Raw genomic sequence first — 54704 nt, 5'->3', positions numbered from 1 at the left:
GGGCGTCCTTGGCGCCGAAGCTGAACTCCCACACCGCGCCCTCCTCGCCCTTGATCTTGGCGATGGCGAGGCTGGTGCGCTGGTAGTCCTTCAGGCTCTTGCTGAGCGTGGCCTCCATCTGCAGGAAGTGCTCCTGCGGGGAGAGCGGCTGGCCGACCGTGACCGCGAACAGCAGGAAGTGCTCCTGGTTGTCCGGCGTGTAGTAGATCTGCCCGCCGCTCTTCTCGGTGCGCACCCAGTCGCCGTTGGTGGGCAGCAGGAAGCGGAACCCGGCCGGGTCGTCCCGCCAGGTGTACCCGGCGGGCGCGGGCGCGCCGCTGGGCAGCGGGCTGTCACTGGGCAGCGGGTTGTCCGCGCCGGTCGTCCCGGACGCGACCGGGCCCGGGACGACGGGCGAGCCGCCGCGGTGCCGCTGCAGGTAGTACGCGCCCCCGCCCGCGCCCGCGAGCAGCAGCACGCCGACCACCGCCCACAGCACCGCCCGACCGCGCCGCCGGGGCGGCGCGGGGGCCGGGACGGGCTCGGCGGCCGCGGCCGGGACGGGCACGGTGGCCGGTTCGGCCTCCGGAGCCGGTGCGGCGTCCGGAGCGGGGTCGGCCGACTCCGCGGTCCGGTCGACGATTGGGACCAGCTGGGTGGGCAGCCGGGACCCGCCCGCCTGCTCGGGCACCCGGATGCTGACGGTGTGCCCGTCGGCGACCTCGCGCAGCATCCGTCCGGCCTCGTCGGCGCCGGGGCGCTCGGCCGGGTCCTTGGCCATCAGCGCGGCCAGCACCGGCCCGAGCCCGGCGGCCCGGCGCGGTTCGGGCAGCGGCTCGTCCACGACGGCGGTGAGCGTGCTGAGCGGGTTGTCCCGGCGGAACGGCGACTCGCCCTCCACCGCGTGGTACAGCGTCGCGCCCAGCGCCCACAGGTCGGAGGCCGGCCCGGGGCGCTGGCCCTGGGCCCGCTCCGGGGCCAGGTAGTCGGGCGAGCCGACCAGGTCGCCGGGGCGGGTGATGTCCATCGCGCCCTCGAACGTGGCGATGCCGAAGTCCAGCAGCACGACCCGTCCGGTGCCGTGCTCCAGCAGCACGTTGGCGGGCTTGACGTCGCGGTGCAGCACCCCCAGCTGGTGACCGCGGTGCAGGGCTGCGAGCACCTGGAGGCCGACGTCGGCGGCCTCCCGCGGCGTCAGCGTGCCGTCCTGGGTGATGACGTCGGACAGCGCGCGGCCGTCCACCAGCTCCATCACGATCCACGGCCGGCCGTCCTGTTCCAGCACGTCGTGGATGGTGATGACGCCCGGGTGCTTGATCCGGGCGGCGGCCCGGGCCTCGCGCTTCATCCGGGACTGGAGCATCTCCAGGTCCTCCTCCGAGAGGTGGCTGACCGTCAACTCCTTGACCGCCACGTCCCGGTCCAGCATCTCGTCCCTGGCGCGCCAGACGGTCCCCATGCCGCCGCGCCCCAGACGCTCGCCGAGCGCGTACCGCCCGGCCAGCAGACGGCCGGTCGACTGCTCCTGTGCGCCCATGGGCCGTCCCCCCCTTCGTTCCCCCACCGCCGGTCGGACGGGGTCCTGGCAGACCGTCTGCCTGCTCGCACCGACGGTTCAGGAGGCCAGCCTAGGCGGCGCGGCGCCCCCCGGGAATCGCGACCCGACTACGCGTCGCACCGTGACCGGACGCTCTCAGCCTGCGACGGCGACGATCCCGGCGAGCGCCGCGACCAGCAGCACCAGCACGCCCCCCAGGATCAGCGGCCCGAGCAGCCGCGGCGGCACCCGCGGCTGCCGCACCGGCCCCTGACGTCCCGTCGCCCGCCCGGCCGCCCGCTCCCGCCGCCCGCCGCGCTGACGCGGCACCAGCGGACCGGCCGGCGGCCGCGGCACCGGCAGCAGCGGGTCGGGCGGGCCGTCCCGGCCCGGTTCGGGTGCGAACACCAGCAGGTCGCGCAACTCCCGCTGGACGGCGACCGCGTCCGGCCGGGCCCCGGCGTCCGGCTGCAGCAGCCGCTCCACCAGCGGCCGCAGCGGCCCGCAGCCGTCCGCGGGGTGGTGCCGCCCGTCCCGGACGGCCGCCAGCAGCGTCGGCAGGTCGGTCTCCGGGTACGGGCCGCGGCCGGTCAGCAGCCGGTACAGCAGCACGCCCAGCGCCCAGGTGTCCGCGGGGGCGCCCGGGTCGATCGCCCAGCGCTCGGCGAGCGGTCCGAGCATCAGCGCCCGGGTCTCGTACACCCGGCGCGGCACCTCGCCGCCCAGCGCCGCGCACAGCTCCTCCTCGGCGGCGCCCAGCAGCAGCCCGCCGAGCATCGCCGCGCCGTCCTCGCAGACCAGCACCGTGCGCAGGGTCAGGTTCCCGTGCGTCAGCCCGTCCTCGTGCAGGGAGCGCAGCGCGCCCGCCAGGTCCGCCCCGATCTCCGCGACCCGGTACGGCGAGACCGGCCCGTTGCCCGCCAGCCGCTCCAGCGGCACCCCCGGCACCGCCTCCTCGGCGACCCACAGCACCTCGTCCTCGGGTCCGGCCGCGAGCCCGCGCAGCAGCCGCGGGTGCGCGGACGCCGCCGCCGCGACCTGCGCGACCCGCGCCGTCACCCGCGGCCCGTACGACGGCGCGGGCGCCCCCGCCGGGTGCCCGGGCACCAGCAGTTCGGGCAGCTCCAGCCCGAACAGCCGCACCCGCGCCCCGCCGTGGACGTCCACCGCGAGCACCCCGGCCCCGTCCTCCGGACGGTCCGTCACCCGGTACCGTCCGGCCACCACTTGACCCGGCTCCGCTCGCATGCCTGTTCCTCACGCCGTAGTCCCGCCAGCGTACGGCTCCCGCCTGCCCCCGCCACCGTCCGGTACGCGCTTTCCCCGCCGCCGCCGGAAGCCGCCCCGCCACTCCCGCACCCCCGCCCGGGCGCGCCGGAGCCGCCCCCGGACCGCCGCGGGCGCTCACCGCCCCCGCGCGGCGTCCGTGTTCACGGGGCGGGCTGGAAGCTCTCGAAGGAGGTCTGCCGGGCCAGCGAACCCTCCGGCGCCGTCCACACCTCTTCGGGCATGGTCCAGTAGATCGCGTACCCGTACTTGCCGTTCCCGGTGACGAAGCCGCGGTTGAGCGAGTGCAGCAGGGTGCCGCTCTTGCCGGTGTACGTCCACTCCCAGTCGGCGGCGTTGGTCCAGTCCCGGTACGCGACGGACTCCACCCGGACCTTGCGGTAGTTGGTCATCTTCGCGTTGCGGTCGGACTCCTGCCAGTCCTTCAGCGCGCTGTCCCCGGCCGGGCTCTGCCAGTCGACGACCAGGCGCAGCCCGCGCCCCTCGAAGCGCCGGCTGGTGGCGCGGTAGTCGGGGCCCTGGTCGACCATCCAGTCGGGCAGCGTGATGCTGAACCCGGACTGGTCCTTGTAGACCCGGTACCCGGCGGGCAGTTGACCGGCCGTCGACGAGGGCGAGGGCGAACCGGAACCGGTGGCCGACGCCGGGGCCGAGGAGGCCGGGGAGGCCGCGGAGGCCGGATCGGAGGCGCTCGCGGAGACCGCCGTCGGCGCCGGGACCGGCACGGCGGCGTCCGCGGAGCCCCGCCCGTCGCCGCCGTCGCCCTTCGGCCAGAACACCACCAGCACCGCGACCAGCGCGAGCACCGCGACCACCGCGGCCCCGGCCAGCGCCGCCCGCCGCCGCGAACCGAACGGCCCGCCCGCGGGCGGCACTTCGGCCGTCCGCTCGGGCCCCCGGGCCTCGGCCGGGGCCGGGACCACCACCGTCGCGGCCTCGGCCTCGGCCTCGGTCGCGGCCGTGGTCTCCGGCAGCGGCTTCCCCGCCGCGATCAGTTCGAGCAGCGGACGGGCCGTGTCGGCGTCCATCCGCCGCTCCGGCTCCTTCTCCAGCAGCCCTTCGATGACGGTCCGCAGCGGCCCGGCGTTGCGCGGCGCCGGGAGCGGTTCGGTCATCACGGCGGTGAGGGTGGCCAGCGCGTCGCCCCGGTCGTACGGGGGGACGCCCTCGACCATCGCGTACAGCGTGCCGCCCAGCGACCACAGGTCGGAGGGCGGTCCGGGCCGGCGGCCGCGGGCCCGCTCGGGGGCGATGTAGGAGGGGGCGCCGACCAGCATGCCGGTGGAGGTGATGGAGGTGTCGCCCTCGACGCTGGCGATGCCGAAGTCGGTGAGCACGGTGCGCCCGTCCTCGCCGATCAGCACGTTCGACGGCTTGACGTCCCGGTGCAGGATGCCCTGGCTGTGCGCGGCTCCGAGCACCCCGAGCAGGTCGAGGGCGATCCTCGCGGCCCGTTCGGGGGTGAGCACGCCGTCCTCGGCGATCACGTCGGCCAGCGAGCGCCCGGCGACCAGTTCCATCACGATCCAGGGCCGGTCGTCCTCCTCGACCACGTCGTAGACGGTGACGGCGGCGGTGTGCCGGATCCGGGCGGTGGCCTTGGCCTCGCGCATGGTGCGGACGACCAGCCGGTGCTTCTCGATCTCGTCGACGGTGCCGGTCATCCGGAGTTCCTTGACCGCGACGATCCGGCCCAGCGTCTCGTCCTCGGCCCGCCAGACGGTGCCCATGCCGCCGCGTCCGAGCACCTCTCCGAGCCGGTAGCGGTCCGCCAGCAGTCGGCCGGTCGGTTCCTGCGGCTGCGTCATCGGTGCGCTCTCCCCATGGTGTTGCGGCCCTCGGCGGGCACCCCGCCGCGACCTGACGGCGTGTCGGACCGTCGAGGGTGGCGGTCGCACGCCGGACACCCATCATCCCCTGTCCCGTACCGGTCCGGCCACCCGCCCCCCTGACCGGAGCCCCGGAACGCGGCTCCGCCGGCGCCGGCCGGGTCGGGGAACGGCGCCGTCGTGCTCCTCGCCGGCTCCAGCAGGATCAGGAGGAGGCCGGCGACTCCCGGACCCGCCGTCCGCCGAAACCCGGAGGGCCCCCGCCGTCGCGTGACGGCGGGGGCCCTCCGGCTTCAACGGGGCGGTCAGCGGCCGGGGTTGACCGTGACCTCGACCCGCTGGAACTCCTTGAGCTCGGTGTAGCCGGTGGTGGCCATCGCCCGGCGCAGCGCGCCGAACAGGTTCATCGTGCCGTCGGGGGTGTGCGACGGGCCGGCCAGGATCTGCTCGGTGGTGCCGACGGTGCCCAGGTGCACCCGCTTGCCGCGCGGCAGCTCCTCGTGGACGGCCTCCATGCCCCAGTGGTAGCCCCGGCCGGGCGCGTCGGTGGCGCGGGCCAGCGCGGCGCCGATCATCACCGCGTCCGCGCCGCAGGCCACGGCCTTGGGGATGTCGCCGCTGTAGCCGACGCCGCCGTCCGCGATCACGTGCACGTACCGGCCGCCGGACTCGTCCATGTAGTCGCGGCGGGCGGCCGCGACGTCCGCCACGGCGGTCGCCATCGGCACCTGGATGCCCAGCACGTTCCGGGTGGTGTGCGCGGCGCCGCCGCCGAAGCCGACCAGCACGCCGGCCGCGCCGGTGCGCATCAGGTGCAGCGCGGCGGTGTAGGTGGCGCAGCCGCCGACGATCACCGGCACGTCCAGCTCGTAGATGAACTGCTTCAGGTTCAGCGGCTCGGCCGCGCCCGAGACGTGCTCGGCGGAGACGGTGGTGCCGCGGATGACGAACACGTCGACCCCGGCGTCCACCACGGCCTTGGAGAACTCGGCGGTGCGCTGCGGCGAGAGCGCCGCGGCGGTCACGACGCCCGAGTCACGGACCTCCTTGATCCGCTCCTTGATCAGCTCGGCCTTGATCGGCTCCGCGTACACCTCCTGCAGGCGCCGGGTCGCGGCCGCCTCGTCGGTGATCGCGGCGATCTCCTCCAGCAGCGGCCGCGGGTCCTCGTACCGCGTCCACAGCCCCTCCAGGTTCAGCACGCCCAGGCCGCCCAGCTGCCCGATCGCGATGGCCTGCTGCGGCGACACCACGCTGTCCATCGGCGCGGCCAGGAACGGCAGTTCGAACCGGTAGGCGTCGATCTGCCAAGCGATCGAGACCTCCTTCGGGTCACGCGTACGGCGGCTGGGGACGACGGCGATGTCGTCGAAGGAGTACGCCCGGCGGCCGCGCTTGCCTCGCCCGATCTCGATCTCAGTCACTTCGAGCCCTTCTGCTGCTTTCCATCTCCCGACCGGGTCACCCCGGCCACGCCCCAAGTATCCCGTACCGGGCCCGCCCGCCCCGCCAGGGGCGCACCCGCTCCCCCCGGAACAGCGGAAATCCGCCCGGGCCGCGGTGGTCCGCGGCCCGGGCGGATCCCCGGGGTCCTAGCGCGCGTTGTAGTTCGGCGCCTCGACGGTCATCTGGATGTCGTGCGGGTGGCTCTCCTTGAGGCCGGCCGAGGTGATCCGGACGAACCGGCCCTTGGTCTGCATCTCGCCGATGTTGGCCGCGCCGACGTAGCCCATGGTCTGGCGCAGGCCGCCGACCAGCTGGAACAGCACCGCGGCCAGCGGACCGCGGTAGGGCACCTGGCCCTCGATGCCCTCGGCGATCAGCTTCTCGTCGGAGGACACCTCGGCCTGGAAGTAGCGGTCCTTGGAGAAGGACTTCGCCTGCCCGCGGGTCTGCATCGCGCCCAGCGAGCCCATGCCGCGGTACGACTTGAACTGCTTGCCGTTGATGAAGAGCAGCTCGCCGGGCGACTCCTCGCAGCCGGCCAGCAGCGAGCCGAGCATCACGGTGTCGGCACCGGCGCACAGCGCCTTGCCGATGTCGCCGGAGTACTGCAGGCCGCCGTCGCCGATGATCGGGACGCCCGCGTCCTGGCAGGCCTGGGCGGCCTCGTAGATCGCGGTGACCTGCGGGACGCCGACGCCCGCGACCACCCGGGTGGTGCAGATCGAGCCGGGGCCGACGCCGACCTTCACGCCGTCCACGCCCGCGTCGAGCAGCGCCTGGGCGCCGTCCCGGGTGGCGACGTTGCCGCCGACCACGTCGACCGGCACGGCGGCCTTGATCTTGGAGATCCAGGACAGCGCGTTGTGCGAGTGCCCGTGCGAGGTGTCGACGACCAGGAAGTCCACGCCCGCGCCGACCAGCGCCTGGGCGCGGTCGAAGGCCTCGGCGGAGGCGCCGACGGCGGCGCCCACCAGCAGCCGGCCCTCGGAGTCCTTGGCGGCGTTCGGGTACTTCTCCGCCTTGACGAAGTCCTTGACGGTGATCAGGCCCTTGATCCGGCCCTCGTCGTCGACCAGCGGCAGCTTCTCGATCTTGTGGCGGCGCAGCAGCGCCACCGCGTCCTCCCCGGAGATGCCGACCTTGCCGGTGATCAGCGGCATCGGGGTCATGATGTCGGCGACCTTGCGGCTGCGGTCGGTCTCGAAGGCCATGTCGCGGTTGGTGACGATGCCCAGCAGCTTGCCCTCCGCCGTCGCCACCGGCACGCCGGAGATCCGGAACCGGGCGCACAGCGCGTCGGCCTCGGCCAGCGTCGCCTCCGGGCCGACCGTGATCGGGTCGGTGACCATGCCGGACTCGGAGCGCTTCACCAGGTCGACCTGGTTGACCTGGTCCTCGATCGAGAGGTTGCGGTGCAGGACGCCGACGCCGCCCTGGCGGGCCATCGCGATCGCCATCCGCGACTCGGTGACCTTGTCCATCGCCGCCGACAGCAGCGGGATGTTGACCCGCACGTTCCGGGAGATCCGCGAGGAGGTGTCGACCTGGTTGGGCAGCACCTCGGAGGCCCCGGGCAGCAGCAGGACGTCGTCGTACGTGAGTCCGAGCATCGCGAACTTCTCGGGTACGCCGGCGGCGTTGTAAGACATGGGGAACCTTCCGTGGCGGGCCGTCGTTCTGCGCACGGGCGCCCGGCTGTCATCGGCCGCCAAGACGCCCGGCAACTGGAGGAACCTCCAACGGAACCCCGCGCGCACCGGAGAAACTTTGGCGACCCGACCAGGCGCCGATACCCCATGGTACTGGTGACGCGGGGTAGGTCGTCGCGCCCTCTTGACAACGCCCGACCGCCCGCGCTTCTTCCGCACACCGACCGTCCACCGTCCACGCGCGTCCAGCAGCACCGACGGCGGGCGGGCCGGAACTCAGCCGCTCTCCTCCGCCAGCGCCCGCAGCCGCGACAGCGCCCGGTGCTGGGCGACCCGCACCGCGCCGGGCGACATCCCGAGCACCTCGCCGGTCTCCTCCGCCGACAGCCCGTCCGCCACCCGCAGCAGCACCAGCTCGCGCTGACGGGCCGGCAGGTACGACAGCAGCTCCTTGATCCACTCGGCGTCGCTGGAGAGCAGCGCCCGCTCCTCGGGGCCGAGCGAGTCGTCCGGCGTCTCCGGCAGGTCGTCCGGCGGGATCACGGTCGAGCCGGGCCCGCGCATCGCGGCCCGCTGCAGGTCGGCGATCTTGTGCGCGGCGATCCCGTAGACGAAGGCCTCGAACGGGCGCCCGGTGTCCCGGTAGCGGGGCAGCGCGCAGAGCACCGCGACGCAGACCTCCTGGGCCACGTCGTCCACGTGGTGCCGGGCCCCGCCGGGCAGCCGCACCAGGCGGCCGCGGCAGTAGCGCAGCGCCAGCGGGAGCACGTAGCCGAGCAGCGCCTCGATCGCCGGGCCGTCCCCGCGGACCGCCGCCGCGACCAGTTCGGCCACCTCCGGTGACGTCCCCGCGCCGAGGACGGGCGGGCGGGGCGCCGCTCCCGACGGGTCGTCGAATCCGGCCGCCCGGTCGTCGGAGCCGCTCACCGCACCCTCCGGTGCCGACGACGGATCGGCAGCCGCACCCCCGGGGGCGGGCTGCACCGGGTCGGGCCCGGCGGCCTCCTCGTCGTCACGCATCGGTCCATGGTGCCTGGTCGGGCCGGAAAACGCGGCACCGCGTCCGGACTTGTGCATCGGAACGTTATCCGTCGCCGCGTGCACCGTGCCGCCTCCCCTGCCTGTCCGCTGGTCCCCGAGGTGCTCCACTACTCCATGGTGCAGCCTCGGGACCACAACGTCACACGTCCGAGCGAGCGCAGTTCGCGCGTCCGCTCAGCGGACCAGGCCCCACCGGAAGCCCAGCGCCACCGCGTGCGCGCGGTCCGAGGCGCCCAGCTTCTTGAACAGCCGCCTGGCGTGCGTCTTCACGGTGTCCTCGGACAGGAACAGCTCGCGGCCGATCTCGGCGTTGGAACGGCCGTGGCTCATCCCCTCCAGCACCTGGATCTCACGGGCCGTCAGGGTCGGCGCGGCGCCCATGTCCGGGCTGCGGAGCCGGCGCGGCGCCAGGCGCCAGGTCGGGTCGGCCAGCGCCTGGGTGACGGTGGCCCGCAGCTCGGCGCGCGAAGCGTCCTTGTGCAGGTAGCCGCGGGCCCCGGCGGCGACCGCGAGGGCCACCCCGTCCAGGTCCTCGGCGACGGTGAGCATGATGATCCGGGCGCCCGGGTCGGCCGACAGCAGTCGGCGGACCGTCTCGACCCCGCCGAGGCCGGGCATCCGGACGTCCATCAGAACGAGATCGGAACGGTCGGCCACCCAGCGGCGGAGGACCTCCTCACCGTTCGTCGCAGTGGTCACCCGGTCCACTCCGGGCACGGTCGCCACCGCACGGCGAAGCGCCTCCCGGGCGAGCGGGGAATCGTCGCAGACGAGTACGGATGTCATGACCGTCCTCCGCAGCTGATCCGCGTCACGTTGAGCCTCCTGGCTGGTACGAACCTCTCCGACACGGCCCCGGTACGGACCCGTTCCGATCGCCTCGCTGCGCGACCGTCCCCGATGTCCCGTGCCCTCTGACCGCCTCCGTACATCCAACGACCGTCACTCGAATGAGTTACGGCTTCACGTCCATCTCCACCACTGTACGTGGCCAACCCATCACGCAGGGGCCACCTCGCGGTGCACGCGCCGCACTTTTGTGCAGCTCGCGCGCGGTGTGCGCGCCCTGCACGCCCTCGGGAGGAGGTCCGCGCCCGGCCGGACACCCGATCGGTGCAGCATTCGGGTTCAAACCTCTTGCCCCTTTTGTCCGTTTTTATAGCTTCTGTCGGGTCATTGACTGATTCGCCGGACTGTGGGTGACTTGTCCGTGTAGTGGGCGTAAGTCATATTTCCAGGTGTCCGTACCGGCCCCGTGCAGCCTCGCCGCAACGACCGCGACCGAGGAGCCAGGTCCCGAGCCATGAAGGGAACGTGCCATGGCAGATTTCTCCCGCCTCCCAGGCCCCAACGCAGACCTCTGGGACTGGCAGCTCTCCGCAGCCTGCCGCGGCGTCGACAGTTCGCTCTTCTTCCACCCCGAGGGCGAGCGCGGCGCGGCCCGGACCTCCCGCGAGACGAGCGCCAAGGAGGTCTGCATGCGCTGCCCGGTGCGCGCCCAGTGCGCGGCCCACGCCCTGGCCGTCCGCGAGCCCTACGGGGTGTGGGGCGGCATGACCGAGGACGAGCGCGAGGAACTGCTCGGCCGCTCGCGCAACCGGCTGGCCGAAGTGCCGCTGGCGATGCCGCAGACCATCCGCCGCTGAACCACGCCCGCCCCGCCCCCGCCACGGCCGTCCCCGCCGCAGCGGAACGCACCGCGCGGACGCGTCGCCCGCCCGTCCCCGGCGGCCGCCGCGCTCAGCGGGCGGCGGCCGCCGCCGCGAGCTGCTCCAGCATCAGCGCCACCGCCGGAACCCCCAGCAGGTCCGGCAGGGTCAGCGCCACCACCTCGCGCCGGGCCGGCTCCCCCGACGCCACCCGCACCGGCACCGCCGCCACCCCCGGGTGCCGCACCGACTCCAGCGCCAGCCCCGGCAGCACCGCCACCCCCAGGCCCGCGCCCACCAGGCCCACCACCGCCGGGTAGTCGTCCGTCGCGAACTCGATCGACGGCGCGAAGCCCGCGTCCGTGCACAGCTCCACCAGGTGGCCCCGGCACTGCGGGCAGCCCGCGATCCACTGCTCCCCCGCCAGCTCGGACAGGTCCACCGGCGCGTCCTCGCCGCGGCCCGCGAGCGGGTGCCCGGCCGGGACCAGGCCCACCAGCGGATCGTCCAGCAGCGGGCGCACCACCAGCTCCGACCAGTCGTTCGCGGCCGCCGTCGCCGCCGCCTCCAGCGCCGCCTCGGCCCGCGCCTCACGCAGCGTCGCGTGCGGGGACGGCAGGCTCAGCCCGCCCTGCGAGTCCGGGTACCGGAACGCCAGCGCCACCTCGCACTCCCCGCCGCGCAGCATCGCCAGCGCCTGGGTCGGCTCCGCCTCCACCAGCGAGACCCGCACCCCCGGGTGCGCCGCCCGCACCTGCGCCACCGACCGCGGCACCAGCGTCGAGCTCGCCGTCGGGAACGAGACCAGCCGCACCCGGCCCGCCCGCAGCCCGGCGATCGCCGCGACCTCCTCCTCGGCGGCCGACAGCCCGGCGAGGATCCCGTCCGCGTGCCGCAGCAGCACCCGTCCGGCCTCGCTCAGCTGCATCTCCCGCCCGGCCCGCACCACCAGCGGGGTGTCCACCGCCTTCTCCAGGGCCTTCATCTGCTGGCTCACCGCGGGCTGCGTGCACCCCAGCTCCCGCGCCGCGGCGGAGAACGACCCGGTCCGGGCGACGGCGTGCAGGACGCGGAGGTGGCGGGCTTCGATCACGCGGTCAACTGTACGGAACCCGCCGCGCGCCCCGCGCACGCGAAAGGGCGCGAGGTCCCGGCGGTCCGAGCCCCGCACCACGGGAGTGCGGGGTCGGTCGCGCAGTTCCTCGCGCCCTTCAGTGCCTGGCGGCTAGCGCCTCAGTGGCTGTGGCCGTGGCCGCCGTGCGAGTGGCCGTGGCCCGCGGCCTCCTCCTCTTCCTTCTTCTCCACCACGAGGGTCTCGGTGGTGAGCAGCAGGGAGGCGATGGAGGCGGCGTTCTCCAGGGCGGAGCGGGTGACCTTGACCGGGTCGATGACGCCGGCCTTGACCAGGTCGCCGTACTCGCCGGTGGCGGCGTTGTAGCCCTGGCCGGGCTCCAGCTCGGCGACCTTGGAGGTGATGACGTAGCCCTCCAGGCCGGCGTTCTGGGCGATCCAGCGCAGCGGCTCGGCGAGCGCCTTGCGGACGACGGCGACACCGGTGGCCTCGTCGCCGGACAGGCCGAGGCCGTCCGCCAGGACCTTCGCGGCGTGGACGAGCGAGGCGCCACCACCGGCGACGATGCCCTCCTCGACCGCGGCGCGGGTCGCGGAGATCGCGTCCTCCAGGCGGTGCTTGCGCTCCTTGAGCTCGACCTCGGTGGCCGCGCCGACCTTGATCACGCAGACGCCGCCGGCCAGCTTGGCGAGGCGCTCCTGGAGCTTCTCGCGGTCCCAGTCGGAGTCGGTGTTGGCGATCTCGGCCTTGATCTGGGCGACCCGGCCGGCGACCGCGTCGGAGGCGCCGGCGCCGTCGACGACGATGGTCTCGTCCTTGGTGACGGTGATCCGGCGGGCGGTGCCGAGCACGTCCAGGCCGACCTGGTCGAGCTTGAGGCCGACCTCCTCGGAGACGACCTGGCCGCCGGTGAGGGTGGCGATGTCGCCGAGGATGGCCTTGCGGCGGTCGCCGAAGCCGGGAGCCTTGACGGCGACCGCGTTGAAGGTGCCGCGGATCTTGTTGACCACCAGGGTGGAGAGGGCCTCGCCGTCGACGTCCTCGGCGATGATCAGCAGCGGGCGGGAGCCGCCGGCCTGCAGGACCTTCTCCAGCAGCGGCAGGAGCTCCTGGATGGAGGAGATCTTGCCCTGGTTGATCAGGACGTACGGGTCCTCCAGGACGGCTTCCTGGCGCTCCGCGTCGGTGACGAAGTACGGCGACAGGTAGCCCTTGTCGAACTGCATGCCCTCGGTGAACTCGAGCTCGACGCCGAAGGTGTTGGACTCCTCGACGGTGATCACACCGTCCTTGCCGACCTTGTCGATCGCCTCGGCGATCAGCTCGCCGACCTGGGCGTCCTGGGCGGAGAGGGAGGCGACGGCGGCGACGTCGTCCTTGCCCTCGATCTCGCGGGCCACCGAGAGCAGGTGCTCGGAGACGGCGGCGACGGCCTTGTCGATGCCCTTCTTCAGGGCGGCCGGGCCGGCGCCCGCGGCGACGTTGCGCAGACCCTCGTTCACCAGGGCCTGGGCGAGCACGGTGGCGGTGGTGGTGCCGTCGCCCGCGACGTCGTTGGTCTTGGTGGCGACCTCCTTGACCAGCTGCGCGCCGAGGTTCTCGTACGGGTCGTCGAGCTCGACCTCGCGGGCGATGGTCACACCGTCGTTGGTGATGGTCGGGGCGCCGAACTTCTTGTCGATGACGACGTTGCGGCCCTTGGGGCCGATGGTCACCTTGACGGTGTCGGCCAGCTTGTTGACGCCGCGCTCCAGCGAGCGGCGGGCGTCCTCGTCGAACTGCAGGGTCTTCGCCATGGTCCCGTTTCCTCAGGGGTTCAGTCTGCGTGCGTGGAGCAACAACCGCGCCCCGGGCCCCTGTCGGTGCGACACGGATCCGGGGCGGGGCTGGGACGTCTTTACTGCGCGGACGTCTTACTTCTCGATGATCGCGAGGACGTCGCGGGCCGAGAGGACGAGGTACTCCTCGCCCTGGTACTTCACCTCGGTGCCGCCGTACTTCGAGTACAGGACGATGTCACCGACGGCGACGTCGAGCGGCAGACGCTGGCCGTCCTCGAAGCGGCCCGGGCCGACGGCCAGGACGACGCCCTCCTGGGGCTTCTCCTTGGCGGTGTCCGGGATCACCAGGCCGGAGGCGGTGGTGGTCTCGGCGTCGAGCGGCTGGACCACGATGCGGTCCTCGAGCGGCTTGATGGCAACCTTGCTGCTGGTGGTCACGTCCGAGCTCCCCTTCGGAGATTACGGGGTTGTCTAACAGGTAGGTGGCGAGTCTTCGCGGCCGCCGTCGCGGGGGTCGGACGCGCTTCATCGCGTTAGCACTCTCCCTGGGGGGAGTGCCAGAGACGACCTTAGGACGCTGTTAGCACTCAGTCAACCAGAGTGCCAACGACGTCGCGGTCGAGTTTCCGTTCGACCCGGGTGCCCCCGAGTACGGCTACTCAGGCGGCGGCCCGGATCCCCTGCCAGGCTCGGCCCATGACGACGAGACGACCGTCCGCGGGGCGGGACGCGTTCCACGCGGTGTGGCTGGTGGCCCTGTCGGTGCCGCTGCTGTGCGCGGTGCCCCACGCGTTCGTGCTGGCGGTGTTCGCGCTGGCCGAGGCGTCCGAGCGCGGGGGCGGGGCCGGGGCGCTGGTGGCGCTGTGCGCGGCGGTGGGGGTGCTGGGGGTGGCGGTGCCGGTGGTGGCGGTGGTGGCGACCGTCCGGCGGGGCTACCGGATCGCACCGCTGTCCGTGGGGCTGGCCGCCCCCGCGCTGGCGGCGGTGGTGTTCTCGGTGCTGGCGCACTGATCCGAGCCGGGACAATGGTGCGGTGGAGATCGAGTCGTTCCGGGCGCTGCTGACCGAGCAGGGGCAGGCGCTGCTGGCCGAGTTGCAGGGGTTCACGGCGGAGCGGGAGCTGGCGCTGGCGACCGCGCTGCGGCGGGAGCACCCGGCGGAGCTGGTGCGGGCGGCGTTCGAGCAGGCCCGGCTGCGGCAGCGGGCGGAGGCGAAGTTCGGGGCGGACGCCGCGTCGATGTACTTCACCCAGCCCGGGGTGGAGCAGGCGACCCGCCGCCCGGTGGCCGAGTGGCGGGCGGGCCGGTTCGCGGCGCTGGGGGTGCGGCGGCTGGCCGACCTGTGCTGCGGGATCGGCGGGGACGCGGTCGCGCTGGCCCGGGCCGGGATCGCGGTGCTGGCGGTGGACCGGGACGAGCTGACCTGCGAGGTGGCCCGGGCGAACGCGGCGGCGCTGGGCGTGGCGGAGCTGGTGGAGGTCCGCCGGGCGGACGTCGCGGACGTGGACACCGCGGGCTTCGACGCGGTCTTCACCGACCCGGCGCGGCGCACCTCGCGCGGCCGGGTGTTCGACCCCGAGGCGTACTCGCCGCCGCTGTCCTGGGCGGTGGAGGCGGCCCGCAGCGCCCCGTTCGGGGCGCTGAAGGTGGCGCCGGGCATCCCGCACGAGCTGGTGCCGGAGGGCGCCGAGGCGGAGTGGGTGTCGGACCGGGGCGAGGTGAAGGAGGCGGTGCTGTGGTTCGGCACGGCCGCCGCCGAGCCGTACCGGGCGACGCTGCTGCCGGGCCCGCACTCGCTCTCCGGCGGCGCGCTGCCCGACCCGCCGGTGGGCCCGGTGGGGCGCTACCTGTACGAGCCGGACGGCGCGGTGATCCGGGGCCGGATGGTGGCGGAGGTGGTGGCGGCGGTGCACGGGCGGCTGATCGACCCGATGATCGCCTACGTCACCTCGGACGAGCTGCGCCCGACCCCGTACGCGCAGGCGTACGAGCTGACCGACGTGCTGCCGTTCCAGGTCAAACGGCTGAAGGCGCTGGTGAAGGAGCGCCGGATCGGCACCGTGGTGGTCAAGAAGCGCGGGGCGTCGGTGGTGCCGGAGGAGCTGCGGCGGCAGCTGAAGCCGGCCGGGCCGAACGCGGTGACGGTGATCGTGGCCCGCACCGCGGCCGGCCCGGTGATGATGCTGGGTCAGCCGGTGGGCCCGGCCACGTAGTCGTCGAGGCGGGCGACGGCGAAGCCCTGCTCCTGGATCCGGTTGAGCAGTTCGGCGAACATCTGGGTCATGGTCTCGCCCTTGAGCTCGGACGGGCCGCGGAAGTGGGCGAGGATGATGTCGCCGTTCCTGAGCTTCTTGTCGGCGGCCTGGTACTGCATGTCGTGGATCTGCATGGACTCCCGCCACAGCACCACGGCGCGCGGCCCGCACTCCTGGACGGCGGTGTTCAGGGCGGCCGTGTTGGCGCCGTCGCCGTAGGGCGGGCGGAACAGGTACGGGGCGGTGCCGTACTGCTCGGTGAGGGCCGCCTGGTCGTCGCAGATCTGCGCCTTCTGCTGGGCGGCCGGGAGCTTGCTCATCACCGGGTGGCTGACGGTGTGGTTCTGGATGCTGTTGCCGAGCGCCTGCAGCGGCTTGAAGTAGGCGTAGTCGTTCTTGACGATGTCCTTGGTCAGGAACATCGTGATCGGCACCTTCAGCTCGGTGAGCATCTCGACGAACTTCGGGTCCTTCTCGGCCCCGTCGTCGATGGTGACGAACACGACCTTGTCACCGGTCGGGACTTCGCTGAACACCGGCACGGGGCCGGTCCTGGTGAGCTTGACCGGCCGGTCGGCGGGCGGGGCGGGCGCCTTGGGCAGCGGCTTGACGCCCCACTTCGCCCAGGTGGCCTCGCTGACCGCGTCCTGCGCGGGCGCCGAGGGGGCGCCGGAGGCGGAGGGGGCCGGGGAGGCGGCGGCGACCGGCCCGGCCGGGACGTCCCGGGAGTCGGCGGGCCCGGACCCGCTGCTGCACCCGCTGGCCGCCAGCAGCACCGCGAGGGCACCCGCCCCGTACCCGACCCGTACCCGCTGCATCACCGATGTCCCCCGCTCGTCCTCGACACGCGTGTCGATAATAGGACTAACGGGGGTGGTCTCTCGGTTGCTACCCCGCGTCCGTGCGGGTGAAGGTCCAGCGGTGCACCGGACGGGCCAGCAGCCCGGCGGGGGGCTCCGGCACCGGCACCGGCTCGCCCTCCCACAGCGCGATCAGCAGCACCCGGTCGCCCGGGGCGGTGAACAGCTCCACCCGCTCCAGACCGGCCGCCCCGCGCACCGCGGGCAGCGCGAACTCCCGGGCCCAGGCGTGCAGTTCACCGCCCCGGCCGTCCACCGCCCGGGCCTCCCACATCGCCGCCAGGGTCACTTCAGCGCCTCGTGCGCGTGCGCGTGGACGTGCCCGTGCCCGGCGCCCGGCACGTGGGTCTCGGTGACCGGCAGCGAGGAGTCCGCGGACAGGTCGAAGGAGGAGGGCGCGCGGTCCCGCCACACCATCTCGGCGCCGAGCGCCGCCACCATCGCGCCGTTGTCGGTGCACAGGCCCGGCCGCGGCACCCGCAGCACGATGCCCGCCCGGTCGCAGCGCTGCTGCGCCATCTCGCGCAGCCGCGAGTTCGCCGCCACGCCGCCGCCGATCATCAGGTGGTCGACGCCGTTGTCCTTGCACGCCCGCACCGCCTTGCGGGTCAGCACGTCGGTGACCGCCTCCTGGAAGGACGCCGCGACGTCCGCCACCGGCACCGGCTCCCCCGCCCGCCGCCTGGCCTCCACCCAGCGCGCCACGGCCGTCTTCAGGCCCGAGAACGAGAAGTCGTACGCCGGGTCGCCCGCGTTGTTCAGCCCGCGCGGGAAGGCGATCGCCGAACCGTCGCCGTCCCTGGCCATCCGGTCCACCACCGGCCCGCCCGGGAAGCCCAGCCCGAGGACGCGCGCCACCTTGTCGAACGCCTCGCCCGCCGCGTCGTCGATGGTCGCGCCCAGCGGCCGCACGTCGGAGGTGATGTCGCTGCTGAGCAGCAGCGAGGAGTGCCCGCCCGAGACCAGCAGCGCCATCGTCGGCTCCGGCAGCCGCCCGTGCTCCAGCTGGTCCACGCAGATGTGCGAGGCCAGGTGGTTCACCCCGTACAGCGGCTTGTCCAGCGCCCACGCGTACGCCTTGGCCGCGCTGACGCCCACCAGCAGCGCGCCCGCCAGGCCCGGACCCGCGGTGACGGCGATGCCGTCCAGGTCGCTCGCCTTCACCCCGGCGGTGTCCAGCGCCCGCCGGATGGTCGGGACCATCGCCTCCAGGTGCGCCCGGCTGGCGATCTCCGGCACCACGCCGCCGTACCGGGCGTGGTCGTTGACGCTGGAGGCGACCGCGTCGGCCAGCAGCGTGGTGCCGCGGACGATGCCGACGCCGGTCTCGTCGCAGGAGGTCTCGATGCCGAGGACGAGGGGTTCGTCAGCCATTGTGATGATCCTTCAGATCGCTTGCGTCACTTGCGTCACTTGCGTCACTTGCCAGGTGGTCCAGACGCATCACCAGTGCGTCCACGTTGGCGGGCTGGTAGTAGCCCCGCCGGACCCCGACCGGCTCGAACCCGAACCGCTCGTACAGCCGCTGCGCACGCAGGTTGTCCACCCGCACCTCCAGCAACGTCTCCGTGCAGCCGCGCCGGACCGACTCCCCCGTCAGCTCGGCCAGCAGCAGCGCCCCGAGCCCGGCCCCCTGGTGCCCCGGGGCCACCGCGATCGTCTGCACGTCGCCGTCCGTCCCGACCGCCATCAGCCCGGCGTACCCGACGACCGCGCCGTCCCCGTCCACGGCCACCACGTAGTGCCGGCTGCCGCCCGGGTGCGCCTCCGCCAGCTCCGACCAGTACATCCCCCGCGACCAGGCGTCCTCGGGGAACAGCTGGTGCTCCAGCACCATGACCGGCTCGATGTCCCACCACCGCATGGGGCGCAACGCGTACCTAGCCACGCCGACCGGCCGTTCCGGCCGGGGCGCGGCGCGCACCTGCGGTCATGCCGGGAGCACCGCCTTGTAGCCCGCGGGCACCTGCGCGTCCGGCCGCCGCAGGTACAGCGGCGCGTTCGGCAGCAGGGCGCGGCCCGCGGCCAGCTCGCGGACGGCGAAGTCGGCCAGGGCGCCCGCCGAGACGTGCTCGGGGCCGCTCGCCGCGGGCAGCCCGTACAGCAGGGCGCCCGCGCCGACCGTCCGCTCGCCGGGGTCGATCTCCGCCGGGCGGTCCACCGCGGGGCCACTCACCCGGGTGCCGGCCGCGTCGTAGGAGGCCCAGTAGACCTCCTTGCGGCGGGCGTCCGTCGCCACGGTGAACGCCCCGTCCAGACCCTCGGTGCGGGCCTGGTGGGCGATCGCGTCGAGGGTGCAGACGCCGTGCACGGGCAGGCCGAGCGCGTCGCCGAGGGCGGCGGCGGTGACCAGGCCGACCCGCAGGCCGGTGTAAGGGCCGGGGCCGACGCCGACCGCGAGGTCGGTCAGCTCGCGCTTGTCCACGCCCGCGGTGCGCAGGACGGCCGCGACGGTGGGCAGCAGCAGTTCGCCGTGCCGCCGGGCGTCGACCTCGTAGGACTCGGCGAGCACCCGTTCGCCGTCGTGGACGGCGGCGGTGACGGCGGGGGTGGCGGTGTCGAAGGCGAGGAGGAGCACGGGTCCAAGGTTAGAGGGTCCGGCGCGGCGGACCGCACCGCGCCCGTTCCCGCCCGCGGCCCGGCGGGCCCGACCGGGAACACACGATCGCCAGGAGGCCGGAACGGCGGACCGCACCTGGCACGATGGGCTTCGCTGAGGTCGATGGTGCGGCACGGAGCGTTGAGGAGCAGACGTGGCGAAGCTGGGTCCTGGTGCGGTGGTCGGCGGGCTGACCCTGGGCGCCCTGGCGGTGATCGGGCTGCTGGCCTTCCAGGCGAACGGCGCGGCCTCGCGCGCGGTCGCGGCCGCGCCGTCCGCGTCGAGCGCCGCCCCCTCGGCCTCCGCCCCGGAGAGCGGCCGGCCGACCGCGCCGCCGCTGCCCGCCGAGTCCGGCTCGGGCCTGCGGGTGGTCTACTCGCTGCAGCAGCAGCAGGTGTGGCTGGTCGACCCGAAGAAGCCGAACCCGGTGGTCGCCTCGTTCAAGGTGGTGCCGGGCAACACCCTCCCGGCGGCGGGCACGTACAGCGTCGCCAGCCGGACCGCGGCGGGCACCGGCACCGACGGGCGGCAGATCGAGCACGTGGTGCGGTTCGCCCAGCAGTCCGGCACGGTCTTCGGCTTCAGCGCGCTGGTGGACGAGAAGGCCCCGGCCCCGTCGCTGGACCCGAAGACGAGGACCGGCGGCATCCGGGCCACCCGGGCGGACGGCCAGCTGCTGTGGGACTTCGCGCCGACCGGCACCCGGGTGGTCGTGATCGCCTGACCCGCGCTCCCGCGCGGGAGCGCTACGCGGCAGCGGCGGCGTCGCGCTCCGGCGGGGTGGAGACGGCCTCGGCCGCCCGGCAGGACGCCAGCAGGGCGCGCATCGGCACGGGTGCCGGTGCGACGCGCTCCGGCCCGGCCCCGGCGGTGGCGGGGGTTCCGGCGGCCGGAGTCCGCTCCGGGCGGTCCTCGGTGTTCGTGGGGGGTGTGCTCGGCATCGGGCGCCTCCCTAGTTAGGCATACCTAACCTGCTGCCGCCATCCCATCACGCCCGCCCGGTGCGCCGCAACCGTTTCCCGACAGGGTGTCGGAAACCCGGGTCAGTTCTCACCCAATCCGGTGAGGTCCGCACCGTCCCAGCGACCGCCCAGCCCGGTGAGGACGACCCGCCGCCCGTCCGACTCCTCGTCCAGCGCCCCCACCGCCTCGCCGCCGAGGGTCCGCTCGATCCGGATCTCCAGCCGGTCCTCGGAGAGCTCCTCGACCTTGCCCTCGCCCCACTCGACGACCACCACCGACTCGGGCAGCGACACGTCCAGGTCGAGGTCCTCCATCTCCTCCAGCCCGCCGCCCAGCCGGTACGCGTCCACGTGCACCAGGGCGGGGCCGCCGGTCAGCGAGGGGTGCACCCGGGCGATCACGAAGGTCGGCGAGGTGACGGCGCCGCGCACGCCCAGGCCCTCGCCCAGGCCGCGGGTCAGCGTGGTCTTGCCCGCGCCCAGCTCCCCCGAGAGCAGCACCAGGTCACCGGGGCGCAGCAGGGCGGCCAGGCGCCGGCCGAGGCCGGTCATCCGCTCCGCGGTTTCGACGGTCAGAGTGGTCTGCGAACCCATGGCGTCCTTCTTCGATCGTTGCGGCCACCCCTAAGGTGCCACACCGCGCGCAGCGCCCGGTTCAGTCCTCGGCGGGCTGCTGCGCCAGCTCCCGCACCGCGTCCGGCAGCGGGCCCGTCCCGGCGCGCTCGGCGGCGCGCTCCAGCAGCGCGGCGAGCTCGCGGTCGACGGTGCCGGGGGTCTCCAGCATCACCAGGTGCCCGGCGCCCTCGACCAGCACCAGCCGGGAGCCGGGCAGTTCGGCGGCGATCGCCTCGGAGTACTCCGGCGGGGTCAGCAGGTCCTTCGTCCCGGCCAGGACGAGGGCGGGCAGGCCGGACAGCGCGGCCAGCGCGGCGCGCTTGTCGTGCGCGGAGAACGCGGGGTAGAACTCGGCGACCACGTCGATGGGGGTGGCGTCCAGCAGCTGGTCGGCGAACCGGGCGACCGACGGGTCGACGTCCCTGCTACCGAAGGAGAACCGCCGGTAGAACACCGCGGCCAGGTCGGAGCCCCAGCGGCGGGTGGCCTCGACCAGTTCGACCTGGCGGCCCAGCGCCTTTATCACCCCGGGCGCGACCCGCTTGACCACCTTGGCGCCGACCGCGGGCAGGCCCAGCGGCACCGCGTCCCAGTCGCCCGCCAGGGTGCCGAGCAGGGCGACGCCGACCACCCGGCCGCCGGGGCCGAACAGCTCGGGGTGCCGGTCGGCGAGCGCCATCACCGTCATCCCGCCCATCGAGTGCCCGACCAGCACGACCGGCCCCTCGGGGACGACCGCGTCCAGCACCGCCGCCAGGTCGGCGCCGAGCTGGTCGATCGAGGCGGGCTCGCCGTCCAGGTGGGTGCGGGAGCGCTCGGAGCGGCCGTGGCTGCGCTGGTCCCAGAACACGGTGCGCAGGACGCCGCGCAGCGCGGCCCGCTGGAAGTGCCAGCTGTCCTGGTTGAGGCAGTAGCCGTGGCAGAACACCACGGTGGGGCCGGGCGCCCCGTCCGCCTCGTCGACCTCCACGTGCAGGCCGGTGCCGTCCGCGGCGGGCACCGTCACGGCGGTGCCGCGCAGCGTTCCGAAGCCGGCGGCCGCGTCCAGTTCCTCGCGGGCCCGCCTGCGCATCGCCCGTCCGACCGTCAGCCGCTCGATCGCCACCCCGGCGGCGGCCCCGGCCGCCAGCACGCCCAGCGATATGCCGATCAGCCCGGCCCGGGACACCCCGCCGGGGGAGGACTCCTCAGCCATCCGTCACCCCCGCAGCCCGCCGACGTAGCGTCGCGGGACCCGGCCCCCGATCCGGGTGATGACCTCGTACGCGATGGTGCCGCAGGCCCGCGCCCAGTCCTCGGCGGTGGGCTCGCCCCGCTCCCCGGAGCCGAACAGCAGCACCTCCTCGCCGACCTCCGGCGCGTCCCCGCCGAGGTCGACGACGAACTGGTCCATCGCGACCCGCCCGGCCACCCGGTACCAGGTCGAGCCGATCTGCACCGGGCCGGTGTTGCTGGCGTGCCGCGGCACGCCGTCCGCGTAGCCGAGCGGGACCAGGCCGAGCGTGGTCGGGCCGGACGTCGTGTAGTGGTGCCCGTACGAGACGCCGTGCCCGCCGGGGACGCGCTTGACCAGCGCCAGCCGGGCCGCCAGCGACATCACCGGGCGCAGGCCGAAGTCGGCGGGACCGCCGACGTCCGGGACGGGCGACAGGCCGTACATCGCCAGGCCGGGGCGGACCAGGTCGTAGTGCGACTGCGGCAGCAGCAGCGTCGCCGGGGAGTTCGCCAGGTGGCGCACCTCGGGGTCGACGCCGGAGCGCTCGGCGAACGCCAGGGCCTGCGCGAAGGAGTCCAGCTGGGCCTGGATCGAGGGGTGGCCGGGCTCGTCGGCGGCCGCGAAGTGCGACCAGACGCCGACCACCCGCAGCAGGCCGTCGGCCTGCGCCTTGACCGCGTTCTCCACCAGGTCCGGCCAGTCGTGCGGCTGGCAGCCGTTGCGGCCCAGGCCGGTGTCGGCCTTCAGGTGCACCCGGGCCGGGACGCCGGTCTCGCGGACGGCGGCGAGCAGTTCGTCCAGCGCCCACTGGCCGCTGACCGAGATGTCCACCGACTCGCGCAGCGCCCGCGCCCACGGACCGCCCGGCGTCCAGAGCCAGCACAGGATGCGGGCCTGCTCCGGGCCGATCCCGGCGGCCCGCAGCGCGAGCGCCTCCTCCGGGGTCGCCGTCCCGAGCCAGCCGACCCCGGCCGCGACGGCCTCCCGGGCGCACCGCAGCGCGCCGTGGCCGTAGGCGTCCGCCTTGACCACGGCCATCAGCTCGGGCCCGTTGGTGCGGGCCCGCAGCGCGGCCAGGTTGTCGCGCAGCGCGGCCAGGTCGACGGTCGCCTCGGCCCGTGCCCCCTGGGCCAGGGCGGGCGTCCCGGTGGTGTTCGCAGTCGTCATCGCGTATCAGTCTCCCAGACCGCGGCCGGTCCCCTCCGCAGGGGCACGGCCGACCGGGCCGCACCACCCGCCTGCCCGCCCGGAGGACGCGTATTCGGGGGCCCGGGGAACGGCGGGCACGGGTCTGCGGACGGTGCACTGCTCGTGCGTGCCGTGGCTTCGGGTTCTGTTTTTACGGACCGAAGCGGCACGGACCCGCCGTTCCCCGGACCCCTGGCTGGGCCCTCTGACGGACCTCTACTCCGTGAGGGACGCCCAGGCGTGGTGGAGGGCGGCGGCGAGGTCGAGGGCGGTGATCGGGGCGCCCGGGGCGGCCGCGTGGCGGCCGGCCAGGCCGTGCAGGTGGGCGGCGGCGGAGGCGGCGTCCAGCGGGGACAGGCCGGTGGCGAGCAGGGAGCCGGCCAGGCCGGAGAGGACGTCGCCGCTGCCCGCGGTGCCGAGCCAGCCGGTGCCGGTGGAGTTGACCCGGGCCCGGCCGTCCGGGTCGGCGACGACCGTGGTGGAGCCCTTGAGCAGCACGGTCGCGCCGTACCCCGCGGCGAGCCGCCGGGCGGTGCGCAGCCGCCGGGCGGCGACGTCCGTGGCGTCGGTGTCCTCGCCGAGCCCGGCGAGCAGGCGGGCGGCCTCGCCCGCGTGCGGGGTGAGCAGGACGGGGGCGGGGCGGCCGGACAGGGCGGACGGGCCGAGGCGGGCGAGTTCGGTGAGGGCGTCCGCGTCGACCAGGACGGGCACCTCGCCGTCCAGCGCCTCGCGCAGCGTGCGTTCGGCGTCCGCGCCGCCGCCCGGACCGACCACCCACGCCTGGACCTTCCCGGCCCGGGCCGGTCCGTCCTCGGTGACCAGCGTCTCGGGGTGGCGGCGGACCACCTCCGCCGCCGCGTGCCCGGTGTAGCGCACCGCCCCGGCCCCGCCGTGCAGCGCCCCCGCGACGGCCAGCACCGCCGCCCCCGGGTAGCGGGCCGACCCGGCGGCGACGCCGACCACCCCGCGCCGGTACTTGTCGCTCTCCGCGCCGGGCACCGGCAGCAGCGCGGCCACGTCGGCGTGCTGGAGCGCCTCGACGGGGGCGGGCGGCAGGTCGAGCCCGATGCCGACCAGGTGGACCACGCCCGCGTACTGCGCGCCGGGGTCGATCAGCAGGCCGGGCTTGTGGGTGCCGAAGCAGACCGTGACGTCGGCGCGCAGCGCGGGCCCGGCGACCTCGCCGGTGTCCGGGTCGACGCCGGACGGGACGTCGACGGCGACCAGGCGGCCGCGGCGCGGCATCGTCGCGAACGGGGCGGCGGCGGGGCGCAGCGGGCCGCGGCCGCCGATGCCGACGATGCCGTCCAGCACCAGGTCGGCCCGGGTGAAGGCGTCCCGGTCCGCGGTGGGGCGGCCTCCGGCGGCGAGCAGCGCGGCCAGGCCCCCGGCGTGCGCCTTCGCCGGGTCCAGCAGCAGCGCCTCGACCCGGGCCCCGCGCCGGGCGAGCCGCGCGGCCGCGAACAGGGCGTCGCCGCCGTTGTCCCCCGACCCGGCCAGCACCAGCACCCGGCTCCCGTACACCCGGGGCAGCAGCCCGGCACAGACCGCGGCCAGCCCGGCGGCGGCCCGCTGCATCAGCGTGCCCTCCGGCAGGACGGCCATCAGCGCGGCCTCGGCGGCCCGGACCTGCTCGACGGTGTGGGCGTGGCGCATGCGGATTCTCCGTTCTCTGCGAAAGGGGATGAACCAGGGGCTCGGGGAACGGCGAGCCCGGGTCTGCTGACGGTTCACTGCCGTTGGGCGCATCTGCTTCCGGTTCTCTTGAAGACGCGCAGCAGCACGAACCTCCGATGGGCTCCGACCCCAGCAGCACGGACCCGCCGTTCCCCGGGCCCCCGACGGCTCACCCCTCGGCGACGACCACCGCCGAGGCGACGCCCGCGTCGTGGCTGAGGGAGAGGTGCCAGGAGGTGACGCCGAGCGCGGCGGCGCGGGCTTCGACGGTGCCGGTGACGTGGAGGACGGGGCGGCCGGACTCCTCGACGCGGACTTCGGCGTCCTCCCAGTGCAGGCCGGGCGGGGCGCCGAGGGCCTTGGCGACGGCCTCCTTCGCGGCGAAGCGGGCGGCGAGGGAGGCGGTGCCGCGGCGCTTGCCGGAGGGGAGGGTCAGTTCGGCGGGGGTGAAGAGGCGTTCGGCGAGTCCGGGGGTGCGTTCCAGGGACTGCCCGAACCGTTCGATGTCCGCCACGTCGATGCCGACCCCGATGATCACCTGCGTACTCCCTCGTCCGTCCCCGGGACGGGCCGACCGCCCCGGGGATGGACGATACGCGGCTACTCGACGGTGACGGACTTGGCGAGGTTGCGCGGCTGGTCGACCTCGTGGCCCTTGGCGGTGGCCAGTTCGCAGGCGAAGACCTGGAGCGGGACGGTGGAGACCAGGGGCTGCAGGAGGGTGGGGGTGGCGGGGATGCGGATCAGGTGGTCGGCGTAGGGGACGACGGCCTCGTCGCCCTCCTCGGCGATCACGATGGTCCGGGCGCCGCGGGCCCGGATCTCCTGGATGTTGGAGACGATCTTGTCGTGCAGGATCGAGCGGCCGCGCGGCGAGGGCACCACGACGACCACCGGCAGGCCCTCCTCGATCAGGGCGATCGGGCCGTGCTTGAGCTCGCCCGCGGCGAAGCCCTCGGCGTGCATGTAGGCGAGCTCCTTGAGCTTGAGCGCGCCTTCGAGGGCGACGGGGTAGCCGACGTGCCGGCCGAGGAAGAGCACCGAGCGGGCGTCGGCCAGCGAGCGGGCCAGGGCGCGGACGGGCTCCATGGTGCCGAGCACCTGCTCGACCTGGCGGGGGGCGTCGCCGAGTTCGCGGATGACGGAGGAGATCTCGTCGCCCCACTTGGTGCCGCGGACCTGGCCCAGGTAGAGGGCGACCAGGTAGCAGGCGACCAGCTGGGTGAGGAAGGCCTTGGTGGAGGCGACCGCGACCTCGGGGCCGGCGTGGGTGTAGAGGACGGCGTCGGACTCGCGCGGGATGGTCGAGCCGTTGGTGTTGCAGATCGCCAGGACCTTCGCGCCCTGCTCGCGGGCGTGCCGCAGCGCCATCAGGGTGTCCATGGTCTCGCCGGACTGCGAGATGGCGACGACCAGGGTGCGGTCGTCCATGATCGGGTCGCGGTAGCGGAACTCGCTGGCGACCTCGACCTCGCAGGGGACGCGGGTCCAGTGCTCGATCGCGTACTTGGCGATCATCCCGGCGTGGAAGGCGGTGCCGCAGGCGACGATCACCACCTTGTCGACCTCGCGCAGCACCTGGTCGGGGATGCGCAGCTCGTCGAGGGTGAGGCGGCCGTCGGTGCCGATCCGGCCGAGGAGGGTGTCGGCGACGGCCTTGGGCTGCTCGGCGATCTCCTTGAGCATGAAGTAGTCGTAGCCGCCCTTCTCAGCGGCGGAGGCGTCCCAGTCGACGTGGTAGGCGCGGACCTCGGCGGGCGTTCCGTCGAAGTTCGTGACCGTCACGCCGTCGGGGCGCAGTTCGACGACCTGGTCCTGGCCGAGCTCGATCGCCTCGCGGGTGTGCGCGATGAACGCGGCGACGTCGGAGGCGAGGAAGTTCTCGCCGTCGCCGACGCCGACCACCAGCGGGGAGTTGCGGCGGGCGCCGACCACCGTGCCCGGGGCGTCGGCGTGCACCGCGACGAGGGTGAAGGCGCCGTCGAGCTGGCGGCAGACGGCGCGCATGGCCTCGGCGAGGTCGCCGTCGTACGCCTCGGCGAGCAGGTGGGCGACGACCTCGGTGTCGGTCTCGGAGCGGAGGGTGTGGCCCCGGTCGGCGAGGTCGGCGCGCAGCGTGGCGAAGTTCTCGATGATGCCGTTGTGGACCACCGCGACCTTGCGGTGGTCGTCCAGGTGGGGGTGGGCGTTGGCGTCGGTGGGGCCGCCGTGGGTGGCCCACCGGGTGTGTCCGATGCCCGTGGTGCCGGCCGGGAGAGGGGTCTCGGCCAGCGACTTCTCCAGGTTGACGAGCTTTCCGGCCCGTTTGTCGGTGGCGAGGAGCCACTGCCCGTCGGCCCCCCGGGTCTGGACCGCGACGCCGGCCGAGTCGTAGCCCCGGTACTCCAGCCTCCGCAGTCCCGCGATCACCACGTCCAGGGCCTCCTGGGGCCCGGTATATCCAACAATTCCGCACATGTGCGCCAGCATATGTGCGTTCGTTCGGCCCCCGAGCGGTCGGATGACCACACCGGGTGACCGACACCACAGCACCCCGCGCCCCGGGAACGGCTCACAATGGACACCGTGCTGACCGAACTCTGTACGACGGGTGCGCCGCCCGCGCCCACTCCCTCCCCGTACGTGGATCTGGACCGCGCCGAGTGGAGCGCGCTGCGCGAGCGCACCCCGCTGCCGCTGACCGCCGAGGAGGTCGAGCGCCTGCGCGGACTCGGCACCGCCCTGGACCTCGACGAGGTCCGGGACGTCTACCTGCCGCTGTCGCGCCTGCTGAACCTGTACGTGCACGCCACCCACGAGCTGCGCGGCGCGATCGGGAGCTTCCTCGACACGCCCGACACCGAGCGGGTCCGCACCCCGTTCATCATCGGCGTGGCCGGGTCCGTCGCGGTCGGCAAGTCCACCACCGCCCGCCTGCTGCAGGCGCTGCTGGCCCGCTGGCCCGAGCACCCGCGGGTCGAACTGGTCACCACCGACGGCTTCCTGCTGCCCAACGCGGAGCTGCGCCGCCGCGGCCTGATGGCCCGCAAGGGCTTCCCCGAGTCGTACGACCGGCGGGCGCTGATGCGCTTCGTCGCGGACGTGAAGGCGGGCAAGGACCGGGTCACCGCGCCGGTGTACTCGCACCTGGTGTACGACATCGTGCCGGACGAGCGGCTGGTGGTGGAGCGCCCCGACATCCTGATCGTCGAGGGCCTGAACGTGCTGCAGCCCGCGCTGCCCGGCACCGACGGCCGCACCAGGATGGCGGTCGCCGACTACTTCGACTTCTCGATCTACGTCGACGCCCGCACCGACGACATCGAGGCCTGGTACCTGGACCGCTTCCGCAAGCTGCGGGAGACCGCCTTCCAGGACCCGAACTCCTACTTCCGGCGCTTCACCGAGGTGCCCGAGGAGGAGGCGATGGACTACGGCCGCCAGGTCTGGCGGACCATCAACCGCCCCAACCTGCTGGAGAACGTGCTGCCCACCCGCGGCCGGGCCACCCTGGTGCTGCAGAAGGGCCAGGACCACAAGGTCCGCCGGGCGCTGCTGCGCAAGCTCTGACCCGGCACCGGGCGGGCCGCCCGCTCAGCCGACCAGCCAGGAGGCGACCGGCTCGGCCGTGACGGCCGAACCGTCGCCCCCGATCTGCTCCGCCGGGATCGCCCGGTCCCAGACCCTGACGTACCCGATCGCGCCCGCCCAGCAGTCGCCCCAGCCGCCGTGCAGCCCGGCCCGGCCGATCTGCAGCGGCCCGGACCCGGCCCGGATGCCCGGCACCTCGGCGCTCCCCGCCGGCCCGCCGTTGACGTACAGGGCGACGGTCCTCCGGTCGGCGTCGTACACCGCCGTCAGCTGGGCCCACCCGTCGACCGTGTCGGCGTTGCCGGAGAGCACCTGCACGGCGGTCCCGTCGGCTCCGCCGTCCGCGGTCCGCACCCTGAACGTCCACGCCCGGTGGCCGTCGGTCTCGTCCCGCCCGAGCAGGAAGGAGTACGAGCCGCCGTCGCCCTGGCTGACCGCGGCCCGGGAGCCGCCGCCCGCCTCGTCGTAGACCCAGGCCGAGACGCTGAAGCTCCTGCTCACGTCGACCACCCGGTCGGTGGACTGCGCGTACGAGTCGGGGTCGGCCCGCAGTCGCAGCACGTGGCCGTTCTGCACCCGGTCGACCTGCGCGCCCGGGCCGAGCGCGAGGTCGGCCCGCCCGGAGCGGTCGGCGAGCAGGTCCGGCCGACCCGGCACCGTCGGCGCGGCGTCGGACGGGGCGCCCGAGGGGGCGTCGCGCACGGCCGGCGGGGCGGCGGGCGCGCCGGACGCCTGCGGGTGGCCGCCGCGGCCCTCCAGGACCGCCCCGCCGACGCCCGCGCCGAGCAGGCAGGCGGCCACCACGGTGCCGATCGTCCGCATCCGGCGGCGGCGCCGGGCGGAGCAGGCCGCCGCCTCGGCCAGCGCCTCCCAGTCGGGCTCGGCGGGGCCCGGCCGCCGCAGCGGGAACCCGGGCGGCCCGTACGGCACTTGCGGCCCGTACGGGCCCTGCGCGGGGCCGAAGGCGCCGTACGGCCCGGGCGGCGGGCCTCCTCGCGGCGCTCCGGCGTTCGCGGGGCCCGGGTCCCGGGCGGGCGGCCCGCCCGGCTGGTGGGTGCCGTCGGTCATGGACCGGATGCTAGGACATCCGGGCCCGCGCCCTGACGCCCCGTCAACCGATCGGGCGTCAGAACGGCGGTCTCAGCCCAGGTGCAGCCGCACCGCGTCGGCGAGCCGCTGGCAGACGTCCTGCGCCTGCTCGTGGCCGACCGCCTCGACCATCACCCGCACCAGCGGCTCGGTGCCGGACTTGCGCAGCAGCACCCGGCCGGTGGTGCCGAGCTCGGCCTCCGCCGCGGTGACCGCGGCCTGCAGCTCGACGCAGGACTCCACCCGGTTCTTGTCCACGCCCTTGACGTTGATCATGACCTGCGGCAGCCGGGTCATCACCGCGGCCAGGTCCGCCAGCGGCTGCTTGGTCGCGGCCAGCCGGGCGCCCAGCATCAGACCGGTCAGGGTGCCGTCGCCGGTGGTGGCGTGGTCCAGCAGGATGACGTGGCCGGACTGCTCGCCGCCCAGCGCGTAGCCGTGCCGCTTCATCTCCTCCAGCACGTACCGGTCGCCGACCGCGGTCCGCACCAGTTCGACGCCCTCGCGCTCCATCGCCAGGGTGAACCCCAGGTTCGACATCACGGTGACGACGGCGGTGTTGCGGCGCAGCGTGCCGGCCTCCTTCATGGCGACCGCCAGGATCGCGATGATCTGGTCGCCGTCGACCTCGTTGCCCTCCGCGTCGGCGGCCAGGCAGCGGTCGGCGTCGCCGTCCAGGGCGATGCCCAGGTCGGCCCTGTGCTCCTTCATCGCGGCGCGCAGCCCGTCCAGGTGGGTGGAGCCGACGCCGTCGTTGATGTTCAGGCCGGTCGGCTCGGTGCCCAGGGTGTACACCACCTCGGCCCCGGCCCGGGCGAACGCCTCCGGGGCGACCCGGGCGGCCGCGCCGTGCGCGCCGTCGATGACGACCTTCACCCCGTCGAGCCGGTTCGGCAGCACCGCGACCAGGTGCGCCACGTACCGGTCGAAGCCCTCGGTGTACTGGCGCACCCGGCCGACCGCCGCGCCGGTGGGGCGCTTCCAGGTCTCGTCGCCGGTGCCGTAGCGGCGGTAGTGCGCCTCGATGGCGTCCTCCAGCGCGTCGTCCAGCTTGTGGCCGCCGCGGGCGAGGAACTTGATGCCGTTGTCGGGCATCGCGTTGTGGCTGGCGGACAGCATCACGCCGAAGTCCGCGCCCAGCGCCCCGGTCAGGTACGCCACTGCCGGGGTGGGCAGCACGCCGACCCGCAACACGTCGACGCCCGCGCTGGCCAGGCCGGCGATCACCGCGGCCTCCAGGAACTCTCCGGACGCCCGGGGGTCGCGGCCGACCACGGCCACCGGCCGGTGCCCCGCGAACGCGTTGGCGTCCCCGAGCACATGCGCGGCGGCCACCGACAGGCCAAGCGCCAGCTCCGCGGTCAGGCCCTCGTTGGCCACCCCGCGCACCCCGTCCGTACCGAAGAGTCGTGCCATGTTCGCGTTCGTCCCGTCCTGTCGCGCCTGTGGTGGGCTCGTGTGGTGCCGCCCCCGCGGACTCCGCACCGGTCCGGGAGGCACAACGCCCCGGAGCACAGGAGTGCTCCGGGGCGAGGATCGCATGAAGGGTGCGATTAGCGCTTGCTGTACTGCGGCGCCTTGCGGGCCTTCTTGAGACCGGCCTTCTTGCGCTCGACGGCGCGGGCGTCACGGGTCAGGAAGCCGGCCTTCTTGAGCGGGCCGCGGTTGTTGTCCACGTCCGCCTCGTTCAGCGCACGGGCCACGCCGAGGCGCAGCGCGTAGGCCTGGCCGGAGACGCCGCCGCCGGCGATGCGGGCGATGACGTCGTAACGGCCGTCCAGCTCGAGGAGCTTGAAGGGCTCGTTCACGGTCTGCTGGTGCACCTTGTTGGGGAAGTAGTTCTCCAGGGTGCGACCGTTGATCTTCCACTGGCCGGTGCCGGGGACGATGCGCACGCGGGCGATCGCCTCCTTGCGACGGCCGAGGCCGGCGCCGGGGACGGCCTCGCCGAAGCGACCGGCCAGCGACTCGGTGGTGTACTCGGTCTCGGTGGTGTACTCGTCGACGTTCTCGTCGTCGAAGTCGACCTCGAGGGTGCTCTCGATGGCAGTCTCGGCCACGGTGTTCCTCAGCTCTTCTACGTCAGTTGGGGTTCGGGTGGCCGGAATTACTGCGCGACCTGGGTGATCTCGAACGGCACCGGCTGCTGCGCAGCGTGCGGGTGCTGGTCGCCCGAGTAGACCTTCAGCTTCGAGAGCATCTGACGGCCCAGGCTGTTCTTCGGAACCATGCCCTTGATGGCCTTCTCGACGGCCTTCTCCGGGTTGTTCGCGAGCAGGTCGTCGTAGCGGACCGAGCGGAGACCGCCCGGGAAGCCGCTGTGGCGGTAGGCCAGCTTCTGGGTCTTCTTGTTGCCCGAGAGGTGCACCTTGTCGGCGTTGATGATGATGACGAAGTCACCAGTGTCAACGTGCGGCGCGTAGATCGCCTTGTGCTTGCCCCGCAGGAGGTTGGCGGCCTGGGAGGCCAGGCGGCCGAGCACGACGTCGGTCGCGTCGATGACGTGCCACTGACGCTGGACGTCGCCGGGCTTGGGGCTGTACGTACGCACGGTCGTAGCCTTCGCTTTTCAGTGAGTGTGTCCTGACAGGAGCACCAAGGCCCGGGGCCTCCAGCCGACCTGCCCGGACGCAATTCGGGCAGCCGCTGGAGTTCGGCCTGTCGTCTCCGGCGTACCGACCTCTCACGTGAGATAGAGCGAGCCAATACGCACAACAGCGGCCAACGATACCGGGCGGGTGGCGTGGATTCCAAACCGGCCCGGCGTCGGGGGCATCGAACGGGCGGGTCAGCGGTCGCGGACGACCCGGGTCTCGTCCCAGACCGGCTCCGGGGCCTCGTAGACCCGGCCGTCCGAGCCGAACACCAGGAAGCGGTCGAAGCTCCGGGCGAACCAGCGGTCGTGGGTGACGCACAGCACGGTGCCGTCGAACGCCTCCAGGCCCTGCTGCAGCGCCTCGGCGCTCTCCAGGTCCAGGTTGTCGGTCGGCTCGTCCAGCAGCAGCGCCGTCGAGCCGGACAGCTCCAGCTTGAGGATCATCAGCCGGGCCTGCTGCCCGCCGGACAGCGACTCGAACTTCTGCTCCTCCTGCCGGTCCAGCTCGTAGCGGCGCAGCGCGGACATCGCGGCGCCGCGGGAGAGCGCGTGCTCCTCCTCGACGATCGAGCGCACCGTGCGGCCGAGCAGCTCCGGGTGGGCGTGGGTCTGCCGGAAGTGGCCCGGCACCACCCGGGCGCCGAGCTTCCAGCTGCCGCCGTGCTCCACCGTCTCGTCCCCGGCCAGCAGCCGCAGGAAGTGCGACTTGCCGGAGCCGTTGGAGCCCAGCACCGCGACCCGCTCGCCGTAGAAGACCTCCAGGTCGAAGGGCTTCATCAGGCCGGTCAGCTCCAGGCCCTGCATCGTGAAGGCCCGCACGCCGGTGCGGCCGCCCTTGAGCCGCATGGTGATCGACTGCTCGCGCGGCGGCGCCTCGGGCGGGCCGGCGTCCTCGAACTTCTTCAGCCTGGTCTGCGCGGCGGCGTACCGGGAGGCCATCTCGTGGCTGACCGCGGCCGCCTGCCGGAGGGTGACCACCAGCTTCTTCAGCTTGGCGTGCTCCTCGTCCCACCGGCGGCGCAGTTCCTCGAAGCGCTCGAAGCGGGCCTTGCGGGCCTCGTGGAAGGTGTCGAAGCCGCCGCCGTGCACCCAGACGCTGGAGCCGGTCGCGCCGGACTCCACCGCGATGATCTTCTCGGCGGTGCGGGAGAGCAGCTCGCGGTCGTGCGAGATGTACAGCACGGTCTTGTTGGTGGCCCGGATGGCCTCCTCCAGCCAGCGCTTGCCCGGTACGTCCAGGTAGTTGTCCGGCTCGTCGAGCAGCAGCACCTCGTCCGGGCCGCGCAGCAGCGCCTCCAGCACCAGCCGCTTCTGCTCGCCGCCGGAGAGCGTGTTCAGGCCGCGCCACTGGGCCCGCTCGAAGGGCACGCCGAGGGCGGCCACCGTGCAGACGTCCCAGTCGGCCTCGTACTCGTAGCCGCCGGCGTCCGACCAGTCGGACAGCGCCTGGGCGTAGGCCATCTGCGACTTCTCGTCGTCCTGGGCGATCATCGCCAGCTCCGCGGCGTCCACCGCGCGGGCCGCGTCGGCGATCCGCTTCGGGGCGACGGAGACCAGCAGGTCGCGCACCGAGGCGTCGGCGGGCAGCGCGCCCGGGGCCTCCTCGGTACTCTCCCGGCCGGTGGTGCCGACGAACTGCCGCATCACGCCCAGCCCGCCGGAGACCGTCACCGAGCCGCCGTGCGGCTGGGTGTCGCCCGCGATCATCCGCAGCAGCGTGGTCTTGCCCGCGCCGTTCGCGCCGACCAGCGCGACGGCCGCGCCCTCGCCGACCCGGAAGGACGCGTCGTCGAACAGCACCCGCCCGTCCGGCAGGTAGTACTCCAGGTGCGAAATCTCGACGTGTCCCATGCTTCCGGATTGTGCCAAGCACCCCGCCCCGACCCCAACCCGTTTAGGTACCGATTCGGTGCCCGTCCACCACCGGCCGCCCCTCCCATCCCTTAATATTCGCGCTTATGAGCGATGGGATGGGGACGCCCTCGGGGCAGGGCGGTCAGCCGGGTGGCGGGCAGCAGCCGAGCGGTCAGCAGCAGGACGGTCAGCCGCCCCGGGCCCCGGATCAGCAGCCGCCCGGCGGCCCGGCCCCGGCGCAGGGGTTCGGGCCCCCTCAGGGGTTCCCGCCGCCCGCTCCGCACCAGGCCCAGGGCTACCCGCCCGGCGGCGCCCCGGCGTACGGCTACCCACCGCCGGCCGCCCCCGGTGGCTACGGCTACCCGCCGCCGGCCGCCCCCGGTGGCTACGGCTATCCGCCGGTCGGCCCGGTGGAGCCGGACTGGTACGCGATGGCCGAGGAGAACGAGCAGGCCGGCCGCCGCCGCCGCCGGATCAGGATCGGCATCGGCGTGGGCTGCGTGCTGGCGCTGGCCGGCGTGGTGACCGCCGCGCTGGTGCTGTACAAGCCGGGGGACAAGAAGCCGTCCTCGGACGAGGCCACCGCCTCCGCCCCGCAGACCGTGGCCGGCTGCGTCAGCCCGACCGTCGGCCCGCAGAAGTCCAGCAGCGACCTGCGGCTCGGCCCGGCCACCCAGGTCGGCACCGTGGCGGGCCACAGCGGCCTGGCGCTGACCCTGCGCGGCAACGGCGACAGCTACGCCGAGGTCGGCTCGGTGGTGGTCGACACCTGCAAGTCGTTCACGGTCTCCGCGGTGGTCCGCAACGCCTCGCCGGGCGAGCCCCGGGCCGCACTCTCGCAGGGCAGTGACGGCTTCTTCTCGTTCTACCTGGGCCGCGGCGCCAAGAACCAGTGGGTGTTCAAGATCCAGGGGACGGCGGAGAGCGGCAGCGCGGTCGAGGCGCTCTCCTCGGCATCCGACTCGGCGTCCGACTGGACCACCCTGACCGGGGTGTACAATGCCGCCGAGAAGAGCATCTCGCTGTACGTGAACGGCGAGTTGGCGAAGACCACGCCGGCCCCGAACGGCATCCTGTCGACCAACGGCCCGATCGAGATAGGCCGGGCCCGCTTCAAGTCCCGCTGGGTGGACGCCTGGATCGGCTCGCTCGCCGACCTGCAGGTCTGGGAGCAGCCGCTCACCGCGGCGCAGATCAGCCAGATCGCGCTGAACCGCTCCGCCGACGTCGACGCGAAGGCCACCTGGTTCCGGTTCTGACGGCCCCTCGGACGCCCCGCTGCCGGCCGCCCCGGGAGCGGCGGGGTGTCCGAACGACCACTGCCCCGGCGGGCCCCGGACGGCGAGTGGGCACTGCGGGGGCCCCAATGACAGGCCGTTAGTATGACGGTCACTTCATTTCGCCCCTGTCCACCGTTCCCGCCCAGCCGACCGGCCCGCGGGTGTGCCCGCTAGGAGCCGTCGTGGGATCTGCCAAGCCTCGCAAGGGCCTGTGGGGCGCCCTCAAAATCCTGTTGCTGGTCCTCATCCTGGCGGCCGCGGGCAACGCCCTCTTCCCCAACTGGCGTTCCGTCGGCGAGGAGAAGAAGGAGGTCACGGTCCGCTACCGGACCGACCCGCAGCCCAACGTGCAGATCGCCAAGCCCTGGCTGGAGGTCATCAACTCCTCGAAGAAGCCGCTGCCGCTGCACGACGTCACGCTGAAGTACTACTTCACGTCCGACGGCGACCACCCCTACGCGTACAACTGCATCGAGGCGGCGGGCATCGGCTGCTCGAACATCTTCGGCACCATCGCGCCGCTGGCCAGCCCCACCCCGGACGCCGACCGCGTGCTGCTGCTGACCTTCTCCGAGGCCGCCCCCACGCTCGCCGCGAACGAGAACAGCCGCGGCATCCAGCTCCAGCTGTACCGGGTGGACGGGCAGAACCTGGACCAGTCGAACGACCGCTCCTTCAACGCCGCGTTCACCAGCTTCAAGCCGTTCAAGCAGGTCACCGCGTACAAGGCGGGCGTGCTGGCCTGGGGCGACGCGCCGCACGGCGGCGGGGAGGCCCAGCCGGGCACCGCCGTGGCCGCGCCGTCGGTGCCCAAGAACGTGCTGTTCGACAACTTCCACTACACCGGCGCGACCGACCCGGCGCTGAACAAGCACGGCTGGCGGGTGCGCACCAGCAAGGGCGGTCCGGGCATCGCCGACACCTGGACGGCCGCCGGGGTGACCTTCCCGGCAGCCGGCGAAGCGGCCGGCGGGCAGGCCCTGAACCTGCGGGCCACCAGCGACGGCACCAAGGAGAAGACCACCCAGGCGCAGTTGGAGAACGCCGACAACGACTTCCTCACCGGCACCTACGCGGCCCGGATCCACTTCTCCGACAAGCCGTCCAGCGGACAGGCCGGCGACCACGTCAACCAGTCCTTCTACACCATCTCGCCGAACGACGCGCTCTACAGCGAGCTCGACAACGAGTACATGCCGAACGGCGGCTGGGGCTCGGCCGGGCCGGTGCTCGACACCACCACCTGGTACAACGTCAAGGCCAACGACCGGGCCACCAAGCGCAACAAGACCAGCTTGCAGGGCTGGCACACCATCGTGATCACCGCGGCGAACGGCAAGGTCACGTACGCGCTGGACGGCCAGGAGCTGTTCAGCAGCTCCGGCAAGTACTTCCCCCGGCAGACCATGGGCGTCAACTTCAACATCTGGTTCGTCGACCTGCCGTTCAAGGGCGACCGCAGCTGGGACATGCAGGTCAACTGGTTCTACTACAACGCCGACAGGGCGATGAACCAGGCCGAGGTCGACAAGGCCGTCACCGACCTGTACGCGGGCGGTGCCACCTACGTGAACACCCTCGTCGCGCCCAAGCGCTGAGGGCCCTCCGCAGCCCCTCCGCCCGGCCTGCGGCCACCACCGCCCGCCGGACCCGCCCGGTCGCCGACCACCCGTCACTCCGCAAGGGAGCACCATGAGTTTCGCGCCGACCAGCCGGACCCTGAGCCGCCGATCCGCCCTGCAGTTGGCGGGCTCCGGCGCTCTGAGCGCGGTCGGCACGAGCCTGCTGGCCGCCTGCGGCAGCAGCGAGGCGCCCGGCGGCCCGACACCGCCGGCCAGCGGCTCGGCCTCCCCCGGCACGGCCGGCGCGGAGTTCCCGGTGCCGAAGGAGCCCGCGGTCACCCCGGGCGGCCTGACGCCCAGCACCCGTCGGGCCACCTGGTCGCTGCAGTTCCAGTCCGGCCACGGCTTCAAAGCCACCGGCGCCGGTACCAAGTCGTCCGAGCCCGACGACTCCAAAGTCTTCCTGACCGGCTCCCAGTCCGCCCGGACCAGTACCGACGGCTCCGGCCGACAGTCCTCGCTGCGCCGCGCCGGGATGCCGAAGATCGACCTGACCGGGAAGATGCTGCGGCTGACGCTGCGCGTCGAGAACACCGACCACCTGCGCAAGATGGCCCTGTACGTGGGAAGTTCGGACCTCGCCAACTACTACCTCTGGCAGTTCCACACCCACTCGTCGACCTCGGCGAACTTCGTCCAGTCCGGCGAGTGGGTGGTGATCACCCTGCAGTGGTCGGACGTCACCGAGGCGGCCGGCTCGTACAAGGTCTCCAAGTTCGGAGTGCCGACCGTCACCTCCGGCTTCACCGACCTGTCACTGGCGGTGTACGACGACGCCAAGGGCCCGGTCACCTACTGGGTCCAGTCCATCGAGGCCGTCCCGGACACCCGCACCACCTTCCCGCGCGGGGCGGTGTCGATCACCTTCGACGACTCCCGCTCCTCGGTCTACGACCTGGCGCTGCCCGCGATGAAGGCCCGCGGCCTCACCGGCACCATGTTCAACATCGCCGAGTCCGCCGGGACGCCCGGCTACCTGACCCTCGACCAGATGAAGTCGCTGCAGCAGGCCGGCTGGGAGATGGGCGGCCACGCCTTCGCCAACGACGCCCACACCGTCGGCTACAACCAGCTCACCGCGAAGCAGGTCGACGCCGACCTCGGCAAACTGCGCGACTGGATGGACTCCAACGGCTTCGACAGCCGCAACTTCGCCTACCCGCACGGCTCGTTCCAGCAGACCACCGACGGGGTCCCGGTCGACCTGATCGCCGGCCGGCACTTCAGCACCGCTCGCTCGATCGTCTACGAGACCATCGAGTCCTTCACCCCGGCGATGCCCTACCGGCTGCGGGCGATCACCGGAATCAACGACGGCACCGGCATAGGCGGCTCGGCGCTCGCCGATCTGACCGCCCCGGGCGGCCGGTTGGACCGCTGCGTGCGCAACGGCGACTGGCTGATCCTGTGCTTCCACGAACTCGTCGAGTCCGACCCGACGGCCAGCACCCAGATCACCCGGGAGGGCTTCGCCGCCGCGATGAGCGCCATCGCGGCCAGCGGCGCCCCGGTGGTCACCGTCTCCGAGGCGATGAAGCACTACTCCTGACCCCGGCAGGACGGGCGGTACGGGCCTCAGACGCCCGCGAAGCCCGGCTCCTCCTCGTTCCACATCGCCGAGTAGTCGCCGCCCTTGTCGGCGTGCGCGGAGACCTCGACGCCGGCCTCCCGGGTGCCCCACTTGCCCTTGTTCAGGGTCAGCAGCGCGTACAGCCGCAACGGGGTCAACAGGGTCAGCTGGATCACGCCGTACACCGGCGCCAGCATGAACATCCCGAAGCGCTTGACGATGCCCATGTTGCGGCGCGGGAAGTCCAGGTAGCGCACGTTGCGCAGGTAGCCCATGAGCACCATGAACACCAGGTAGTCGCCGATGTGCCGGACGAACCCGGCCGGGTTCAGGACCGGCGAGATCAGCAGCGAGTAGACCATCGCGCTGCCGAAGATCAGCCACAGGCCCATCTCCATCACGGTCAGCCAGAAGGCCGGCCGGTGCATCACCTGGTTGCGCAGCGCCCACAGCGACTCGCGGAAGAACGACTTGTTCCAGCGAACCTGCTGGCGCAGGAAGTGCGGCAGCCGCTCCGGGACGGCGGTGTAGCCGACCGCGGTCTCCTGGAAGACCACCCGGCCTTCGATCAGGCAGTAGTTGGTCATCCGGCGGTCGTCGCCGAACACCGCGGGCTTGCCCAGGAACTGCTGGTTGAGGAAGTCCTCCAGGTACTTGCGCACCAGGTCGCCTCGGTAGGCGGAGAGCGCTCCGCAGCAGCACAGCACCGAGTTCAACTGCGAGTAGGCGGCCCGCTCGAACAGGAAGGAGTTGCCGTACCGCAGGTCCTGCAGGCGGGTGAAGATGTTCGCGTCGTGGTTCAGCGCCAGCACCATGCCGGTGGAGGCCATCACCCGGTCGTCGACCAGCGGAGTGATCAGCTCGCGGACGGTGTCCCGGGTGAGCACGGTGTCGGAGTCCACGCACAGGAAGATGTCGGTGTAGGGCGCGTCCTGGAAGCCGCGGGCCAGCGCCTCGCGCTTGCCCAGGTTCTCCGGCTGGGCGCTGACCTTGAAGAGCACGCCCGCGTCCTCGAACTCCCGGGCGATCCGCCGGGCGACCTCCAGGCCGGACGGCGAGGCGCTGGCGTCGTCGATGATGTGGATCTCGTTGGGCAGCCGGCTCTGCGCGAGCAGGCTGCGCAGGCCCTGCTCGAACATCACCGGGTCCTCGTTGAAGATCGGCAGGACCGCGGTCACCCACATGTCGTCGAGTTTCCTGAGCTCCGCGGTGTTCGCCCGGCGCGGCCGGTAGAACAGCGCCAGCAGCATCTTGACGCTCAGCAGGCCGATCGCCGCCAGCGAGTACGCGTGGATCGAGGACCGGTCCATCTTCATCGCGACCAGCGTGGCCAGCACGGCGAACACCAGGTACGAGACCTTCAGGTGCCGCTTGCGGCGGTGCCCGCGCCGTTGGCCGGCCGTGGCCACCGCGGTCGGCGCGGCCGCCACCGGCCGCTCGCGGCGCCGCCGTTCGGCCTCCGCGCGCAGCGGCTCCGGCTCGACGGGCCCGACGCCGCTGTCGACGGCGGCCTGCCCGGCCGCGCGGCGCCTGCCGCCCGCGCGCCGCCGGGTCGGACGCTCCTCACGGGTCGCGCTCACAGCTGCACCGCCCGCGGGTGCTCCGCCGTCGCACCGCGGGTGTCGAAGAGCAGCCGAGCCCGGTCGGCGAGTTCCGCCAGGTCGATGTCACGGTGCGGCTGCAGCAGCACCGCCAGGTCGGCGTCGGCCGCGGCCTCCGCGCAGTCCGTCACCCGCGACACCACTCGACCGTCCACCGTCCACGCCGGGACGTTGGCATCGTAGTAGCTCAAGTCGGCGCCGCGCCGCAGCAGTTCGGTCGCCACCGCGAGGGCCGGCGACTCCCGCTGGTCGGCTATGTCCGGTTTGTAGGTGACGCCGATCAGCAGCACCTTCGAGCCCCGGACCGCCAGCCCGCGATCGTTCAGCAGGTCCGCCGCCCGCTGCACCACGTGCAGCGGCATCCGCTGGTTGATCTCCTGCGCCAGCTCGACGAACCGGAATGGTATGCCCAGCGAACGGACCTTGTACGACAGGTAGTTGGGGTCGATGGGGATGCAGTGCCCGCCGACGCCCGGACCCGGGTAGAACGGCGCGAAGCCGAACGGTTTGGTGGAGGCGCAGCGGATCGCGTCCCAAAGGTCGACGCCGATCTCCCGGCAGAACATCGCCATCTCGTTGACCAGCGCGATGTTGACGTGCCGGTAGGTGTTCTCCAGCAGCTTCGCCATCTCGGCGGTGCGGGCGTCCTTGGCCTCGACCACCTCGCCGACGAAGCGCTCGTACAGCTCGCGGGCGGCCTTGGCGCAGGCCGGGGTGCAGCCGCCGACCACCTTCGGGGTGTTCTCCAAACCGTAGTGCGGGTTGCCCGGGTCGATCCGCTCCGGCGAGAACGCCAGGTGGAAGTCGACGCCGGCCCGCAGGCCGCCGGCCTCCAGCACCGGGCGGACCACGTCGTCGGTGGTGCCCGGGTAGGTGGTGGACTCCAGCACCACCAGGGTGCCCGGGCGCAGCCGCTCGGCCACCGACTCGACCGCGCCGTTGACGGCGCCCAGGTCGGGGGCGCCGTGCTCGGTCAGCGGGGTCGGCACGCAGATCACCACGGCTTTGGCGTCCGCGATCACGGCCGCGTCGGTGGTGGCGGCGAAGCCGGCCGCCCGCATCTCCGCGACGTCCGCGTCGGAGATGTCGTCCACGTGCGAGCGGCCCCCGCAGAGGCCCTCGACCACCCGCTCGCTGCGGTCCAGACCGACCACCCGCAGCCCGGCCCGGGTGGCCCCGCGGGCCAGCGGCAGGCCGACGTAGCCCAGGCCGATCACGACGAGATCGATGTCCTTGCGGCGGTCCATGACGGGCACTACTCCAAGGGTGCTGAAACCGTTTCCCGAACGACACAGCCCCCGTTCGGACCTTCGCGCTCCATCTGCGCCCGAAAGGAGGTCCGTTGACGATCGATCGGCCGTGCAACGCAGACCTAGATGTTCGCACAGCGCGGGTCGGCACCATACCCGGAGGGCCCCCCAGTCGCATGACCCTCGTCACACTCCGGCGGGTCCGCCCGCGCCGGAGTCCCGGATCCGCCCGTCAGGCCCCTTCCGGCGCGGGCAGGGTCCGCAGCCGCCGCGAGATCCGGTTGCGCTCGGCGAGCAGCTCGTCGGCCGGGTAGCCGACCTCCTCCAGGGTCAGCCCGTGCGGCCGGATCACGTTGACCGCCGAGTTCCGCACCCCGCCCGCCAGCACCTCCCCCGGGAACTCCACCGGCCGGTGCCCGTCGCCGACCAGCAGCATCGCCCCGACCAGCGAGCGCACCATGTTGTGGCAGAACGCGTCCGCCCGCACCGTGGCCACCGCCAGCGAGCCCTCCTGGGCCGCGTACGGGTCGATCGGCACCCGCTCCCAGTACAGCTCCAGCAGGGTGCGGATGGTGGTGGCGCCCTCGCGCTTCTTGCAGTACGCCGCGAAGTCGTGCTCGCCGACCAGCAGCGCCGCCGCCTCGTTCATCTTCTCCAGGTCCAGCGGCCGGTCGTGCCACAGCACGTGCCCGCGCAGCAGCGGGTCGACCCCGCCCGGGTGGTCGGCCACCCGGTACGCGTAGCGGCGCCAGATCGCGGCGAACCGGGCGTCGAAGCCGTGCGGCGCCTCGGAGACCCGGTACACCCGGACGTCGGCGGGCAGCCGCCCGGCCAGCCGGCGCAGCAGCTTCGCGCCGTGCTGGGCCCACAGCGCGTCCGGCAGGTCGACGTGCGCGACCTGGCCGCGGGCGTGCACCCCGGCGTCGGTGCGGCCCGCGACGGTCAGCGGGAAGTTCTCCTCGCTGCGCAGCACGATCCGCAGCGCGTCCTCCAGCTCGCCCTGCACGGTGCGCCGTTCGCGCTGCCGGGCCCAGCCGGAGAACTCCGCGCCGTGGTAGGCGAGGTCCAGCCGGATCCGGGTGTGCCCGTCCGCCGGGCCGTCCTTCACCGGCGGCAGCTCCGCGCAGTCGTTCACCACTCCCACTCCCCTGTCCTGTGCCGTAGCTGAGATGCGAACGGGCCCGCTCCCCCGACGAGCGGGAGAACGGGCCCGGACGAGGACCTACTCGGAGGCTCAGGCCTCGGTGGTCTCGGCGGCCTCGTCGGCCTTGGTCTCCTCGGCCTTGGTCTCGGCGGCCTGCTCGGCCTCCTTGACGGCGCGCTTGGCGGCGGCCTCGGCCTCGGCGACGGTCGCCTTGGTGGCGATCTCGCCCTCGACCAGCTCGATCACGGCCATCGGGGCGTTGTCGCCACGACGGGTGCCGATCTTGGTGATGCGGGTGTAACCGCCGGGGCGGTTCTCGAACCGCGGGGCGATCTCGGTGAAGAGGGTGTGCAGCACCGACACGTCGGTGATGGTCTTGCGCACCAGGCGACGGTTGTGGATGTCGCCCTTCTTCGCCTTGGTGATCAGCTTCTCCGCCAGCGGGCGCAGGCGACGGGCCTTGGCCTCGGTGGTGGTGATGCGGCCGTACTGGAACAGCTCGCGGGCCAGGCCGGCCAGCAGCAGCGGCTCGTGGGACGGGCCGCCGCCGAGACGGGCACCCTTGGTGGGACGGGGCATGTTCAGCTCCTTGGATCTCCGACTGCGGCCGTACCAGGTACCGCAGCGGGCGTGCGGACACCGCGTCCGCACGACTTCTCACGCCACCGGAGGCGGCCCGGCGAAGGGCCGCCCCCGGTGTCGAAACTCAGTACTGCTCGGTCTCCGCGTAGCCCTGGTCGTCCAGGTCGTCGGCGCCGAAGGCGTCGGCGGCGGCGGTCGGGTCGAACCCGGGCGGGCTGTCCTTGAGGGCCAGGCCCATGCCGGCCAGCTTCGCCTTGACCTCGTCGATCGACTTCGCACCGAAGTTGCGGATGTCGAGCAGGTCGGCCTCCGAGCGGGCGACGAGCTCACCCACGGTGTGGATGCCCTCGCGCTTGAGGCAGTTGTAGGAGCGGACGGTGAGCTCCAGCTCCTCGATCGGCAGCGCCAGGTCCGCGGCCAGGGCGGCGTCCGTCGGGGACGGGCCCATGTCGATGCCCTCGGCGTCGACGTTCAGCTCGCGGGCCAGGCCGAACAGCTCGACCAGGGTCTTGCCCGCCGAGGCCATCGCGTCGCGCGGACGCATGGCCGGCTTGGTCTCGACGTCGACGATCAGCTTGTCGAAGTCGGTGCGCTGCTCGACACGGGTCGCCTCGACCTTGTAGGTGACCTTGAGCACCGGGCTGTAGATGGAGTCGACCGGGATGCGGCCGATCTCCTGGCCCGAGGCCTTGTTCTGCACGGCGGAGACGTAGCCGCGACCGCGCTCGACGGTCAGCTCCATCTCCAGCTTGCCCTTGCCGTTCAGCGTGGCGAGGACCAGCTCGGGGTTGTGCACCTCGACACCGGCCGGGGGCGCGATGTCGGCGGCGGTGACCACACCCGGGCCCTGCTTGCGCAGGTACATCACGACCGGCTCGTCGTGCTCCGAGGAGACGACCAGCTGCTTGATGTTCAGGATGAGGTCGGTGACGTCCTCCTTGACGCCCGGCACGGTGGTGAACTCGTGCAGGACGCCGTCGATCCGGATGCTGGTGACGGCGGCACCCGGGATCGAGGAGAGGAGCGTGCGGCGGAGCGAGTTGCCGAGGGTGTAGCCGAAGCCCGGCTCCAGCGGCTCGATCACGAACCGCGAGCGGAACTCGTCGACGACCTCTTCGGTCAGCGAAGGACGCTGAGCGATCAGCATGTTCTGGATCCTCCAGTTGTCTTCGGCACCCACTATTTGATGCCGATAGAACTCAAGCGTACGGGCTCCCGCGACAAACGGGAGCCCGTACGAGGTTTAAAACACCGATCGCCTGGTGACCCCAGGCGTCGCGTCAGACGCGGCGGCGCTTCGGCGGACGGCAGCCGTTGTGCGGGGTGGGGGTGACGTCCTGGATCGAGCCGACCTCCAGGCCGGTGGCCTGGAGCGAGCGGATCGCGGTCTCGCGGCCGGAGCCCGGACCCTTGACGAAGACGTCGACCTTGCGCATGCCGTGCTCCTGCGCGCGGCGGGCAGCGGCCTCGGCGGCCATCTGCGCGGCGAACGGGGTGGACTTGCGCGAGCCCTTGAAGCCCACGTGGCCGGCCGAGGCCCAGGAGATCACGTTGCCCGAGGGGTCGGTGATCGAAACGATGGTGTTGTTGAACGTGCTCTTGATGTGGGCGTGCCCGTGAGCGACGTTCTTCTTCTCCTTGCGGCGGATCTTCTTCGCGCCGGCAGCCTGACGACCCTTGGGGGGCATAAGTCTGTTCTCCTACTGAGGTGGTCGGTCCGCTAACCCGCGGGCCGGAGGGATGTCCGGTTGACGGGACGGACTACTTCTTGCCCGGCTTCTTCTTGCCGGCGATCGCGCGACGCGGGCCCTTGCGGGTACGCGCGTTGGTGTGGGTGCGCTGGCCACGGACGGGCAGGCCACGGCGGTGGCGCAGGCCCTCGTAGCAGCCGATCTCGACCTTGCGGCGGATGTCGGCGGCGACCTGGCGGCGGAGGTCACCCTCGACCTCGAAGTTCGCGTCGACGAACTTCTGCAGCTTGACGAGGTCGTCCTCGCTGATGTCGCGCACGCGGATGTCACCGCTCACGCCGGTCTCGGCGAGCGCCTGCTGGGCGCGGGTCTTGCCGATGCCGTACACGTAGGTGAGGGCGATCTCGATCCGCTTCTCGCGGGGGAGATCAACGCCGGAAAGGCGTGCCATTCAAGGCTCCTGTGGTTCTTCTCAGAGGTCTGACGCGCCGCCTACTCGCTGTCTCTCGACAGGGAGCCCCGGCCTCTGACCGGGGGTGGCAGTCCGTCCTGCCGGACGGATCGGGCGGCCCGCTTATGACGTTGGTGCGCGTCGCGCGAAGGTACTACGAGAAATGCGGGGGAGATCAGCCCTGGCGCTGCTTGTGGCGCAGGTTGTCGCAGATCACCATGACCCGGCCGTGGCGGCGGATCACCTTGCACTTGTCGCAGATCTTCTTGACGCTCGGCTTGACCTTCATGACTCAGGTTCTCCGGGGTCTAGATCTGGCGTTGTTACTTGTAGCGGTAGACGATCCGGCCGCGGGTCAGGTCGTAGGGGCTGAGCTCCACCACGACCCGGTCATCCGGGAGGATGCGGATGTAGTGCATGCGCATCTTGCCGCTGATGTGCGCGAGGACCTTGTGACCGTTCTGCAGCTCGACCTTGAACATCGCGTTCGGAAGAGACTCGATCACGGTGCCCTCGATCTCAATGGCGCCTTGCTTCTTAGCCATGAACTGCGAGATCCACCCTTCGGGGTCCGGCTACCGTATGCGGAACGCTCGTGCGAACCAGGCTTCACCTCGGTCCGGGGTTGCCCCTGGGCCGAGGGCGTGCGCGAACACGCTACGAGAGAGCCGACGCACCATCGTAAACCAAGCACCGCACCGGAGCGAAATCAGGCCCGCGCGGTGCCGCGGCTCAGCGCTTCGCGGCGACCTGGACCGGGACGACCGGGGGCACCACGGCCGTGCAGGCCGAGCAGCGGCGGGCGGCCTCGGGGATCTCGGTCAGGCACTCCGGGCAGGGGCGCTTGGGCACCGGGGGCTTCTTCGGCAGGTAGCGGGCGGTGGCCTTGGAGACCGGCAGCACCACGCAGAAGTACAGCACCGCGGCGGTCAGCACGAACGCGATCAGCACGTTCAGGAACTGGCCGTACGGGAAGGTGACGTCCGCCACCGTGAACTTGTAGGCGCTGAAGTCGCCCGCCGCGCCGACCACCACGCCGAGCACCGGGGTGAGGAAGGCGGTGACGAAGCCGGTGACCACGCCGGTGAAGGCGGCACCGATGACCACACCGACGGCCATGTCGATGACGTTGCCGCGCATCATGAAGTCGCGGAAGCCCTTGAGCACTGTCTCTCCCTGGATAGCTGCAGGTATCAGCTGATGAAAATAGGACACGGGGCCCGGAGGTCCAAACCCCCGGGCCCCGATCCCGCCGCAGTGAGAGAAGCGCCTCAGACCGCCCGGCTCAGCCCAGCGGGTCCGGCGCCGCGGTGACGCCCAGCTTGGCGAGCTCGGCCCGGCCGCCGTCGAAGGCGGTCAGCACCAGCGGGCCCTGCTCGGTGACGGCCACCGAGTGCTCCCAGTGCGAGGCCCACGTCCCGTCGGTGGTGACGACCGTCCAGTCGTCCGCCAGCACCTCGGTGTGCGGGGTGCCGAGCGAGACCATCGGCTCGATCGCCAGCACGGTGCCCGGGACGAGCTTCATGCCCTTGCCGCGGCCCGCCACGTAGTTCAGCACGTGCGGCTCCATGTGCATCGCGGTGCCGATGCCGTGGCCGCCGTACCCCTCGGTGATGCCCCACTTGCCCTTCGGCGGCAGCGGCTGGCGGCGGATGAAGCCCTCGATCGCCCGGGAGACGTCGACCAGCCGGTTGCCCTTCTTCATCTGGGCGATGCCCGCCCACATCGAGCCCTCGGTGACCTTCGACAGCATCACGTTCTCGGCCGCGGTCTCGCCGACCGCGACGGTGATCGCCGCGTCGCCGTGCCAGCCGTCCAGGATCGCCCCGCAGTCGATCGAGATCAGGTCGCCCGCCCTCAGCACCCGCTCGCCGGGGATGCCGTGCACGACCTCCTCGTTCACCGAGGCGCAGATCACGCCCGGGAACCACAGGCCGCCGTGGTCGGCACGGAAGTTGGAGGTGGCGCCGTGCTTGGCGATGACCGCGTCCGCGATGTCGTTCAGCTCCCCGGTGGTCACCCCCGGGGCGACCGCCTCGCGGCAGGCCTTCAGCGCCTCGGCGACGACCAGCCCGGCCGCCCGCATCTTGGCGATCTGCTCGGGGGTCTTGATCTCCACCATCTGGTCAACGCCTTCCACGTTCTGTATCTCGGACTGCCCTCCACCGTACGACGCACGAGACGGCCGGGCCGCCCGCTTCGGGGCGACCCGGCCGTCTCGCGACGCGTCGTGGCGTCAGGCGTTCTTGTTCTTCTCCAGGGCGGCGACCGCGCGCTCGGTCACCTCGTCCACCTTGCCGAGGGCGGAGATGGTGACCAGCAGGCCCTGCTCCTGGTAGTAGCCGATGATCGGCTCGGTCTTGGAGTGGTACTCCTCCAGCCGGACCCGCACGGCCTCCTCGGTGTCGTCCGAGCGCTGGTACAGCTCGCCGCCGCACTCGTCGCAGACGCCCTCGGTCTTCGGCGGGTTGTAGTCCACGTGGAACACGTGGGTGTCGTTCTTGCGGCACAGCCGGCGACCGGCGATCCGCTTGACGACCTCGTCCTCGGGGACCTCCAGGTCCAGCACGCCGTCCAGCGCGATGCCCTGCTCGGCCAGGAAGGCGTCGAGCGCCTCGGCCTGCACGAGGTTGCGCGGGAAGCCGTCCAGCAGGAAGCCGTGCGCGGCGTCCTCCTGGAGCATGCGGTCCTTGGCCATCCCGATGGTCACCTCGTCCGGGACCAGGCGGCCCGCGTCGGTGTACGACTTCGCCTCAAGGCCCAGCGGGGTGCCCTGGCTGATGTTCGTACGGAAGAGGTTGCCGGTGGAGATGTGGGGAATGGACAGGGTCTTGGCCAGAACGTGCGCCTGAGTACCCTTCCCGGCCCCGGGGGGTCCGACGAGGACGATTCGCATCAGCGGAGGAACCCTTCGTAATTGCGCTGCTGGAGTTGGCTCTCGATCTGCTTCACAGTTTCGAGTCCGACGCCGACGACGATGAGCACGGAGGTGCCGCCGAACGGGAAGTTGGTCTGCTGTCCGAAGGCGACCAGGGCGACCATCGGGATCAACGCGATGAGGCCCAGGTAGAGGGAACCCGGCCACGTGATGCGGGTGAGCACGTAGTTCAGGTACTCGGCCGTCGGTCGGCCGGCCCGGATGCCCGGGATGAACCCACCATACTTCTTCATGTTGTCGGCAACTTCTTCGGGGTTGAAGGAGATCGCGACGTAGAAGAAGGCGAAGAAGACGATCAGCACGAAGTAGGTGGCCATGTAGACCGGGTGGTCGCCCTTGACGAAGTGGTTCTTGATCCAGATCGCCCAGTCCGCCTGCGAGTTGGTCAGCTGCACCACCAGCGCGGGGATGTACAGCAGCGAGGAGGCGAAGATGACCGGGATCACGCCCGCCTGGTTGACCTTCAGCGGGATGTAGGTCGAGGTGCCGCCGAAGGAACGGCGGCCCACCATGCGCTTCGCGTACTGCACCGGGATCCGGCGCTGGGCCTGCTCGACGAAGATGACCAGGCAGACCACGATGATGCCGACCGCGATGACCGCGGCGAACTCGCCCCAACCGCCCAGCAGGCTGCCGGTGTTCTTGATCGCCCACATCGAGCCCGGGAAGCCGGCCGCGATGGAGGTGAAGATCAGGATGGACATGCCGTTGCCGATGCCGCGGTCGGTGATGAGCTCACCCAGCCACATGATCACGGTGGTGCCCGCGGTCATGATGATGACCATGGTGGCGATCCGGAAGACCGACTGGTTCGGCACGATGTCGTTGCCCTGCGGGCAGCCGGAGAACAGCGCGCCGCTGGACGCGGTCGCCAGGATGCCGGTGCCCTGCAGCACGGCGAGGGCGATGGTCAGGTAGCGGGTGTACTGCGTGATCTTCGCGGTGCCGGCCTGCCCCTCCTTCTTCAGGGCCTCCAGCCGCGGGATGACCACGGTGAGGAGCTGCAGGATGATGCTGGCCGTGATGTACGGCATGATGCCGAGCGCGAAGATGGTCAGCTGCAGCAGCGCGTTGCCGCTGAACAGGTTGACCAGTCCGAACAGTCCATCGCTTTGCTGCTTCACGCACGCGTGGACGGCCTGGAAGTTGATTCCGGGCATCGGAACGTGGGCGCCCAGCCGGAACAGCACCATGATGCCCAGCGTGAACAGCAGCTTCTTGCGCAGGTCGGGCGTCTGGAACGCCCGCGCGAACGCACTGAGCACGGTGCCTCCTGCGCCTCCCGCGCGTCGTCGGCGGAAGGGTCGGTCCTGATGTGGGGAAAGGGAACTTCACGGACTCTAACAGTGCCCGGGTCCCGGACAGAAGCGCGTGCGGCCGCTCCCCCACTCACGGGGTACGGCTTGCCCGGGTTTGACACACAAATCATCCGTGTGCAAGGGGCCGCAACGGCACCGGGCCCCGGCCCCTCTTTCGCAAGAGGAGCGCGGGGCCCGGTGTCCGTCCGTGCGTCGGATCGACGGCGTCAGAGCAGTTCGGTGACCGAACCGCCGGCCGCGGTGATCTTCTCGGCGGCGGAGCCGGAGACGGCGTCGACCGTCACCTGCAGCGCCACCGCGATGTCGCCCTGGCCGAGGACCTTGACGAGCTCGTTCTTGCGAACGGCGCCCTTCGCGACCAGGTCGGCCACGGTGACCTCGCCACCGTTCGGGTAGAGCTCGGCCAGGCGGTCCAGGTTCACGACCTGGAACTGCTTGTGGGCCGGGTTCTTGAAGCCCTTCAGCTTCGGCAGGCGCATGTGGAGCGGCATCTGGCCACCCTCGAAGCGCTGCGGAACCTGGTAGCGGGCCTTGGTGCCCTTGGTACCACGACCTGCGGTCTTACCCTTGGAGCCCTCACCACGACCGACGCGGATCTTGTCGGTCTTGGCGCCGGGCGCCGGACGCAGGTTGTGGATCTTGATGGGGGAGTTGTCCGCCATTTCAGTCCACCTCCTCGACCGTGACGAGGTGGCGAACGGTGTGGACCATGCCGCGGATCTCCGGGCGGTCCTCCTTCACCACGGTGTCGTTCAGCCGCTTGAGGCCGAGCGAGCGGAGGGTGTCACGGTGGTTCTGCTTGCTACCGATGTACGACTTGGTCTGGGTGACCTTCAGGCGAGCCATCAGGCGCTCACCCCAGCCGCACGAGCCCGGAGCAGCGCGGCCGGGGCCACGTCCTCCAGGGGCAGACCACGACGGGCGGCGATCTCCTCGGGGCGCACGAGGCCCTTCAGAGCGGCCACGGTGGCGTGCACGATGTTGATCGCGTTGTCCGAGCCGAGCGACTTCGACAGGATGTCGTGAACGCCGGCGCACTCCAGGACGGCACGCACCGGACCACCGGCGATGACACCGGTACCGGGGGACGCCGGCTTCAGCAGCACGACGCCGGCGGCCTTCTCGCCCTGGATGGGGTGCGGGATGGTGCCCTGGATACGGGGGACCTTGAAGAAGTTCTTCTTGGCCTCCTCAACGCCCTTGGCGATGGCGGCCGGAACCTCCTTCGCCTTGCCGTAACCGACACCCACGGTGCCGTCACCGTCGCCCACCACGACCAGCGCGGTGAAGCTGAAGCGACGACCACCCTTGACAACCTTGGCGACACGGTTGATCGCGACGACACGCTCGACGTAAGCGGTCTTCTCGGCGACCGGGGCGCCGCCCCGCTCGTCCCGCTTACGGTCGCGCCGCTCGCCACCGGTGCCGCCGCCGGCGCCGCTACCGCGGCGCTGGGGTCCAGCCATTGGAATTACCTCTCTCGTTTACGTCCGCCGACAGAGTCGACGAGCGGCTTAGAAGTCGAGCCCGGACTCGCGGGCCGCGTCCGCCAGGGCGGCGATGCGGCCGGCGTACCGGTTGCCCGCGCGGTCGAAGACGACCGACTCGACGCCGGCGGCCTTGGCGCGCTCGGCGACCAGGCTTCCGACCTTCTTGGCCAGCTCGGTCTTGTCGCCCTCGGTGCCCTTGATGGACACGTCGAGGGTGGACGCCGACGCCAGGGTGTGACCCTTGGCGTCGTCGATGACCTGGGCGACCATGTGGCGGTTCGAACGCGTCACGACGAGGCGCGGACGCACCTCGGTGCCGACGACGCGCTTGCGAACGCGAATGGCACGGCGCTTGCGGGCGGCGTTCTTGTAGGCGTTGCCCTTGCCGATCTTGACAGAGACGCTCATCGCTTACTTACCACTCTTTCCGACCTTGCGGCGGATGACCTCGCCCGCGTACTTGACGCCCTTGGCCTTGTACGGGTCGGGCTTGCGCAGCTTGCGGATCTTCGCGGCGACCTCGCCGACCTTCTGCTTGTCGGTGCCGTCCACGTGGAACTTGGTGGGCGTCTCGACGACGAAGGAGATCCCCTCCGGCGCGGTGACCAGGATCGGGTGGCTGTAGCCCAGCGCGAACTCCATGTCGGAGCCCTTCGCCGTGACTCGGTAGCCGACGCCGCTGATCTCCAGCGACTTGCGGTAGCCCGCGGTCACGCCGGTGATCATGTTCGCCACCAGCGTGCGCGACAGGCCGTGCAGGGCCTTCGACTGACGCTCGTCGTTGGGGCGGGTGACGACCAGAGTGCCGTCCTCGCCCTTGCCGATCTCGATCGGCGCGGCGACGACGTGGGTGAGCGAGCCCTTGGGGCCCTTCACCGTGACCGTCTGGCCGTCGATGGTGACGTCCACACCAGCGGGAACCTGGATGGGCAGCCGTCCAATGCGCGACATTGCTGTACCTCCGTTTCCCGAATTACCAGACGTAGGCGAGAACTTCTCCGCCTACGCCCTTCTTGGCGGCCTGCTTGTCGGTCAGGAGGCCGGAGGACGTGGAGATGATCGCCACGCCCAGGCCGCCGAGCACCTTCGGCAGGTTGGTGGACTTTGCGTACACACGCAGACCCGGCTTGCTGATGCGCTTGATGCCGGCGATGGAACGCTCGCGGTTGGGGCCGAACTTGAGCTCGATGGTCAGCTTCTTGCCGACCTCGCCCTCAGCGGGCTCCTCAACCTTGTAGGAGGAGATGTACCCCTCCTGCTGCAGGATCTCGGCGACGTGCGCCTTGATCTTGCTGGCCGGCATCGCCACGGAGTCGTGGTACGCCGAGTTCGCGTTACGCAGACGCGTGAGCATGTCTGCGATGGGGTCGGTCATGGTCATGGTGGCCTCAGGCCTCTCCCGCCGTGGTTTCTCCGCGCCAGGTCCCCCTCCGCGCACTCGGTGGAGTGCGAAAGGGGCACAAGCGCAGGGGACCTGCGACGTAGTAAGACTGGGTGTTGCGGGCCCTCACAGGAAGGCCGCGGCTCGCCCGAAGGGGACGCCGCAGCAGGGGCCCGACCCCAACACCTTACGGGATCCCTCGCGGGAACCCAAAAGCGTCGAGGTCGGGCACACTGCTCGCCGATGTCAGAACAACCGGTAAGGGATTACCAGGAGCTCTTGGTCACGCCCGGCAGCTCGCCGCGGTGCGCCATCTCACGGAGGCAGACACGGCACAGGCCGAACTTGCGGTACACCGAGTGCGGACGGCCGCAGCGCTGGCACCGGGTGTACGCCCGGACGCCGAACTTCGGCTTGCGCTCGGACTTAGCGATCAGGGCCTTCTTCGCCATGGCTCACGCCTCCTTGAACGGGAAGCCCAGAGCGCGCAGCAGCGCCCGGCCCTCATCGTCGGTCTGAGCGGTGGTCACGACGGTGATGTCCATACCGCGCTGACGGTCGACCTTGTCCTGGTCGATCTCGTGGAACATGACCTGCTCGGTCAGACCGAAGGTGTAGTTGCCACGGCCGTCGAACTGCTTCGGCGAGAGGCCGCGGAAGTCACGGATACGCGGCAGCGCCAGCGACACCAGACGGTCCACGAACTCCCACATGCGGTCACCACGGAGGGTGACGTGGGCGCCGATCGGCTGGCCCTCGCGCAGCTTGAACTGCGCGATGGACTTGCGGGCCTTGGTGACGGCCGGCTTCTGACCGGTGATCGCGGTCAGGTCCTTGATGGCACCCTCGATCAGCTTGCTGTCACGGGCGGCCTCGCCGACACCCATGTTGACCACGACCTTGACCAGGCCGGGGATCAGCATGACGTTCTCGTACGAGAACTGCTCGTTCAGCTGACCCTTGACCTCGGAGAGGTACTTCTCCTTGAGGCGGGGGGTCACCTTCTCAACAGTCGTCTCAGACATCAGATGTCCTCACCGGTCCGCTTGGCAACGCGGATCTTGTTGCCCTGGTCGTCAAAGCGGTAGCCGACGCGGGTGACGACCTTCTTGCCGTCCTTCTCCACGACCAGCTGGACGTTGGAGACGTGCACCGGGGCCTCGACGGTCACGATGCCACCCTGGGTGCCGGGGCCCGGCTTGGTGTGCTTCTTGACCCGGTTGACACCCTCGACCAGGACCTTGTTCTCAGCGGGGATGGCCTGGATGACCTTGCCCTGCTTGCCCTTGTCCTTGCCGGTGATGACCTGGACCAGGTCACCCTTCTTGATCTTCATGCTGTTCGCCATGAGATTAGAGCACCTCCGGCGCCAGCGAGATGATCTTCATGAACTTCTTGTCGCGCAGCTCGCGGCCCACCGGGCCGAAGATGCGGGTACCACGGGGGTCGCCATCGGTGTTCTTGAGAACAACCGCGGCGTTCTCGTCGAAGCGGATGTACGAACCGTCCGGACGACGGCGCTCCTTGACGGTGCGAACGACGACGCACTTCACGACGTCGCCCTTCTTCACCGAACCGCCGGGGATCGCGTCCTTGACGGTGGCGACGATGACGTCCCCGATACCGGCGTAGCGGCGACCGGAGCCACCGAGAACGCGGATGCAGAGAATCTCCTTGGCACCCGTGTTGTCGGCGACGCGCAGTCGCGACTCCTGCTGGATCACAGCTTTCTCCTGATCGTCAACAAGTGTTGACGGGCCGGCCGCTGCTCACACCCGCGCCCCTGGGGGCCTGGTGCACATACGGCCGTACCGCGAACAACCTTGTTACTTGGCCTTCTCGAGGATCTCGACGACGCGCCAGCGCTTCGTCGCGGACAGCGGCCGGGTCTCCATCAGGAGGACACGGTCGCCGACACCGCACGCGTTCTGCTCGTCGTGCGCCTTCAGCTTGTTGGTACGGCGGATGACCTTGCCGTACAGCGCGTGCTTGACGCGGTCCTCGACGGCGACGACGACGGTCTTGTCCATCTTGTCGCTGACGACGAGACCCTCACGGGTCTTGCGGAAACCGCGCGTCTCGTTGGTGTTCTCAGTCATCAGGCGTTCTCCACCGTCTCGATGCCCAGCTCGCGCTCGCGCATCAGGGTGTAGATCCGCGCGATGTCCTTACGGACCAGCCGGAGCCGTCCGTGGTTGTCGAGCTGCCCGGTCGCCGCCTGGAAGCGGAGGTTGAACAGCTCCTCCTTGGCCTCACGGAGCTTGGCAACGAGGGCCTCGTTGTCCAGTTCGCGAAGCTCAGCAGCCTTGGTAGCGGCCGACATCAGCTCTCACCGTCCTCGCGCCGAACGATCCGGCACTTCATCGGAAGCTTGTGCGCGGCACGGGTGAGCGCCTCGCGAGCAATCTTCTCGTTCGGGTACGACAGTTCGAACATGACCCGACCCGGGTGCACGTTCGCGATCCACCACTCCGGCGAACCCTTACCGGAACCCATGCGGGTCTCGGCCGGCTTCTTGGTGAGCGGGCGGTCCGGGTAGATGTTGATCCAGACCTTGCCGCCACGACGGATGTGACGGGTGATCGCGATACGAGCGGACTCGATCTGGCGGTTCGTCACGTAGGCCGGGGTCACG

General features: G+C 72.1%; 61 protein-coding genes (2 of these 61 cut by a window edge). 8 read left to right on the top strand and 53 right to left on the bottom strand.

All coding sequences use genetic code 11. From position 1 onward, the window contains the following. From QSK52_RS18165 to QSK52_RS18135, 7 genes are all read right to left on the bottom strand, one after another. Window positions 1–1516: the 5' portion of a serine/threonine-protein kinase gene (locus tag QSK52_RS18165; protein WP_285737110.1), read on the bottom strand. 140 nt of this gene lie to the left of the window's left edge; only the first 1516 of its 1656 coding nucleotides appear in the window; its start codon is at window positions 1514–1516; its stop codon lies beyond the left edge, outside the window. Window positions 1517–1672: 156 nt separating this feature from the next. Next, a complete protein-coding gene (locus tag QSK52_RS18160; RefSeq protein WP_285737109.1) occupies window positions 1673–2764 on the bottom strand; it encodes a protein kinase in 1092 nt (363 codons plus the stop codon). 182 nt (window positions 2765–2946) lie between these two features. After that, entirely contained in the window at window positions 2947–4611 is a 1665-nt protein-coding gene (locus QSK52_RS18155) for a serine/threonine-protein kinase (protein WP_285737108.1), read from the bottom strand. 326 nt (window positions 4612–4937) lie between these two features. Next, window positions 4938–6056, bottom strand: coding sequence for a GuaB3 family IMP dehydrogenase-related protein (locus QSK52_RS18150; RefSeq protein ID WP_030457373.1), 1119 nt, complete (start codon window positions 6054–6056; stop codon window positions 4938–4940). A gap of 168 nt (window positions 6057–6224) precedes the next feature. Beyond that, window positions 6225–7727, bottom strand: coding sequence for an IMP dehydrogenase (gene guaB, locus QSK52_RS18145; RefSeq protein ID WP_285737107.1), 1503 nt, complete (start codon window positions 7725–7727; stop codon window positions 6225–6227). 276 nt (window positions 7728–8003) lie between these two features. After that, complete coding sequence (gene shbA, locus QSK52_RS18140; RefSeq protein WP_285737106.1) at window positions 8004–8747, bottom strand: RNA polymerase sigma factor ShbA; 744 nt, start codon at window positions 8745–8747, stop codon at window positions 8004–8006. Between the two features lie 195 nt (window positions 8748–8942). Continuing rightward, window positions 8943–9554, bottom strand: a complete 612-nt coding sequence (locus tag QSK52_RS18135) for a response regulator transcription factor (RefSeq protein ID WP_014136228.1) — start codon at window positions 9552–9554, stop codon at window positions 8943–8945. 533 nt (window positions 9555–10087) lie between these two features. On the opposite strand from QSK52_RS18135, the gene QSK52_RS18130 reads away from it, so the two are divergent. Further along, entirely contained in the window at window positions 10088–10414 is a 327-nt protein-coding gene (locus tag QSK52_RS18130) for a WhiB family transcriptional regulator (protein WP_285737105.1), read from the top strand. A 94-nt stretch (window positions 10415–10508) separates the two neighbouring features. On the opposite strand, the gene QSK52_RS18125 is transcribed toward QSK52_RS18130, so the two are convergent. From QSK52_RS18125 to groES, 3 genes are all read right to left on the bottom strand, one after another. Then, window positions 10509–11510 carry a LysR family transcriptional regulator gene (locus tag QSK52_RS18125; RefSeq protein ID WP_285737104.1) on the bottom strand — a complete coding sequence of 334 codons (1002 nt, stop codon included), beginning with the start codon at window positions 11508–11510 and terminating at the stop codon, window positions 10509–10511. A gap of 140 nt (window positions 11511–11650) precedes the next feature. Continuing rightward, window positions 11651–13285, bottom strand: coding sequence for a chaperonin GroEL (groL, locus tag QSK52_RS18120; RefSeq protein ID WP_285737103.1), 1635 nt, complete (start codon window positions 13283–13285; stop codon window positions 11651–11653). Window positions 13286–13402: 117 nt separating this feature from the next. Further along, entirely contained in the window at window positions 13403–13708 is a 306-nt protein-coding gene (groES, locus tag QSK52_RS18115) for a co-chaperone GroES (RefSeq protein WP_014136232.1), read from the bottom strand. 258 nt (window positions 13709–13966) lie between these two features. Here groES and QSK52_RS18110 point away from each other — a divergent pair, with 258 nt between their 5' ends. Further along, complete coding sequence (locus tag QSK52_RS18110) at window positions 13967–14281, top strand: hypothetical protein (protein WP_285737102.1); 315 nt, start codon at window positions 13967–13969, stop codon at window positions 14279–14281. A 22-nt stretch (window positions 14282–14303) separates the two neighbouring features. Further along, on the top strand, window positions 14304–15482 hold the full coding sequence (locus QSK52_RS18105; protein WP_285737101.1) for a class I SAM-dependent methyltransferase: 1179 nt from the start codon (window positions 14304–14306) through the stop codon (window positions 15480–15482). Here QSK52_RS18105 and QSK52_RS18100 read toward each other — a convergent pair. The 5 genes from QSK52_RS18100 to tsaB all read right to left on the bottom strand — a co-directional run bounded on the left by QSK52_RS18100 (window position 15458) and on the right by tsaB (window position 18962). Continuing rightward, complete coding sequence (locus tag QSK52_RS18100) at window positions 15458–16342, bottom strand: polysaccharide deacetylase family protein (RefSeq protein ID WP_285737100.1); 885 nt, start codon at window positions 16340–16342, stop codon at window positions 15458–15460. The two genes, QSK52_RS18105 and QSK52_RS18100, sit on opposite strands and share 25 nt — an antisense overlap. Window positions 16343–16412: 70 nt before the next feature. Further along, window positions 16413–16658 (bottom strand): hypothetical protein, encoded by a 246-nt coding sequence (locus tag QSK52_RS18095; RefSeq protein ID WP_435053279.1) that lies wholly within the window; start codon window positions 16656–16658, stop codon window positions 16413–16415. A gap of 11 nt (window positions 16659–16669) precedes the next feature. Then, window positions 16670–17758 (bottom strand): tRNA (adenosine(37)-N6)-threonylcarbamoyltransferase complex transferase subunit TsaD, encoded by a 1089-nt coding sequence (tsaD, locus tag QSK52_RS18090; protein ID WP_285737098.1) that lies wholly within the window; start codon window positions 17756–17758, stop codon window positions 16670–16672. After that, window positions 17751–18248 carry a ribosomal protein S18-alanine N-acetyltransferase gene (gene rimI / locus QSK52_RS18085; protein WP_285737097.1) on the bottom strand — a complete coding sequence of 166 codons (498 nt, stop codon included), beginning with the start codon at window positions 18246–18248 and terminating at the stop codon, window positions 17751–17753. Before rimI ends, tsaD begins: the two co-directional genes overlap by 8 nt. 66 nt (window positions 18249–18314) lie before the next feature. Beyond that, the gene (gene tsaB / locus QSK52_RS18080) at window positions 18315–18962 is read right to left on the bottom strand and encodes a tRNA (adenosine(37)-N6)-threonylcarbamoyltransferase complex dimerization subunit type 1 TsaB (protein ID WP_285737096.1); all 648 of its coding nucleotides are present in this window, start codon (window positions 18960–18962) and stop codon (window positions 18315–18317) included. A gap of 175 nt (window positions 18963–19137) precedes the next feature. On the opposite strand from tsaB, the gene QSK52_RS18075 reads away from it, so the two are divergent. Continuing rightward, on the top strand, window positions 19138–19707 hold the full coding sequence (locus QSK52_RS18075) for a L,D-transpeptidase (RefSeq protein ID WP_285737095.1): 570 nt from the start codon (window positions 19138–19140) through the stop codon (window positions 19705–19707). A gap of 22 nt (window positions 19708–19729) precedes the next feature. On the opposite strand, the gene QSK52_RS18070 is transcribed toward QSK52_RS18075, so the two are convergent. The 7 genes from QSK52_RS18070 to glmS all read right to left on the bottom strand — a co-directional run bounded on the left by QSK52_RS18070 (window position 19730) and on the right by glmS (window position 27098). Beyond that, window positions 19730–19924 (bottom strand): hypothetical protein, encoded by a 195-nt coding sequence (locus QSK52_RS18070; protein ID WP_285737094.1) that lies wholly within the window; start codon window positions 19922–19924, stop codon window positions 19730–19732. A 102-nt stretch (window positions 19925–20026) separates the two neighbouring features. Further along, window positions 20027–20539, bottom strand: a complete 513-nt coding sequence (gene tsaE / locus QSK52_RS18065) for a tRNA (adenosine(37)-N6)-threonylcarbamoyltransferase complex ATPase subunit type 1 TsaE (protein ID WP_285737093.1) — start codon at window positions 20537–20539, stop codon at window positions 20027–20029. A gap of 61 nt (window positions 20540–20600) precedes the next feature. After that, entirely contained in the window at window positions 20601–21755 is a 1155-nt protein-coding gene (locus QSK52_RS18060) for an alpha/beta fold hydrolase (protein ID WP_285737092.1), read from the bottom strand. A gap of 3 nt (window positions 21756–21758) precedes the next feature. Next, on the bottom strand, window positions 21759–22943 hold the full coding sequence (gene alr / locus QSK52_RS18055) for an alanine racemase (protein WP_285737091.1): 1185 nt from the start codon (window positions 22941–22943) through the stop codon (window positions 21759–21761). A 237-nt stretch (window positions 22944–23180) separates the two neighbouring features. Beyond that, the gene (locus QSK52_RS18050) at window positions 23181–24620 is read right to left on the bottom strand and encodes an NAD(P)H-hydrate dehydratase (protein ID WP_285737090.1); all 1440 of its coding nucleotides are present in this window, start codon (window positions 24618–24620) and stop codon (window positions 23181–23183) included. 190 nt (window positions 24621–24810) lie between these two features. Beyond that, entirely contained in the window at window positions 24811–25179 is a 369-nt protein-coding gene (locus QSK52_RS18045; protein ID WP_285737089.1) for a holo-ACP synthase, read from the bottom strand. Window positions 25180–25241: 62 nt separating this feature from the next. Next, a complete protein-coding gene (glmS, locus tag QSK52_RS18040; protein WP_285737161.1) occupies window positions 25242–27098 on the bottom strand; it encodes a glutamine--fructose-6-phosphate transaminase (isomerizing) in 1857 nt (618 codons plus the stop codon). 99 nt (window positions 27099–27197) lie between these two features. Here glmS and coaA point away from each other — a divergent pair, with 99 nt between their 5' ends. Next, window positions 27198–28190, top strand: a complete 993-nt coding sequence (gene coaA, locus QSK52_RS18035) for a type I pantothenate kinase (RefSeq protein WP_285737088.1) — start codon at window positions 27198–27200, stop codon at window positions 28188–28190. Between the two features lie 24 nt (window positions 28191–28214). Here the strand turns inward: coaA and QSK52_RS18030 are convergent, their stop codons facing one another. The 5 genes from QSK52_RS18030 to QSK52_RS18010 all read right to left on the bottom strand — a co-directional run bounded on the left by QSK52_RS18030 (window position 28215) and on the right by QSK52_RS18010 (window position 33747). Further along, window positions 28215–29279 carry a LamG domain-containing protein gene (locus QSK52_RS18030; RefSeq protein WP_285737087.1) on the bottom strand — a complete coding sequence of 355 codons (1065 nt, stop codon included), beginning with the start codon at window positions 29277–29279 and terminating at the stop codon, window positions 28215–28217. Between the two features lie 72 nt (window positions 29280–29351). After that, window positions 29352–30716, bottom strand: a complete 1365-nt coding sequence (glmM, locus tag QSK52_RS18025) for a phosphoglucosamine mutase (protein WP_285737086.1) — start codon at window positions 30714–30716, stop codon at window positions 29352–29354. 137 nt (window positions 30717–30853) lie between these two features. Beyond that, the gene (rpsI, locus tag QSK52_RS18020; RefSeq protein ID WP_176188487.1) at window positions 30854–31360 is read right to left on the bottom strand and encodes a 30S ribosomal protein S9; all 507 of its coding nucleotides are present in this window, start codon (window positions 31358–31360) and stop codon (window positions 30854–30856) included. Between the two features lie 47 nt (window positions 31361–31407). Further along, a complete protein-coding gene (rplM, locus tag QSK52_RS18015) occupies window positions 31408–31851 on the bottom strand; it encodes a 50S ribosomal protein L13 (protein ID WP_014136251.1) in 444 nt (147 codons plus the stop codon). Between the two features lie 237 nt (window positions 31852–32088). Continuing rightward, a complete protein-coding gene (locus QSK52_RS18010; RefSeq protein ID WP_285737085.1) occupies window positions 32089–33747 on the bottom strand; it encodes an ABC-F family ATP-binding cassette domain-containing protein in 1659 nt (552 codons plus the stop codon). Window positions 33748–33854: 107 nt separating this feature from the next. Here QSK52_RS18010 and QSK52_RS18005 point away from each other — a divergent pair, with 107 nt between their 5' ends. From QSK52_RS18005 to QSK52_RS17995, 3 genes are all read left to right on the top strand, one after another. Next, on the top strand, window positions 33855–35009 hold the full coding sequence (locus tag QSK52_RS18005) for a LamG domain-containing protein (RefSeq protein WP_285737084.1): 1155 nt from the start codon (window positions 33855–33857) through the stop codon (window positions 35007–35009). Window positions 35010–35212: 203 nt separating this feature from the next. Beyond that, on the top strand, window positions 35213–36628 hold the full coding sequence (locus QSK52_RS18000) for a cellulose binding domain-containing protein (RefSeq protein WP_285737083.1): 1416 nt from the start codon (window positions 35213–35215) through the stop codon (window positions 36626–36628). A 94-nt stretch (window positions 36629–36722) separates the two neighbouring features. Continuing rightward, window positions 36723–38201, top strand: coding sequence for a polysaccharide deacetylase family protein (locus tag QSK52_RS17995; protein ID WP_285737082.1), 1479 nt, complete (start codon window positions 36723–36725; stop codon window positions 38199–38201). A gap of 26 nt (window positions 38202–38227) precedes the next feature. On the opposite strand, the gene QSK52_RS17990 is transcribed toward QSK52_RS17995, so the two are convergent. The 26 genes from QSK52_RS17990 to rplP all read right to left on the bottom strand — a co-directional run. Then, complete coding sequence (locus QSK52_RS17990) at window positions 38228–39802, bottom strand: glycosyltransferase (protein WP_285737081.1); 1575 nt, start codon at window positions 39800–39802, stop codon at window positions 38228–38230. After that, window positions 39799–41070, bottom strand: coding sequence for a nucleotide sugar dehydrogenase (locus tag QSK52_RS17985; RefSeq protein WP_285737080.1), 1272 nt, complete (start codon window positions 41068–41070; stop codon window positions 39799–39801). Before QSK52_RS17985 ends, QSK52_RS17990 begins: the two co-directional genes overlap by 4 nt. A 235-nt stretch (window positions 41071–41305) precedes the next feature. Beyond that, entirely contained in the window at window positions 41306–42181 is an 876-nt protein-coding gene (gene truA / locus QSK52_RS17980) for a tRNA pseudouridine(38-40) synthase TruA (protein ID WP_435053284.1), read from the bottom strand. Between the two features lie 126 nt (window positions 42182–42307). After that, window positions 42308–42796, bottom strand: a complete 489-nt coding sequence (gene rplQ, locus QSK52_RS17975) for a 50S ribosomal protein L17 (protein ID WP_285737079.1) — start codon at window positions 42794–42796, stop codon at window positions 42308–42310. 127 nt (window positions 42797–42923) lie between these two features. Continuing rightward, window positions 42924–43946, bottom strand: coding sequence for a DNA-directed RNA polymerase subunit alpha (locus QSK52_RS17970; protein WP_030457404.1), 1023 nt, complete (start codon window positions 43944–43946; stop codon window positions 42924–42926). A 133-nt stretch (window positions 43947–44079) separates the two neighbouring features. Then, window positions 44080–44487 (bottom strand): 30S ribosomal protein S11, encoded by a 408-nt coding sequence (rpsK, locus tag QSK52_RS17965; protein ID WP_014136257.1) that lies wholly within the window; start codon window positions 44485–44487, stop codon window positions 44080–44082. Between the two features lie 73 nt (window positions 44488–44560). Further along, the gene (rpsM, locus tag QSK52_RS17960; protein ID WP_033250918.1) at window positions 44561–44941 is read right to left on the bottom strand and encodes a 30S ribosomal protein S13; all 381 of its coding nucleotides are present in this window, start codon (window positions 44939–44941) and stop codon (window positions 44561–44563) included. Between the two features lie 175 nt (window positions 44942–45116). Then, complete coding sequence (gene rpmJ, locus QSK52_RS17955; protein WP_003956441.1) at window positions 45117–45230, bottom strand: 50S ribosomal protein L36; 114 nt, start codon at window positions 45228–45230, stop codon at window positions 45117–45119. 34 nt (window positions 45231–45264) lie between these two features. Further along, window positions 45265–45486, bottom strand: a complete 222-nt coding sequence (gene infA / locus QSK52_RS17950) for a translation initiation factor IF-1 (protein WP_003956442.1) — start codon at window positions 45484–45486, stop codon at window positions 45265–45267. A gap of 187 nt (window positions 45487–45673) precedes the next feature. Beyond that, window positions 45674–46108, bottom strand: coding sequence for a large conductance mechanosensitive channel protein MscL (mscL, locus tag QSK52_RS17945; protein ID WP_285737078.1), 435 nt, complete (start codon window positions 46106–46108; stop codon window positions 45674–45676). Between the two features lie 118 nt (window positions 46109–46226). Continuing rightward, the gene (gene map / locus QSK52_RS17940; protein ID WP_285737077.1) at window positions 46227–47063 is read right to left on the bottom strand and encodes a type I methionyl aminopeptidase; all 837 of its coding nucleotides are present in this window, start codon (window positions 47061–47063) and stop codon (window positions 46227–46229) included. A gap of 114 nt (window positions 47064–47177) precedes the next feature. Next, window positions 47178–47837 (bottom strand): adenylate kinase, encoded by a 660-nt coding sequence (locus tag QSK52_RS17935; RefSeq protein ID WP_285737076.1) that lies wholly within the window; start codon window positions 47835–47837, stop codon window positions 47178–47180. Next, window positions 47837–49144 carry a preprotein translocase subunit SecY gene (gene secY, locus QSK52_RS17930; protein WP_285737075.1) on the bottom strand — a complete coding sequence of 436 codons (1308 nt, stop codon included), beginning with the start codon at window positions 49142–49144 and terminating at the stop codon, window positions 47837–47839. The genes QSK52_RS17935 and secY overlap by 1 nt, the downstream gene beginning before the upstream one ends. 260 nt (window positions 49145–49404) lie before the next feature. Beyond that, on the bottom strand, window positions 49405–49860 hold the full coding sequence (gene rplO / locus QSK52_RS17925) for a 50S ribosomal protein L15 (RefSeq protein WP_285737074.1): 456 nt from the start codon (window positions 49858–49860) through the stop codon (window positions 49405–49407). 1 nt (window position 49861) lies between these two features. Beyond that, the gene (gene rpmD / locus QSK52_RS17920; RefSeq protein ID WP_014136270.1) at window positions 49862–50044 is read right to left on the bottom strand and encodes a 50S ribosomal protein L30; all 183 of its coding nucleotides are present in this window, start codon (window positions 50042–50044) and stop codon (window positions 49862–49864) included. Further along, entirely contained in the window at window positions 50044–50664 is a 621-nt protein-coding gene (gene rpsE / locus QSK52_RS17915) for a 30S ribosomal protein S5 (protein WP_030457410.1), read from the bottom strand. The genes rpmD and rpsE overlap by 1 nt, the downstream gene beginning before the upstream one ends. A gap of 48 nt (window positions 50665–50712) precedes the next feature. After that, window positions 50713–51096 carry a 50S ribosomal protein L18 gene (rplR, locus tag QSK52_RS17910; protein ID WP_014136272.1) on the bottom strand — a complete coding sequence of 128 codons (384 nt, stop codon included), beginning with the start codon at window positions 51094–51096 and terminating at the stop codon, window positions 50713–50715. 3 nt (window positions 51097–51099) lie between these two features. Then, window positions 51100–51639 (bottom strand): 50S ribosomal protein L6, encoded by a 540-nt coding sequence (rplF, locus tag QSK52_RS17905; RefSeq protein ID WP_285737073.1) that lies wholly within the window; start codon window positions 51637–51639, stop codon window positions 51100–51102. A gap of 22 nt (window positions 51640–51661) precedes the next feature. Then, window positions 51662–52069: a 30S ribosomal protein S8 gene (gene rpsH / locus QSK52_RS17900; RefSeq protein ID WP_238862988.1), complete on the bottom strand. Its 408-nt coding sequence runs from the start codon at window positions 52067–52069 to the stop codon at window positions 51662–51664. A gap of 266 nt (window positions 52070–52335) precedes the next feature. Continuing rightward, window positions 52336–52521, bottom strand: coding sequence for a type Z 30S ribosomal protein S14 (locus tag QSK52_RS17895; RefSeq protein WP_008747480.1), 186 nt, complete (start codon window positions 52519–52521; stop codon window positions 52336–52338). Between the two features lie 3 nt (window positions 52522–52524). After that, on the bottom strand, window positions 52525–53094 hold the full coding sequence (gene rplE / locus QSK52_RS17890; protein WP_285737072.1) for a 50S ribosomal protein L5: 570 nt from the start codon (window positions 53092–53094) through the stop codon (window positions 52525–52527). Then, window positions 53094–53405, bottom strand: coding sequence for a 50S ribosomal protein L24 (gene rplX, locus QSK52_RS17885; protein WP_033214113.1), 312 nt, complete (start codon window positions 53403–53405; stop codon window positions 53094–53096). Before rplX ends, rplE begins: the two co-directional genes overlap by 1 nt. A gap of 16 nt (window positions 53406–53421) precedes the next feature. Then, the gene (gene rplN, locus QSK52_RS17880; RefSeq protein WP_030300391.1) at window positions 53422–53793 is read right to left on the bottom strand and encodes a 50S ribosomal protein L14; all 372 of its coding nucleotides are present in this window, start codon (window positions 53791–53793) and stop codon (window positions 53422–53424) included. Window positions 53794–53895: 102 nt separating this feature from the next. Beyond that, a complete protein-coding gene (gene rpsQ / locus QSK52_RS17875) occupies window positions 53896–54168 on the bottom strand; it encodes a 30S ribosomal protein S17 (protein ID WP_014136278.1) in 273 nt (90 codons plus the stop codon). Continuing rightward, complete coding sequence (gene rpmC / locus QSK52_RS17870; protein WP_030457414.1) at window positions 54168–54392, bottom strand: 50S ribosomal protein L29; 225 nt, start codon at window positions 54390–54392, stop codon at window positions 54168–54170. The genes rpsQ and rpmC overlap by 1 nt, the downstream gene beginning before the upstream one ends. Then, on the bottom strand, window positions 54392–54704 hold the 3' portion of the coding sequence (gene rplP / locus QSK52_RS17865; protein WP_030457415.1) for a 50S ribosomal protein L16. Its footprint extends 107 nt past the window's final position; 313 of the gene's 420 nt are visible here — the last part of the coding sequence; its start codon lies beyond the right edge, outside the window — the gene reads right to left on this strand; it ends in the stop codon at window positions 54392–54394. The genes rpmC and rplP overlap by 1 nt, the downstream gene beginning before the upstream one ends.

Origin of the sequence: Kitasatospora phosalacinea (assembly GCF_030268885.1) — a bacterium.
Taxonomy (GTDB): Bacteria; Actinomycetota; Actinomycetes; order Streptomycetales; family Streptomycetaceae; genus Kitasatospora; species Kitasatospora phosalacinea_C.
Note: the sequence above shows the minus strand (reverse complement) of the source record. Positions and strands in the feature narration are given on the sequence as shown.

Excerpts from the sequence above, each read along its gene's own strand:
- QSK52_RS18160 (WP_285737109.1), bottom strand. The coding sequence starts at position 2,764 with ATGCGAGCGGAGCCGGGTCAAGTGGTGGCCGGACGGTACCGGGTGACG.
- QSK52_RS18155 (WP_285737108.1), bottom strand. The coding sequence starts at position 4,611 with ATGACGCAGCCGCAGGAACCGACCGGCCGACTGCTGGCGGACCGCTAC.
- guaB (WP_285737107.1), bottom strand. The coding sequence starts at position 7,727 with ATGTCTTACAACGCCGCCGGCGTACCCGAGAAGTTCGCGATGCTCGGA.
- shbA (WP_285737106.1), bottom strand. The coding sequence starts at position 8,747 with ATGCGTGACGACGAGGAGGCCGCCGGGCCCGACCCGGTGCAGCCCGCC.
- QSK52_RS18135 (WP_014136228.1), bottom strand. The coding sequence starts at position 9,554 with ATGACATCCGTACTCGTCTGCGACGATTCCCCGCTCGCCCGGGAGGCG.
- QSK52_RS18130 (WP_285737105.1), top strand. The coding sequence starts at position 10,088 with ATGGCAGATTTCTCCCGCCTCCCAGGCCCCAACGCAGACCTCTGGGAC.
- groL (WP_285737103.1), bottom strand. The coding sequence starts at position 13,285 with ATGGCGAAGACCCTGCAGTTCGACGAGGACGCCCGCCGCTCGCTGGAG.
- QSK52_RS18110 (WP_285737102.1), top strand. The coding sequence starts at position 13,967 with ATGACGACGAGACGACCGTCCGCGGGGCGGGACGCGTTCCACGCGGTG.
- QSK52_RS18100 (WP_285737100.1), bottom strand. The coding sequence starts at position 16,342 with ATGCAGCGGGTACGGGTCGGGTACGGGGCGGGTGCCCTCGCGGTGCTG.
- QSK52_RS18095 (WP_435053279.1), bottom strand. The coding sequence starts at position 16,658 with ATGTGGGAGGCCCGGGCGGTGGACGGCCGGGGCGGTGAACTGCACGCC.
- tsaD (WP_285737098.1), bottom strand. The coding sequence starts at position 17,758 with ATGGCTGACGAACCCCTCGTCCTCGGCATCGAGACCTCCTGCGACGAG.
- rimI (WP_285737097.1), bottom strand. The coding sequence starts at position 18,248 with ATGCGGTGGTGGGACATCGAGCCGGTCATGGTGCTGGAGCACCAGCTG.
- QSK52_RS18070 (WP_285737094.1), bottom strand. The coding sequence starts at position 19,924 with ATGCCGAGCACACCCCCCACGAACACCGAGGACCGCCCGGAGCGGACT.
- tsaE (WP_285737093.1), bottom strand. The coding sequence starts at position 20,539 with ATGGGTTCGCAGACCACTCTGACCGTCGAAACCGCGGAGCGGATGACC.
- QSK52_RS18060 (WP_285737092.1), bottom strand. The coding sequence starts at position 21,755 with ATGGCTGAGGAGTCCTCCCCCGGCGGGGTGTCCCGGGCCGGGCTGATC.
- alr (WP_285737091.1), bottom strand. The coding sequence starts at position 22,943 with ATGACGACTGCGAACACCACCGGGACGCCCGCCCTGGCCCAGGGGGCA.
- QSK52_RS18050 (WP_285737090.1), bottom strand. The coding sequence starts at position 24,620 with ATGCGCCACGCCCACACCGTCGAGCAGGTCCGGGCCGCCGAGGCCGCG.
- glmS (WP_285737161.1), bottom strand. The coding sequence starts at position 27,098 with ATGTGCGGAATTGTTGGATATACCGGGCCCCAGGAGGCCCTGGACGTG.
- coaA (WP_285737088.1), top strand. The coding sequence starts at position 27,198 with ATGGACACCGTGCTGACCGAACTCTGTACGACGGGTGCGCCGCCCGCG.
- QSK52_RS18030 (WP_285737087.1), bottom strand. The coding sequence starts at position 29,279 with ATGACCGACGGCACCCACCAGCCGGGCGGGCCGCCCGCCCGGGACCCG.
- glmM (WP_285737086.1), bottom strand. The coding sequence starts at position 30,716 with ATGGCACGACTCTTCGGTACGGACGGGGTGCGCGGGGTGGCCAACGAG.
- QSK52_RS18010 (WP_285737085.1), bottom strand. The coding sequence starts at position 33,747 with ATGGGACACGTCGAGATTTCGCACCTGGAGTACTACCTGCCGGACGGG.
- QSK52_RS18005 (WP_285737084.1), top strand. The coding sequence starts at position 33,855 with ATGAGCGATGGGATGGGGACGCCCTCGGGGCAGGGCGGTCAGCCGGGT.
- QSK52_RS17995 (WP_285737082.1), top strand. The coding sequence starts at position 36,723 with ATGAGTTTCGCGCCGACCAGCCGGACCCTGAGCCGCCGATCCGCCCTG.
- QSK52_RS17985 (WP_285737080.1), bottom strand. The coding sequence starts at position 41,070 with ATGGACCGCCGCAAGGACATCGATCTCGTCGTGATCGGCCTGGGCTAC.
- rplQ (WP_285737079.1), bottom strand. The coding sequence starts at position 42,796 with ATGCCCCGTCCCACCAAGGGTGCCCGTCTCGGCGGCGGCCCGTCCCAC.
- QSK52_RS17970 (WP_030457404.1), bottom strand. The coding sequence starts at position 43,946 with ATGCTGATCGCTCAGCGTCCTTCGCTGACCGAAGAGGTCGTCGACGAG.
- rpsK (WP_014136257.1), bottom strand. The coding sequence starts at position 44,487 with ATGCCCCCCAAGGGTCGTCAGGCTGCCGGCGCGAAGAAGATCCGCCGC.
- rpsM (WP_033250918.1), bottom strand. The coding sequence starts at position 44,941 with ATGGCACGCCTTTCCGGCGTTGATCTCCCCCGCGAGAAGCGGATCGAG.
- rpmJ (WP_003956441.1), bottom strand. The coding sequence starts at position 45,230 with ATGAAGGTCAAGCCGAGCGTCAAGAAGATCTGCGACAAGTGCAAGGTG.
- infA (WP_003956442.1), bottom strand. The coding sequence starts at position 45,486 with ATGGCTAAGAAGCAAGGCGCCATTGAGATCGAGGGCACCGTGATCGAG.
- map (WP_285737077.1), bottom strand. The coding sequence starts at position 47,063 with ATGGTGGAGATCAAGACCCCCGAGCAGATCGCCAAGATGCGGGCGGCC.
- QSK52_RS17935 (WP_285737076.1), bottom strand. The coding sequence starts at position 47,837 with ATGCGAATCGTCCTCGTCGGACCCCCCGGGGCCGGGAAGGGTACTCAG.
- rplO (WP_285737074.1), bottom strand. The coding sequence starts at position 49,860 with ATGGCGGACAACTCCCCCATCAAGATCCACAACCTGCGTCCGGCGCCC.
- rpmD (WP_014136270.1), bottom strand. The coding sequence starts at position 50,044 with ATGGCTCGCCTGAAGGTCACCCAGACCAAGTCGTACATCGGTAGCAAG.
- rpsE (WP_030457410.1), bottom strand. The coding sequence starts at position 50,664 with ATGGCTGGACCCCAGCGCCGCGGTAGCGGCGCCGGCGGCGGCACCGGT.
- rplR (WP_014136272.1), bottom strand. The coding sequence starts at position 51,096 with ATGAGCGTCTCTGTCAAGATCGGCAAGGGCAACGCCTACAAGAACGCC.
- rplF (WP_285737073.1), bottom strand. The coding sequence starts at position 51,639 with ATGTCGCGCATTGGACGGCTGCCCATCCAGGTTCCCGCTGGTGTGGAC.
- rpsH (WP_238862988.1), bottom strand. The coding sequence starts at position 52,069 with ATGACCATGACCGACCCCATCGCAGACATGCTCACGCGTCTGCGTAAC.
- QSK52_RS17895 (WP_008747480.1), bottom strand. The coding sequence starts at position 52,521 with ATGGCGAAGAAGGCCCTGATCGCTAAGTCCGAGCGCAAGCCGAAGTTC.
- rplE (WP_285737072.1), bottom strand. The coding sequence starts at position 53,094 with ATGTCTGAGACGACTGTTGAGAAGGTGACCCCCCGCCTCAAGGAGAAG.
- rplX (WP_033214113.1), bottom strand. The coding sequence starts at position 53,405 with ATGAAGATCAAGAAGGGTGACCTGGTCCAGGTCATCACCGGCAAGGAC.
- rpsQ (WP_014136278.1), bottom strand. The coding sequence starts at position 54,168 with ATGACTGAGAACACCAACGAGACGCGCGGTTTCCGCAAGACCCGTGAG.
- rpmC (WP_030457414.1), bottom strand. The coding sequence starts at position 54,392 with ATGTCGGCCGCTACCAAGGCTGCTGAGCTTCGCGAACTGGACAACGAG.